The 56,464-nt window shown below is 71.0% G+C and carries 52 protein-coding genes and 2 riboswitches (1 of these 54 running past the window's edge); of the genes, 24 read left to right on the top strand and 28 right to left on the bottom strand.

The window, feature by feature from the left end; all coding sequences use genetic code 11:
* Positions 1–513: the 5' portion of an ABC transporter substrate-binding protein gene (locus ABGB10_RS22880; protein WP_347662942.1), read on the bottom strand. 354 nt of this gene lie to the left of the window's left edge; the window shows 513 of its 867 coding nt (coding positions 1–513); the start codon lies at positions 511–513; its stop codon lies beyond the left edge, outside the window.
* Between the two features lie 278 nt (positions 514–791).
* A riboswitch (SAM riboswitch) is annotated at positions 792–903 on the bottom strand.
* A gap of 86 nt (positions 904–989) precedes the next feature.
* Entirely contained in the window at positions 990–2,930 is a 1,941-nt protein-coding gene (locus ABGB10_RS22875) for an amino acid transporter (RefSeq protein WP_347662941.1), read from the bottom strand.
* Between the two features lie 188 nt (positions 2,931–3,118).
* On the opposite strand from ABGB10_RS22875, the gene corA reads away from it, so the two are divergent.
* Positions 3,119–4,249 carry a magnesium/cobalt transporter CorA gene (gene corA / locus ABGB10_RS22870; protein ID WP_347662940.1) on the top strand — a complete coding sequence of 377 codons (1,131 nt, stop codon included), beginning with the start codon at positions 3,119–3,121 and terminating at the stop codon, positions 4,247–4,249.
* Positions 4,250–4,264: 15 nt separating this feature from the next.
* Here the strand turns inward: corA and ABGB10_RS22865 are convergent, their stop codons facing one another.
* The gene (locus tag ABGB10_RS22865) at positions 4,265–4,456 is read right to left on the bottom strand and encodes a hypothetical protein (RefSeq protein WP_145784350.1); all 192 of its coding nucleotides are present in this window, start codon (positions 4,454–4,456) and stop codon (positions 4,265–4,267) included.
* A gap of 305 nt (positions 4,457–4,761) precedes the next feature.
* On the opposite strand from ABGB10_RS22865, the gene ABGB10_RS22860 reads away from it, so the two are divergent.
* From ABGB10_RS22860 to ABGB10_RS22850, 3 genes are read left to right on the top strand one after another with little or no spacing between them, the layout of a single operon-like run.
* The gene (locus ABGB10_RS22860) at positions 4,762–5,475 is read left to right on the top strand and encodes an alpha/beta hydrolase (RefSeq protein ID WP_347662939.1); all 714 of its coding nucleotides are present in this window, start codon (positions 4,762–4,764) and stop codon (positions 5,473–5,475) included.
* Positions 5,450–6,103 (top strand): TetR/AcrR family transcriptional regulator, encoded by a 654-nt coding sequence (locus ABGB10_RS22855; protein WP_347662938.1) that lies wholly within the window; start codon positions 5,450–5,452, stop codon positions 6,101–6,103. Before ABGB10_RS22860 ends, ABGB10_RS22855 begins: the two co-directional genes overlap by 26 nt.
* The gene (locus tag ABGB10_RS22850; RefSeq protein WP_347662937.1) at positions 6,100–6,873 is read left to right on the top strand and encodes an SDR family oxidoreductase; all 774 of its coding nucleotides are present in this window, start codon (positions 6,100–6,102) and stop codon (positions 6,871–6,873) included. The genes ABGB10_RS22855 and ABGB10_RS22850 overlap by 4 nt, the downstream gene beginning before the upstream one ends.
* 13 nt (positions 6,874–6,886) lie before the next feature.
* Here ABGB10_RS22850 and ABGB10_RS22845 read toward each other — a convergent pair whose 3' ends face one another.
* A complete protein-coding gene (locus tag ABGB10_RS22845) occupies positions 6,887–7,402 on the bottom strand; it encodes a 2'-5' RNA ligase family protein (RefSeq protein WP_347662936.1) in 516 nt (171 codons plus the stop codon).
* Positions 7,403–7,480: 78 nt separating this feature from the next.
* Here ABGB10_RS22845 and ABGB10_RS22840 point away from each other — a divergent pair, with 78 nt between their 5' ends.
* The 3 genes from ABGB10_RS22840 (at position 7,481) to ABGB10_RS22830 (ending at position 10,644) form a co-directional block, all read left to right on the top strand.
* The gene (locus ABGB10_RS22840) at positions 7,481–7,990 is read left to right on the top strand and encodes a DUF664 domain-containing protein (protein ID WP_347662935.1); all 510 of its coding nucleotides are present in this window, start codon (positions 7,481–7,483) and stop codon (positions 7,988–7,990) included.
* Between the two features lie 186 nt (positions 7,991–8,176).
* A complete protein-coding gene (locus ABGB10_RS22835; protein WP_347662934.1) occupies positions 8,177–8,584 on the top strand; it encodes an SCP2 sterol-binding domain-containing protein in 408 nt (135 codons plus the stop codon).
* Positions 8,581–10,644: a glycogen debranching N-terminal domain-containing protein gene (locus ABGB10_RS22830; RefSeq protein ID WP_347662933.1), complete on the top strand. Its 2,064-nt coding sequence runs from the start codon at positions 8,581–8,583 to the stop codon at positions 10,642–10,644. The genes ABGB10_RS22835 and ABGB10_RS22830 overlap by 4 nt, the downstream gene beginning before the upstream one ends.
* 18 nt (positions 10,645–10,662) lie before the next feature.
* Here the strand turns inward: ABGB10_RS22830 and ABGB10_RS22825 are convergent, their stop codons facing one another.
* Positions 10,663–11,166: a DinB family protein gene (locus ABGB10_RS22825; RefSeq protein ID WP_347662931.1), complete on the bottom strand. Its 504-nt coding sequence runs from the start codon at positions 11,164–11,166 to the stop codon at positions 10,663–10,665.
* A gap of 132 nt (positions 11,167–11,298) precedes the next feature.
* Here ABGB10_RS22825 and ABGB10_RS22820 point away from each other — a divergent pair, with 132 nt between their 5' ends.
* The gene (locus ABGB10_RS22820; RefSeq protein WP_347662930.1) at positions 11,299–12,210 is read left to right on the top strand and encodes a DUF72 domain-containing protein; all 912 of its coding nucleotides are present in this window, start codon (positions 11,299–11,301) and stop codon (positions 12,208–12,210) included.
* 18 nt (positions 12,211–12,228) lie between these two features.
* On the opposite strand, the gene ABGB10_RS22815 is transcribed toward ABGB10_RS22820, so the two are convergent.
* Positions 12,229–12,687 carry a hypothetical protein gene (locus ABGB10_RS22815; protein ID WP_347662929.1) on the bottom strand — a complete coding sequence of 153 codons (459 nt, stop codon included), beginning with the start codon at positions 12,685–12,687 and terminating at the stop codon, positions 12,229–12,231.
* A 73-nt stretch (positions 12,688–12,760) separates the two neighbouring features.
* Positions 12,761–13,390 (bottom strand): hypothetical protein, encoded by a 630-nt coding sequence (locus tag ABGB10_RS22810; RefSeq protein WP_347662928.1) that lies wholly within the window; start codon positions 13,388–13,390, stop codon positions 12,761–12,763.
* A gap of 197 nt (positions 13,391–13,587) precedes the next feature.
* Here ABGB10_RS22810 and ABGB10_RS22805 point away from each other — a divergent pair, with 197 nt between their 5' ends.
* The gene (locus ABGB10_RS22805) at positions 13,588–13,758 is read left to right on the top strand and encodes a hypothetical protein (RefSeq protein WP_167524891.1); all 171 of its coding nucleotides are present in this window, start codon (positions 13,588–13,590) and stop codon (positions 13,756–13,758) included.
* 43 nt (positions 13,759–13,801) lie between these two features.
* On the opposite strand, the gene ABGB10_RS22800 is transcribed toward ABGB10_RS22805, so the two are convergent.
* The 3 genes from ABGB10_RS22800 to ABGB10_RS22790 all read right to left on the bottom strand — a co-directional run bounded on the left by ABGB10_RS22800 (position 13,802) and on the right by ABGB10_RS22790 (position 16,869).
* Entirely contained in the window at positions 13,802–14,665 is an 864-nt protein-coding gene (locus ABGB10_RS22800; protein ID WP_347662927.1) for an alpha/beta fold hydrolase, read from the bottom strand.
* Positions 14,666–14,766: 101 nt separating this feature from the next.
* The gene (locus tag ABGB10_RS22795) at positions 14,767–16,023 is read right to left on the bottom strand and encodes a hypothetical protein (RefSeq protein WP_347662926.1); all 1,257 of its coding nucleotides are present in this window, start codon (positions 16,021–16,023) and stop codon (positions 14,767–14,769) included.
* Positions 16,024–16,179: 156 nt separating this feature from the next.
* Complete coding sequence (locus tag ABGB10_RS22790; protein WP_347662925.1) at positions 16,180–16,869, bottom strand: hypothetical protein; 690 nt, start codon at positions 16,867–16,869, stop codon at positions 16,180–16,182.
* Positions 16,870–17,120: 251 nt separating this feature from the next.
* Between ABGB10_RS22790 and ABGB10_RS22785 the strand changes: the two genes are divergently transcribed.
* Positions 17,121–19,178, top strand: a complete 2,058-nt coding sequence (locus tag ABGB10_RS22785) for a DNA topoisomerase IV subunit B (RefSeq protein ID WP_347662924.1) — start codon at positions 17,121–17,123, stop codon at positions 19,176–19,178.
* A 32-nt stretch (positions 19,179–19,210) separates the two neighbouring features.
* Positions 19,211–21,694: a DNA topoisomerase IV subunit A gene (locus tag ABGB10_RS22780; RefSeq protein WP_347662923.1), complete on the top strand. Its 2,484-nt coding sequence runs from the start codon at positions 19,211–19,213 to the stop codon at positions 21,692–21,694.
* A gap of 101 nt (positions 21,695–21,795) precedes the next feature.
* Here ABGB10_RS22780 and ABGB10_RS22775 read toward each other — a convergent pair whose 3' ends face one another.
* The 9 genes from ABGB10_RS22775 to pseB all read right to left on the bottom strand — a co-directional run bounded on the left by ABGB10_RS22775 (position 21,796) and on the right by pseB (position 31,461).
* On the bottom strand, positions 21,796–22,458 hold the full coding sequence (locus ABGB10_RS22775) for a HEPN domain-containing protein (RefSeq protein ID WP_347662922.1): 663 nt from the start codon (positions 22,456–22,458) through the stop codon (positions 21,796–21,798).
* Between the two features lie 209 nt (positions 22,459–22,667).
* Positions 22,668–23,858: a DUF262 domain-containing protein gene (locus ABGB10_RS22770; protein ID WP_347662921.1), complete on the bottom strand. Its 1,191-nt coding sequence runs from the start codon at positions 23,856–23,858 to the stop codon at positions 22,668–22,670.
* 206 nt (positions 23,859–24,064) lie between these two features.
* Positions 24,065–24,700 carry an alpha-ketoglutarate-dependent dioxygenase AlkB gene (locus tag ABGB10_RS22765; protein ID WP_347662920.1) on the bottom strand — a complete coding sequence of 212 codons (636 nt, stop codon included), beginning with the start codon at positions 24,698–24,700 and terminating at the stop codon, positions 24,065–24,067.
* Between the two features lie 135 nt (positions 24,701–24,835).
* Positions 24,836–25,894, bottom strand: coding sequence for a spore coat protein (locus ABGB10_RS22760; RefSeq protein WP_347663025.1), 1,059 nt, complete (start codon positions 25,892–25,894; stop codon positions 24,836–24,838).
* Positions 25,891–26,622: a glycosyltransferase family protein gene (locus tag ABGB10_RS22755; RefSeq protein ID WP_347663023.1), complete on the bottom strand. Its 732-nt coding sequence runs from the start codon at positions 26,620–26,622 to the stop codon at positions 25,891–25,893. Before ABGB10_RS22755 ends, ABGB10_RS22760 begins: the two co-directional genes overlap by 4 nt.
* Positions 26,623–26,654: 32 nt before the next feature.
* Positions 26,655–28,475 (bottom strand): class I SAM-dependent methyltransferase, encoded by a 1,821-nt coding sequence (locus tag ABGB10_RS22750; protein ID WP_347662919.1) that lies wholly within the window; start codon positions 28,473–28,475, stop codon positions 26,655–26,657.
* On the bottom strand, positions 28,465–29,313 hold the full coding sequence (locus ABGB10_RS22745) for a hypothetical protein (RefSeq protein ID WP_347662918.1): 849 nt from the start codon (positions 29,311–29,313) through the stop codon (positions 28,465–28,467). Before ABGB10_RS22745 ends, ABGB10_RS22750 begins: the two co-directional genes overlap by 11 nt.
* 10 nt (positions 29,314–29,323) lie before the next feature.
* Positions 29,324–30,481, bottom strand: a complete 1,158-nt coding sequence (locus tag ABGB10_RS22740) for an aminotransferase class I/II-fold pyridoxal phosphate-dependent enzyme (RefSeq protein ID WP_347662917.1) — start codon at positions 30,479–30,481, stop codon at positions 29,324–29,326.
* Positions 30,478–31,461, bottom strand: a complete 984-nt coding sequence (gene pseB / locus ABGB10_RS22735; RefSeq protein WP_347662916.1) for a UDP-N-acetylglucosamine 4,6-dehydratase (inverting) — start codon at positions 31,459–31,461, stop codon at positions 30,478–30,480. The genes ABGB10_RS22740 and pseB overlap by 4 nt, the downstream gene beginning before the upstream one ends.
* A gap of 364 nt (positions 31,462–31,825) precedes the next feature.
* Between pseB and ABGB10_RS22730 the strand changes: the two genes are divergently transcribed.
* A complete protein-coding gene (locus tag ABGB10_RS22730; RefSeq protein ID WP_347662915.1) occupies positions 31,826–33,562 on the top strand; it encodes a hypothetical protein in 1,737 nt (578 codons plus the stop codon).
* Positions 33,563–33,666: 104 nt separating this feature from the next.
* Here ABGB10_RS22730 and ABGB10_RS22725 read toward each other — a convergent pair whose 3' ends face one another.
* Positions 33,667–34,176: a GNAT family N-acetyltransferase gene (locus ABGB10_RS22725; RefSeq protein ID WP_347662914.1), complete on the bottom strand. Its 510-nt coding sequence runs from the start codon at positions 34,174–34,176 to the stop codon at positions 33,667–33,669.
* Positions 34,177–34,276: 100 nt separating this feature from the next.
* Here ABGB10_RS22725 and ABGB10_RS22720 point away from each other — a divergent pair, with 100 nt between their 5' ends.
* The 4 genes from ABGB10_RS22720 to ABGB10_RS22705 are packed head-to-tail and all read left to right on the top strand — an operon-like array spanning position 34,277 to position 36,992.
* Positions 34,277–34,528: an acyl carrier protein gene (locus ABGB10_RS22720; protein ID WP_091401397.1), complete on the top strand. Its 252-nt coding sequence runs from the start codon at positions 34,277–34,279 to the stop codon at positions 34,526–34,528.
* Positions 34,525–35,790 carry an AMP-binding protein gene (locus ABGB10_RS22715; RefSeq protein WP_347662912.1) on the top strand — a complete coding sequence of 422 codons (1,266 nt, stop codon included), beginning with the start codon at positions 34,525–34,527 and terminating at the stop codon, positions 35,788–35,790. Before ABGB10_RS22720 ends, ABGB10_RS22715 begins: the two co-directional genes overlap by 4 nt.
* Complete coding sequence (locus ABGB10_RS22710; protein ID WP_347662911.1) at positions 35,783–36,529, top strand: SDR family NAD(P)-dependent oxidoreductase; 747 nt, start codon at positions 35,783–35,785, stop codon at positions 36,527–36,529. The genes ABGB10_RS22715 and ABGB10_RS22710 overlap by 8 nt, the downstream gene beginning before the upstream one ends.
* Positions 36,513–36,992, top strand: a complete 480-nt coding sequence (locus ABGB10_RS22705; protein WP_347662910.1) for a hypothetical protein — start codon at positions 36,513–36,515, stop codon at positions 36,990–36,992. Before ABGB10_RS22710 ends, ABGB10_RS22705 begins: the two co-directional genes overlap by 17 nt.
* A gap of 235 nt (positions 36,993–37,227) precedes the next feature.
* Here the strand turns inward: ABGB10_RS22705 and pseI are convergent, their stop codons facing one another.
* Together pseI and ABGB10_RS22695 are read right to left on the bottom strand one after the other, a co-directional pair.
* The gene (pseI, locus tag ABGB10_RS22700) at positions 37,228–38,280 is read right to left on the bottom strand and encodes a pseudaminic acid synthase (RefSeq protein WP_347662909.1); all 1,053 of its coding nucleotides are present in this window, start codon (positions 38,278–38,280) and stop codon (positions 37,228–37,230) included.
* A 133-nt stretch (positions 38,281–38,413) separates the two neighbouring features.
* A complete protein-coding gene (locus ABGB10_RS22695) occupies positions 38,414–39,577 on the bottom strand; it encodes a glycosyltransferase (RefSeq protein WP_347662908.1) in 1,164 nt (387 codons plus the stop codon).
* Between the two features lie 299 nt (positions 39,578–39,876).
* Between ABGB10_RS22695 and ABGB10_RS22690 the strand changes: the two genes are divergently transcribed.
* From ABGB10_RS22690 to ABGB10_RS22675, 4 genes are all read left to right on the top strand, one after another.
* Positions 39,877–41,085: an acyltransferase gene (locus tag ABGB10_RS22690; RefSeq protein WP_347662907.1), complete on the top strand. Its 1,209-nt coding sequence runs from the start codon at positions 39,877–39,879 to the stop codon at positions 41,083–41,085.
* 94 nt (positions 41,086–41,179) lie between these two features.
* A complete protein-coding gene (locus ABGB10_RS22685; RefSeq protein ID WP_347662906.1) occupies positions 41,180–41,566 on the top strand; it encodes a hypothetical protein in 387 nt (128 codons plus the stop codon).
* Positions 41,567–41,690: 124 nt separating this feature from the next.
* Positions 41,691–42,461 carry a hypothetical protein gene (locus ABGB10_RS22680; protein WP_347662905.1) on the top strand — a complete coding sequence of 257 codons (771 nt, stop codon included), beginning with the start codon at positions 41,691–41,693 and terminating at the stop codon, positions 42,459–42,461.
* Positions 42,462–42,745: 284 nt separating this feature from the next.
* Positions 42,746–42,886, top strand: a riboswitch (cyclic di-AMP (ydaO/yuaA leader).
* Between the two features lie 234 nt (positions 42,887–43,120).
* Positions 43,121–43,963 (top strand): C39 family peptidase, encoded by an 843-nt coding sequence (locus ABGB10_RS22675; RefSeq protein WP_347662904.1) that lies wholly within the window; start codon positions 43,121–43,123, stop codon positions 43,961–43,963.
* Between the two features lie 67 nt (positions 43,964–44,030).
* On the opposite strand, the gene ABGB10_RS22670 is transcribed toward ABGB10_RS22675, so the two are convergent.
* Entirely contained in the window at positions 44,031–45,065 is a 1,035-nt protein-coding gene (locus tag ABGB10_RS22670; protein ID WP_347662903.1) for a hypothetical protein, read from the bottom strand.
* Between the two features lie 94 nt (positions 45,066–45,159).
* Between ABGB10_RS22670 and ABGB10_RS22665 the strand changes: the two genes are divergently transcribed.
* A complete protein-coding gene (locus ABGB10_RS22665) occupies positions 45,160–45,951 on the top strand; it encodes an alpha/beta hydrolase (protein WP_347662902.1) in 792 nt (263 codons plus the stop codon).
* A gap of 4 nt (positions 45,952–45,955) precedes the next feature.
* Here ABGB10_RS22665 and ABGB10_RS22660 read toward each other — a convergent pair whose 3' ends face one another.
* The 4 genes from ABGB10_RS22660 to ABGB10_RS22645 form a co-directional block, all read right to left on the bottom strand.
* Positions 45,956–47,626, bottom strand: coding sequence for a CDP-glycerol glycerophosphotransferase family protein (locus ABGB10_RS22660; protein WP_347662901.1), 1,671 nt, complete (start codon positions 47,624–47,626; stop codon positions 45,956–45,958).
* Between the two features lie 33 nt (positions 47,627–47,659).
* On the bottom strand, positions 47,660–49,177 hold the full coding sequence (locus ABGB10_RS22655) for a bifunctional cytidylyltransferase/SDR family oxidoreductase (protein ID WP_347662900.1): 1,518 nt from the start codon (positions 49,175–49,177) through the stop codon (positions 47,660–47,662).
* A gap of 135 nt (positions 49,178–49,312) precedes the next feature.
* Complete coding sequence (locus tag ABGB10_RS22650; protein ID WP_347663021.1) at positions 49,313–50,089, bottom strand: ABC transporter ATP-binding protein; 777 nt, start codon at positions 50,087–50,089, stop codon at positions 49,313–49,315.
* A 34-nt stretch (positions 50,090–50,123) separates the two neighbouring features.
* Complete coding sequence (locus tag ABGB10_RS22645) at positions 50,124–51,017, bottom strand: ABC transporter permease (protein ID WP_347662899.1); 894 nt, start codon at positions 51,015–51,017, stop codon at positions 50,124–50,126.
* A gap of 178 nt (positions 51,018–51,195) precedes the next feature.
* Here ABGB10_RS22645 and ABGB10_RS22640 point away from each other — a divergent pair, with 178 nt between their 5' ends.
* The 3 genes from ABGB10_RS22640 (at position 51,196) to ABGB10_RS22630 (ending at position 56,066) form a co-directional block, all read left to right on the top strand.
* Positions 51,196–51,834 carry a TetR/AcrR family transcriptional regulator gene (locus tag ABGB10_RS22640; protein WP_347662898.1) on the top strand — a complete coding sequence of 213 codons (639 nt, stop codon included), beginning with the start codon at positions 51,196–51,198 and terminating at the stop codon, positions 51,832–51,834.
* 139 nt (positions 51,835–51,973) lie between these two features.
* Positions 51,974–54,097 (top strand): DUF6077 domain-containing protein, encoded by a 2,124-nt coding sequence (locus ABGB10_RS22635; protein WP_347662897.1) that lies wholly within the window; start codon positions 51,974–51,976, stop codon positions 54,095–54,097.
* A 211-nt stretch (positions 54,098–54,308) separates the two neighbouring features.
* Complete coding sequence (locus ABGB10_RS22630) at positions 54,309–56,066, top strand: CDP-glycerol glycerophosphotransferase family protein (RefSeq protein ID WP_347662896.1); 1,758 nt, start codon at positions 54,309–54,311, stop codon at positions 56,064–56,066.
* Positions 56,067–56,124: 58 nt separating this feature from the next.
* Here ABGB10_RS22630 and ABGB10_RS22625 read toward each other — a convergent pair whose 3' ends face one another.
* Positions 56,125–56,463, bottom strand: coding sequence for a DUF952 domain-containing protein (locus ABGB10_RS22625; protein ID WP_347662895.1), 339 nt, complete (start codon positions 56,461–56,463; stop codon positions 56,125–56,127).
* Position 56,464 lies beyond the last annotated feature (1 nt).

The raw sequence follows: 56,464 nt of genomic DNA, 5'->3' as shown, positions 1-56,464 counted from the left end.
GAGCTGCTTGCCGGTGGCGTAGTCGTCCTGCACGGTGCCCTGCACCACCACGACCCGCTTGCCGGCGAGCTGGTCGAAGCCGGTGATCGGGGAGCCGGCCGGGACGTCCAGGCCGAAGTAGCCGAAGTCGTAGCCGTTGCCGAAGTCGACGGTCTTCTTCCGTGCCTCGGTGATCGTGATCGAGGAGCTGCCGACGTCGAACTTGTGGTTGTTGACCTGGGAGAGCAGCGCGGAGAAGTCGGTGCCGACGAACTCGACCTTGAGGCCGAGCTTGCCGGCCACGGCGGTCAGCAGGTCGTTGTCGAAGCCGGTGAACTTGCCGTCCTTGAGGTACACGTTCGGCGGGGCGTCGGTCAGCGTGCCGGCCCGCAGCACCCCCGGCTGCGCCAGGCCGTACGGGTTGGCGGTGGCGTCGGAGGAGCTGTCGTCGCCGCAGGCGGTGAGCGCGGTGGCGGCCAGGATGGTGGCCGCGCCCAGGGCGGTGGCACGGGTCAGGGCAGGAAGAAGTCGCACGGGTGTCTCCGAAAAGGTCGTGTCCCGGCACGCACGGGTGTGCGTCGCCGACGGCGCGCCCGATGGGCGTACCGGAGAGGGAGAGGGTTCGGGAGGAGCGCTGCGCTAGTGCGTGGTGCCGCGACGACACGCGGCGCTGCACATTCGCATCATGTCCACGTGCCGTCGCCGGGTCAGTGCCGGCGAGGGCCAACCGGCGCGGACATCCGCGACGTCTGTCGGTGGGGTGGTGCTGAGGATGCGCATGGTTCTCCCGGGTCTGTGCTGACCTGGGTGCCAGGCCACGCTTGCACCGACGTCCCGTCGGTGCCTGGTCTTCACCCGGGGCACCCCACCGCGGAGGAGGGTTGCCGGCCAGCGAGCCGGGGCTTCGCGCTGGCACTCATGACCTGCGCCGAGGCTAGCAGCAGGCACGGGTGGATCGTCCAGTCGTTATGACCACGCTCACCGTGCGCGACGAGCTGCCCGCTCGCAGGTCAGCCGGCGTGCACGTGCGGTCGACGGTGCGGGTCGGGCTCGTGGCGGCGCAGGATCTCCCGGGTCACCGAGGCGATGGCGCCCTGCCCGAACGCCAGGTAGCGCAGGATGTTGCGGCCGGGGCTGCCCTCGCTCCACTCGAAGTAGATGTGTGGGCGCCGACTGCTGCGGTCGCGGATCTCCAGCAGCAGGGCGGCGAGCGCGCTGGGCACCGACGAACTGGCCAGGCTGAGTACCGGGAAGCGGCCGTCGACCACGCTGCCGCGGACCAGCAGCTCGGTCTCGAAGTCGGACGGGTCGGTGACCTGGACCTCGACGAAGATGACGTCGCTGTCGTCGGGGAAGTCGTTGTCCGCCATGGTCTGCGCCAGCTTGGCGCGGTACTCCGCCTCGTCCCGGCGGTCGGGCTCGTGCGCGACGAGGCGGATCCGCCGTCCGGCGCGTTCGTCGACCATCCGGGCCGCGACCGGGTCCAGCTCGACGTGGTCGACGCGCAGCTCGTAGGCCCGGGACAACCGGGACAGCACCGACACCAGGATGATCCCGCCGATGAAACACGTCGCGATCTTGACCCCGTCGGGGCGTTCCACCACGTTCGCCAGGGTGGTGTAGACGAAGATCACCGCGATGGTTCCGAACGCGACGACGCGGCCGCGCTGCCGGCGCCGCACCGCCGCGAGCGTCACCGCGGTCGCCGCCGACGTGATCAACACCAGAACCCCGGTGGCGTACGCGCCACCCTGCGCGTCCACGCTGGCCTCGAAGACGACCGTGATCAGGAACGCCACCGCGGTGAACACCAGCACCAGCGGCCGGACCGCCCGCGCCCAGGTCGGTGCCATGCCGTAGCGGGGCAGGTAGCGGGGTACGAGGTTGAGCAGCCCGGCCATCGCCGATGCCCCCGCGAACCAGAGGATCCCGATGGTGGACAGGTCGTAGACGGTGCCGAACACCTCCCCGAGATGGGCGTGCGCCAGGTAGGCCAGCGCCCGACCGTTCGCCGGCCCGCCCGGCTGGAATGCCTCCGGCGGGATCAGGATGGTGGTCGTCACGCTGCTGGTGATCAGGAAGACGCTCATGATCACGGCGGCGGTGGTGAGCAGCCGGCGAGCGCCACGGATCCGGCCCAGCGGTCGCGCCTCGGAATCCTGCGGATCGCCCCGCACACTCGGCATGACGGCCACCCCGGTCTCGAAGCCGGACAGACCCAGTGCCAGCTTCGGAAAGACCAACAGCGACAGCGCGACCACCATCCACGGGTCACCGTGACCGGTGGTCAGCGTGGTGGTCCAGTCCCCGACCGCGCTCGGGTGCGTCACCACCCGCCACAGCCCGTCGGCCATCACCACCGCGTTCAGTGTCAGGTAGAGCGCGACCAGGACGACGGCGATTCCGATGGCCTCGGTGAATCCCTTGAGGAACACCGCGCCCAGCAGCGCCACCAGCAGCAGCGTGAGCAGCACCTCGTGTCCCTTGAGCCCACCGGGCCAGAACGGGTTCTCGTCGATGTGCGCGGTCGCGTCGGCGGCCGAGAGGGTGATGGTGATGATGAAGTCGGTGGCCGCGAAACCGAGCAGCACCAGCACCAGCAACTTGCCCGGCCAGTAGCTCAGCAGGCGCACCAGCATCGCGATGGAACCCTCACCGTGCGGGCTCTCCACCGCCACCCGCCGGTAGACCGGCAGCGCGCCCAGCAGGGTCACCAGCACCAGCACCAGGGTCGCCACCGGCGAGAGCGCCCCGGCCGCGAGCGCCGCGATGCCCGGCTGGTAGCCCAGTGTCGAGAAGTAGTCGACCCCGGTCAGACACATCACCTTCCACCAGGGGTGGTGCCGGTGCTCCGGTGGACGCCCGTGCGGCCCCGGATGCTGCACGGGCTCCTCCGCGGCGGCACGCAGCAGCCACACCCGCAGCCGGCCCGCGCGTTCGTCGACCCCCACCGGCGCGTCCCCCGTCAGTCCCGCCCCTGGTCACCGTGAGTATCCGCCCGCGGTGGCGCGCCCGTCCGCCGGTGCGGGGAACCCACACCGCCCCAGCGCGGGTTTCGGGCCCGAAACAGGGGGGAAGCAGCGCCCCCGGGTTGGCGGGAGTGTGCCGGACCGGGCGTCACCGGGGGAGGGGACAGGGCATGGTCGGTGGCCGTCGCTTCCGCCCGGGTGGTGGCTTCGGTCGCCAACTCGACGAGTACGAGACCAGGGTCGGCGTGCCACCGTCCACCGAGTCACCCGCTCCGCCCGCCGGCGGTCTGGTGGACAGCGCCGTGTACATCCGCGGGCACCGGTTCGCCTCGCCGTCCGGCCTCGCCGAGACGTACCGCTGCCTGCAGGAGCAGGACGGCGCGATGGCCTGGATCGGGTTGTACCGGCCCGACATCGAGCAGATCACCTCGCTGGCGCGGGAGTTCCGGCTGCACGACCTGGCGGTCGAGGACGCGATCAACGCCCACCAGCGACCCAAGCTGGAACGTTACGGGGAGACCCTGTTCGTGGTGCTGCGCGCCGCCCGCTACGACGACCTTCGGGAGGAGGTCGAGTTCTCCGAGTTGCACCTGTTCATCGGGCCGGGCTTCGTGATCACCGTCCGGCACGGTGAGGCACCGGATCTGGCCGCGGTGCGGCGGCGCATGGAGGTCGAGGCGCAGGTGCTCGCCCGGGGGCCCGAGGCGGTCCTGTACGCGATCCTCGACCAGGTCGTCGACGGGTACGCGCCGGTGGTGGCCGGGTTGGAGAACGACATCGACGAGATCGAGACCCAGGTGTTCGGTGGCGACCCGAACGCGAGCCGGCGCATCTACGGCCTGAGCCGCGAGGTGATCCAGTTCCAGCGCGCCGCGCGGCCCCTGCTCGCGGTGCTCGACGCGCTGGCCGACGGCGCGGGCAGTGCCGACACGGACGAGGAGCTGCGCCGCTCGCTGCGGGACGTGACCGACCACCTGACCCAGGTGGTGGAGCGGGTGGACGGGTTCCGGCACCTGTTGCAGAACATCCTCACCGTCAACGCCACGCTCGTCTCGCAGCAGCAGAACGAGGAGATGCGGAGCCTCACGGCGGCCAGCTACGCGCAGAACGAGGAGCTGAAGAAGGTCTCGTCCTGGGCGGCGATCCTGTTCGCTCCCACGCTCATCGGCACCGTGTACGGGATGAATTTCGTCCACATGCCGGAGTTGAACTGGCGCTTCGGCTACCTGTTCGCGCTGCTGTTGATGCTGCTGGTCTGCGGCACCCTTTATCTGATCTTCAAGCGGCGCGGCTGGCTGTGAGCCGCCCGCCCGGGATCACTCGATGCCGCGCAGGATGTGCCGTTCGTCCTCGACGTCGTCGTCGCCGGCACTGATCCGGCCGAGCAGGACGGCGGCGGCCCAGATCGTCAGGGGCGTGGCCGCCCCGGTCATGCCGCCGGCGGTCCGGTCGTCCCGGCTCTGGCTCCGCTCCGCTCGCGGTGGCCTGCGCTGAGCCTGCATAGGCACTGCCCCTCCTCGTCGAAGCCGCCGTGGGCGGCGCGGCGTGAGCCCGCGCCGCCGGCCGGGCGAACCGCGCTCGGCAGGACGGCATCTATGTCGAACCATCCCACGCCTGGCCGCATCCGCACCGCTTGTTTTCGGGTTTCCGACTGTGGCCCGCAAAACCGGACATTATGCGCCGGTAGTGGAGCGGTCAGCGGGACGATGACTCGCGCGCGATGGCGAGGCGGCAGTGGAGTGAACACGTTATCCATACAGCATGTATGGTTGCTCGCCGTAGCCCACTGTCGTCTGTCTTGGAGTGAACACACATGGATTCCGTCACCTTCCTCCTGGTTCACGGTGGCCATCACGGTGAGTGGGTCTGGGAGCCGTTGCAGAAGGTGCTCGCGGAGCAGGGCCGGCAGTCCCGCACCATCAGCCTGCCGAGCGCGGTTCGCGATGCCTCCACGGGCGACCCGTACCCCGGCATGTACGACGACGCCCGCACCATCCGGCAGGCGCTCGCCGAGATGAGCGGCCCGGTGATCGTCGTGGCGCACTCCTACAGCGGAGTGCCGGTCACCGAGGCGATCAGTGCGAACTCGAACGTCGTGCACGTCGTCTACGTCGCGGCGTACATGCTCGACGTCGGGGAGAGCATGTTCGGCATCCACGGCGTGCCGGCGCCGGAGTCGCTGACCGGCCTGCGACCGGCGGCGAACCACGACCTCAACCTGCCAGCCGCGTTCTACGACGGCGATCTGGGCAACCCGGCGACCGCCACCGCGATCGCCCGGCTGGTGCCGCAGAGTGTTCGCGCCGACTTCGAGACGGTCACCCGGGCCGGCTGGCGCGAGGTGCCGAACAGTTACGTCATTCCCGCTGCCGACATCTCCCTGACCGGCACCATCGCCGAGCAGATGGCTGAGCGGGCCGACCACGTCCACCGGACCCCCGGTCACCACGCCCCGTTCTACTCGCATCCCGAGGAGTTCGCCGCCATGCTGGCTGAGATCGATGCCCTCCGTCACCCGCGGTCGTAGGCAGGCCGACGGGCCGTCGGCCGCCGAGACGCAGATCCTCGACGCGACCGAGCGCCTCCTCAAGCGAGGCGAGCGGTACACCGAGATCAGCGTCCAGCGGATCCTCGCGGAGGCCCACGTCTCCCGCGCGACCTTCTACGCGCACTTCCGCGACAAGACCGCGTTGATCATCCGCCTCTCCGGTGCCCTGCGGGAACGGCTGTTGGAGCTGGCGCGTGCGTGGGACCCCAGCGCCGGTGAGGACGGCGCCGAGCGGTACGCGCGGTTCTTCGTCGACGTGATCACGATCCACCGGCAGAACGGCCCGGTGCTCGCGGCCCTGCGCGAGGTGGCCACCTACGACTCGACGGTACGTGGCTTCCACACGGCCGACCTGGAGGAGTTCGACGACGCCGTCCTGCGCACCCTGATCGCCCAGCAGCAGTCCGGCGCGACACCCGCCGACCTGGACGCGGTGGCGGCGAGTCGGGTGATCGTGTGGGGCGGCGGGCAGGCCATCGCCCGACACATCGAGGTCGACGACGGCACGGGCGACGCAGCGTTCGCCCGCGAACTGGGAAAGATCTGGTGGTACGGCGCCTATCGCCGGCCAGCCGACGACAACGTGAGCAAGGAGTCAAGGTCATGAACCAGGGACTGCCCCGCCATCCGCTGGCCGGCCGCACCGCCCTCGTCACCGGTGGTGGTCGCGGCATCGGCGCAAGCGTCGCCAGCCTGCTGGCCACGGCCGGAGCCCGACTGGCCCTGGCCGGCAGAACGGAGGAGTCACTGCGTGCGGTGGCCGACACCCTGCCGGCGGGCGCCGAGATCATCGTGACCGACCTGGCCGAGGCTGGCGCGGTCGAGCGGGTGCTGGAAACGGCAGTGGGTCGGCTCGGCCGGCTCGACGTCCTGGTCAACAACGCCGCCGCGGAGAACTTCACCGCCAGCAACGAGTTGACCGAGGAGGAGGCGGACGCCCTCTGGCGGCTGAACACGCGTACCCCGCTGCTGTTGGGTGGACGGGCAGCCGCCCACATGGCCGACCACGGCGGCGGCAGCATCATCAACATCTCGTCGGTCATCGGCAGCGAGCGGAGCATCGGCTACCAGAGCCTCTACGCCACGACGAAGGGCGGGGTCGACGCCATCACCCGCTCGCTGGCGGCCGAGTGGGGGCCGCGGGGCGTCCGGGTCAACGCCGTGCGACCCGCCATGACCCGGACCGACATGTCGGCTGTCGTGTTCGCCGATCCCACGCTCGAGAAGCAGATGACGTCCCAGTACGCCCTGGGTCGTCTCGGTGAACCGGAGGACCTCGCCCAGGCGGTGCTCTTCTTCGCCACGCCGGCGAGTTCGTTCATCACCGGTCAGACGCTGAGCGTCGATGGCGGTTGGATCTCGACCCTCGTGCACTGAGGGTCCGAGGTGGTCAGGGCAGCGGGTGGGCGATGCCGCGGGCGTGGTCGGTGAGAGCCGCGCCGACCACGGTCGCGGCCAGCGGCAACACCTCCAGGCAGCGCCGCACCGCAGCGGCCATCAGCGCGTTCGGTACCCGCATGGAGAGCGTGCAGTGCGGCACCCAACGGCCCGGCTGGTAGTGCTCGGTCAACGGGATGCCGGCGGCGGCGAGCCGGTCGTAGACCGCGCGGTGGTGGGCCAGCAGCTCCGGGGTGGGCGCAGGGCCGAGCCAGAGCACCCGACCGACGAACTGGCCGGCGTGTTGGAATTCGAGCCGCAGGGGAGCGGCCACCACCGTCCCGTGCAGGGCCGCGGCGACCTGTTCCGGGTCGAACCGCGGAGCCACCGCCAGCGAGACGTGCGGGCGGTGACGTTGTTCCAGCAGTGAACGCATGCTCTGCACGCCCTCGGTCTCCAGCGCGTCCCACAGCACCCGGATCCGGCGGGTGGCGTCCGGGTCCAGATACAACTCCACCGCCGCGACCATCCGATCACCGTAGCGGCCGAGGTTTGGGCGCCCGTCCTCGGCGGTACCTGACCGGAAACCGACCAGGAGGCGTGCCCGGTGGACGTGAGTGATCTGCTGACCGAGACGTACGACCGGCTGCCCGACCTCGTCCGCGCGGCGGTGGAGGGCCTCAGCCCGGAGCAACTGCGCCACCAGCCCGCGCCGGGCCACAACTCGATCGGCTGGCTGGTCTGGCACCTCACCCGGGTGCAGGACCATCACGTCGCCGACGTGCTCGACGCCGAGCAGATCTGGGTGCGTGGCGACTGGGCGGGCCGGTTCGGCCTCACCGCCGACCCCGACGACACGGGCTACGGGCACTCGCCCGAGCAGGTCGCGGCGGTGCGGCCGGAGAGCGCACCGGCGTTGATCGACTACTACGGGGCGGTCGCGTCGCGTACCGGGGAGTTCCTGGCCGGCCTGCGCCCGGCGGACCTGGACCGCGTCGTCGACGAGGGGTGGGACCCGCCGGTCACCCTCGGCGTCCGGCTGGTCAGTGTCGCCGAGGACGACCTGCAACACGTGGGTCAGGCCGCCTACCTGCGTGGTCTGCTCGAAACCGGCTGACCGCGGTCTGCCGGCTCACGGCACGATCACGGCCCGGCCCTCCGTCGGCTGCCCTCCCCGCCGATCCCTTCCCCGCCGATGCCCGAACGGCCGGCATCGGCTCGCCGGGGCACTCACCCGTTTCGGGTGAACCGGCCTCACCCGGGCGCGGGTGATCCTGCGGAGAACCGTGGGGGAGGGGAACTGATGGGCGTGACGGCAGAGCAGTACCTGCAACAGTTGGACGCCGGTCGGCGCCCCGACCTGCCGGAGACGACAGCGGGCACGCTGCGGCTGGACGTGCGCGGCGACGGCTGCACCGACCACTGGTATCTGACCATCTCCGACCAGCACGTCCAGGTGACCCGCTCGGCTGACGACGCCGATCTGGTGGTCCGCTTGGACCACCGGGTGTTCGACCGCATGGTCAACGGTGAGCTGCATCCCGGTGCGGCGATGCTACGCAACGAGCTGACCATGCAGGGCGACATGCGCCTGCTGCTGGTGCTACGGCGAATCTTCGCGGGGCCGGCCGACGCCCGCCATCCTCGGGAGCTGGGTCGGGCCGCCCTGGCGGCCCGGACCGCGCCTGCCGCTCGGGAGGGTAGGTCGTGAAGCAGGAACTGCTGCACGTGATCGCCGGCAACGTGTTCGCGATCAGCGACGCCCAGGGTGACATCGAGGCCGACCCGCAAGCACCCGTCGGCCTCTTCGCGTACGACACCCGTTTCCTGTCCCACTGGGTGCTCAAGATCGACGGCGAACGGATCAACGCACTGTCCCGTGACGACATGACGTACTTCGAGACCCGGTTCTTCCTGGTCCCCGGCGCGGCGAGCCACTACGTCGACGCCGACGTGTCGATCATCCGGCACCGTTCGATCCACGACTGTGCGCACGAGAAGATCACGGTGCTCAACCACTCGGCAGAGCCCGCCGAGTTCACCGTACGAGTGGAGATGGGTAGCGACTTCACCGACATCGCCGAGATCGGCCGCCTCCGGCGGCGGGTCGTCGAGGTCACGCCGGACTCGGCCAACCGCCAGCTGATGCTGCGCTACCAGCGGCAACGGTTCGTCCGCCAGACCACGGTGCAGAGCACCGCCCCGGTCGAGGTGGACGAGGAGGGAATGACGTTCCGGATCCGGGTCGCCCCGGACGGCAAGTGGGAGACCGACCTGCACATCGCCATGACCATGGGCGGCGAAGGCGGCGAGGACGTCCGCGCCTCGCTGGAGTCGCACCAGCGGGCCGTACGGGTGGGGATGCGCGAGGACCTGGCGGGCTGGATGGACCGGGCCCCGACGCTGGTTGCCGAACGCGACGGGCTGGAGGAGCTGTACCAGGGAGCCTTGGCCGACCTCGCGGCACTGCGGTACAAGCCGTGGTCGTCGCGCGAACGGGTGCCGATCGCCGGTCTGCCGTGGACGATGTGGCTGTGCGGACGGCACAGCATCATCACGTGCCTGCAGACGATGGCGTTCACCCCCGAGTTGACCCCCGCGACGCTGCGGATGCTGGCGTTCCTGCAGGGCGCCCGGCTCGACGACGACCTGGACGAGGAGCCGGGCAAGATCCTGGCCCACCTCCGCTACGGCGAGTCCGGCGCGTTCGGCGACCGGGCGAACGCGTTGTACTACGGCGCGGCGGACACCACCCCGCTCTTCGTGATCCTGCTCGACGAGTACGAGCGCTGGTCCGGTGACGTGGACCTGGTGCACGAGCTGCGCCATCCGGCCCGGATGGCGTTGGACTGGATCGACGAGTACGGCGACCTGACCGGGGACGGTTACGTGCGCTACCAGCGCCGCAACGAGCGCGACGGCGCGATCAACCAGTGTTGGAAGGACACGCCGGACGCGATCACCGGTGCGGACGGCCGACAACCGGCCTTTCCCCGTGCCACCTGCGAGTTGCAGGGCTACGCGTACGACGCGAAGAGGCGCGGCGCCCGGCTGGCCCGGGAGTTCTGGGGCGACCCCGCGTACGCCGACCGGCTGGAGCGGGAGGCCGCAGCGCTCAAGGAGCGCTTCAACCGGGACTTCTGGCTGCCGCACCAGGAGTACTACGCCCTGGCGCTCGACCCGTACGGCGAGCCGGTCGACGCGCTGTCGTCCAACATGGGGCACCTGCTGTGGAGCGGGATCGTCGCGGACGACCGCGCCGGAGCCGTCGCCGAGCACCTGGTCGGGTCGCGGTTGTTCGGCGGTTGGGGGGTGCGTACCTTCGCCACCGGGCAGCGCCCGTACAACCCGATGGGGTCACATCTGGGCGCGGTGTGGCCGGCGGACAACGCCCTGATCGCCGCCGGGCTGCGCCGCTACCGGTACGACGCGCAGGCGGCCACGATCACGGCCGGCATCTTCGACATGGCGCACACCCTCGGTGGGGCCGTGCCGGAGATGATCGCCGGGCACGAACGCCGGCTGACGAAGTATCCCGTCCAGTTGCCGGCGGCCGGTCGCCCGCAGGCGTGGTCGTCGGGGGCGCTGTTGATGCTGCTGGGCACCATGCTGGGGCTGCGACCCACCGGCGACAACCTGCTGGTCAACCCGGCCGTGCCCGAGGGATTCGGTCGGTTGGAGCTGCTCGACATCCCGGGCCGCTGGGGTCGCTCCGACGCCTACGCCAGGGACCGGACCACGGCGCACCGATCCGGCTCACGCCTGCGCTGAGCGGCTGAGGATCAGCGGTCAGCCCATGGTCCGGGCACCGTCGATCGACTCGCGCAGGATGTCGGCGTGCCCCGCGTGCTGGGACGTCTCGGCGATCAGGTGCAGCAACACCCGCCGAACCGTCCAACTCGCGCCCGGCTCGAACCAGGGCGCCTGCGGCAGCGGGTGCGCCGCGTCCAGGTCGAGGGTGGTGAGCAGCTCGTCGGTCTGGTCAGCCACCTCCTGGAACCGCTCGACCAGCCCGGCGAGCGTCTCGCCCGGCGCCATCCGGAACTGACCGACCCAGTCGACCTCCGCGCGCTCCATCGCCTCCGCACCGCCGACGGCGAAGAGCATCCAACGGTGCTCGACGCCGGCCACGTGCTTGACGAGGCCACCGAGGCAGAGCTCGCTGGCGGTGGGGCGGGCGGCCGCCTGCTCGTCGGTGAGCCCGTCGACCGTGTGCAGGAGGAAACCCCGATGCCTGCGCAGTGTCTGTAACAAGTCGGCCCGCTCACCGGTGAGCTGCTCGGTGCTGGTCATGCCGCCACCCCTCGTCGCTGTCCACTCGAACCTCGGAACCCGCTCGGTCACCGTAGGACGAGGCACCGACACTTCCCGGCCCCGACCCGCCAGCGGTTGCCGATCCAGGTCCGCGGCTGTCCACTGAATGACATGGGTGTCATCAAGGTGGGCTCGTCGTCCTGGGCGGACCAGTCGTTGCTGCGCTCGGGGTGGTACCCGCGCTCGGCCAACACGCCGGCCCGCCGGTTGGGCTTCTACGCCGGCCGGTTCCCACTGGTCGAGGTGGACACGTCCTACTACGCGGTCCCCGTGCCCGAGACCACGCACGGGTGGGTCGACGCCACGCCTGACGACTTCACGTTCGACGTCAAGGCCTTCAGCCTCCTCACCGGCCACCCGACCCCGGTCGCCGCGCTGCCCAGGGACCTACGCCCGGCCGCCGGCCCGAGCCGGATCCGCCGACGTGACCTGCCGCCGCAGGCGTACGACGAGCTGTGGGCCCGCTTCCGCGCGGCCCTCGACCCGATCGCGGCGGCCGGCAAGCTCGGCGCGGTGATGTTGCAGTTCCCCCCGTGGCTGGTGCGCAGCGCCGCCGCCGAGCGCCGGATCGTGGAGCTGGCGCAGCGCTGCCGGCCGTGGCGGGTCGGCGTGGAGGTGCGGCACCGGTCCTGGTTCGACGGCCCGGCGGCACCGGACACTCTGGATCTGCTGCGTGCGCACGACCTGTCCCTGGTCTGCGTCGACATGCCGCAGGGGCACCCGTCGTCGGTGCCACCGATCCTGACCGCGACGGCGCAGCCGGCGATCGTCCGGTTCCACGGCCACAGCGAGGCCTGGGACGGCGGCGACAAGCAGGAGAAGTTCCGGTACGCGTACGCCGAGAACGAGCTTCGGGTTTGGGCCGGGCTGCTGGCCGAGTTGTCCACCGAGGTCGACGACCTGCACGTGCTGTTCAACAACTGCTGCGCCGGGCAGGCCCAACGCGACGCCACCCGGCTGGCGCAACTGCTCACCGAGACGATGGTCGACGACCGCGCCCGGGCCACGTCGGCCACCGGCTGACTGCCCCCGGCGGTCAGCTCAGGAGCGCCGGCCCCGGGTGCGCAACGCGTCCTGCGTCGACTCGCCGATGTCGGCGTCGTCCGGGAAGGTCCTGCCGCTGGGGGCCGGGTCGGGTGGCGCACCCGGGCCGGCCATCGGCGTACGGGTTGGTTCCACCGAGCCGAAGCCGTGCCGTCCGGCCGGGTCCGTGCGGCCCGCCGGGGCACCTGCGCGTCGCTCCCCGCGCCGGCCCTCGGGCACCGCGGTCTCCTCGCTGCCCTCGTCCATCGGCGAGTCCTCGTCCGTGCCCCAGGGCGCGTCGGCGTCGAAGCCGTCGCCGGTGCCCCACGGCTTCACCGCCTCCGGCTCCAGCCGGTCGTTGTCGCCGCTGCGTCCCTCGTCCGCCGCCATGGCCACCCCGCTCGTCGGTCCGCCGCTGTCGGCGGACGATGTGCCGTCCCTGCGCGCCCGCGCGTCGCCGCAGGCCGTCGTCGTCACGCCGATGAGTCCCCGTAGGGCCGGAGAGTGCCCCGCCGTCGAGGTGGCGGCGGGACGCCCACCGGCCCGCCGTTCAGCGTCCGGCCATCGCCATCGGCCGCTTGCCGTTGCTCATCCCGGCCATCTTGATCATGGTCTTCGAGGCGCCCCTCATCCCACCGGCCCGGCCGAGCATCCCCCGGAACACCTGTCCCGGTTTCTGCTGCTCGCCCATGTACGCGGTGACCACCACCAGGGTCCCGGTCAACGCCGGGATGGCCCACTGGAGCAGCTTCATCTGCCGCTGCGAGGAGGCCACGCTGGCCGGCGTCTGGTGGTTCGGCTCGGTGGCGCCGCTCACCGACGGGCCACCCGCCTTCTCCAACCGCATGCCGACCAGTCGGCTGTAGCCGGTCACCGCCAGCGCGCCGATCGTCAACGCGGTCTTGATGGCGCTGACCCGGCCGACGCCGGCCTGGGCCGCCACCCGTGGGCTCTCGGTCACCAGTTCGCCGACCGCGCCGGCCAGGTGAGCGCCGATCGCCGCCGCGTTGACCGGGGTCCACTTGGACCATCCCGCCGACGCGACCGGGAGTCGCTGAGTCGAGTCGCTGATCTTCGCCGCTGCGCCGTTGACGCCGAAGGCTCCCATGAGGGAGCCGCCAAACCAGGCCGCGAGGCCCAGATCGTGCATCGAGCGCAATGCGGTGTGCCGTTCGGACATGTGATCCCCTTCCGCCGTGTCGGGCGGTGCGGCTTACCCGCCGCCCGGGCGGCTAACCCCGCCCCGGGCGGGCCGATCCGCGCCGTACCGGCAGGTGGGGGACGTTGCGGGCGTCGGTGGGTCGCCTCGCCGTCAGCAGGAGTCCTTCGCGCGATGGCGGGTACCTCCGCAAGCGACGCCGACGAGAGGGGAACGCGATGTCGCAGCCGGACGAGAGCCGGGAGAAGACCCCCAAAACAGACGCCGTGCTCATGCACCCCGACAACGACCCGCACCGGAACACCGCGGAGGTCGCGCCCCGCAAGGACCACGCCGCGATCCAGGTGGAGCGCGACGACGAGCTGGTGCCGCTGGACCAGGACGAATGAGTCGCCCGGCCGGGTCGTCGTACGGCGACCCGGCCGGAACGTCTCACCGGGGCGGCAGGTCGCTTGCGAACTCGGCGATCCGCCGCGCCAGCGGCGCGCTCGCCCGGACCCAGGTGAAGTGGTCCAGTGGCGCACCGGCCTGCTCCACTGTGTAGCGCTCCCGGGTCACCGAAGCACCGGTGAGCTTCGCGCACAGATGGTCCATGGTCTCGTGCGGGGTGAACTGGTCGTCGTCCACACTGACGGCCAGCACCGGGGTCCGCACGGTGCGTACCGTCGCCTCGGTGTCCGTACCGTCGAGGCGCGGGAATCGGCCGGTCCGCGCGGTGTGGGCCCAGTCGCGGATGACGCCGCGCGCCTGCCGGCCGCCGAAGCCCCAACCCGGCCAGACCCGCAGCAGCGCCGCGGTCGCGGCGATCCCCTGGGTGTACGGCAGCACGCCGAGGCCCCGCCGACCCGGGTAGCTTCGCCAGTACGGGATGCCGACCGCGATCAACGCCAGCCCGTCCACCTCGTCGCCGCCGTGCAGGGCGAGATGCAGCAGCGCGGCCTGCCCGCCCAGTGAGTGCCCGACCAGCAACCGGCGGCGCCCGTCCAGCCGGGGCTTGAGCGCGGCCAGGACGGCGTCGACGTCGCCGGCCAGTTCCCGGTAGCCGTACCGGTCGGCGCGGCTCGGCGTGGGGGTGCTCGTTCCGGTGCCACGCAGGTCGGCGACGACCACGGCCAGCCCGGCGGCGCGCAGTTCGGCGGCGAAGGGCCGGTAGTAGCGGGCACGGACCCCCATCGCGGGCCAGATCACCACCACCGGCGCGTCCGTCGTCCCGGTCGGCTCCGGATAGACCTGCACACCCAGCCGACCACCGTCGACGTCGACGAACTCCTGCGCGTACTCCGGCTCCCCGCTCATCGGCTCAGCTTACGACCCGAGGTTACCAGCGGGTAGCCGCAGGTGTCCGGACGCGACGAAGGGCCCCGCCGGGTGGCGGAGCCCTTCGAAGGACGCTGCGGTCAGGAGACCGAGATCGTCCCGTTGCCGGCGCGTACGCAGGCCACCGAACGGGCGCTGGTGGAGGCCGCCCCGCTCAGGCACTGGCCGAGCACCTGGTGCCCGGTGGCGTTCGGGTGCCACGACTCCTGGCAGGTCTGGAAGTAGCTCACGCAGGTGTTGGCGATCCGCTGGATGGCGATCTTGTCCTTGCCGGCGAGGCTGGTGACGAAGGTGCCGGTCGCGCCGTCCTGAAGCCGGATCGGGGTCGCCAGCGCGCCCGACGGGCTGCTCGTCTGCTCACACAGCCGGGCGCCGTTGAAGGCCTGCTGCACGTTCAGGTACACCAGGTCGTCGGCCGGAAACTCGGCGGCCAGAGTGTCCCGGGTGGACTTGACGATGCCGCCCAGACCCTGGGAGAAGCGGTGCCCCGGCGCCAGGCTGGCCCGGTGGATCGGGCACCCGGCCGCGTACCGCTCGGCGCCCAGGTCACGGAACTTGTCCCGGGTGTCGTCCCGGCTGTCCTCCTCGTGGAACTGCTGGTTCAGGTCCAGCGGCAGCGGGTTCGTGTAGTCCTGGAAGACCACCCGGTGCTGCCCGTCCGCGTCCACCTGGTCGAGGGTGGTCAGGATCTGGCGTACCGCTGCGGTGGTCTCCGCGGTCGCGGCGCTGAGCTGCGCCGCGGTGGCCAGGTCGGCGTCGCTGCACGGCTTCTGCTCCACCGGGCCGTTCAGGTACGCCCAGAACTCCCACCAGCCCGTCCAGGCGTCGGCGATGAAGCGGTTGGCGCACTTCTCCGCGACGCTGCCGAAGGTGAACGAGCTGTTGTTGGAGCCGAGGCCGATCAGCACCAGGTCGATGTCCTGGGTCTGCGCGACGGCGCGCAGCTGGCTCACCTGCGAGGCAACGGTGCGACCGTTGGTGCGCGCCTGCGAGGCGTTGCCGATGTCGTGTGGCTGGCCGCCGGAGCAGGCCAGGTTGAACCGGTTCTGGATGCCCGGCAGGTTGGCCTGGTGGAGCGAGGCGTTCGCCGAGCGGTGGCAGAAGAACGCGTTGTTGTTCGCCGCCGTCCAGCCGGGGAAGCCCTGGCTGACCCCGTTGGCGTCGACCACCGGGGTGTACGCCCCGGCGCCCTCGCCACTGATGAAGCTGTCCCCGAGTGCCACCGCGGCGGTGGGCAGCGCGGCGGACGCGGGTGCGGGCAGCGCGACGGCGGTCGACAGCGCTGCCATGGCGATCGTTAGTCCCGCGGCGAGCGCGGTACGCCGGAACCTGGGCATGGGGCCCCCATCCATCGAAAGATGAAAGATTCTCTGAGAGCGCGATCAGATCACCCCTGTGCAACGGGCGTCAATGGCCCGTAACAGATTCGTTCGATGGAAGACACGCACGCCAAGGCGGGCCCGCCTCGTCGAGACGGACCCGCGTACGCCGGACTAGCTGCCGGCCGTGCCGCTCCGACGCTTCAACGCCATCGCCCCGACGAGGTTCAATCCGACACCCCAGAGCAGCAGTACGCACAACCACTGCGCCCACCGCAGCACGGTCATGTCCCCGGAGAGCAGGTTGCGCACGCTGCCGAGCGGGGTGAGCCACGGCTGCGCGGCCTCCACGCCGCCGAGCAGCGCGAACAGGCCCAACGGCAGGACGATCGTGGCGACGAACGCGACCACCGTCGACCGCAGCAGCAGACCCAGCCCGGTGCCGACCAGCCCGGCGACGACCTGCACCAGCACGCTGCCGACCGCGACCGTCCCCGCGTGCCGCCACGGCTCGTCGGCGGCGTCCGCCGGAGCGAGGGCCAGCGTCGCGACGCAGATCAGCACGCCGGCGACCGCGATGACGACGGCCGGCAGCCCCACCGCGAGCACACTGGGCCGGACGCGGACCGGGCCGGACGCCCCTCGCAGGTCGCGGACGAGCAGGATGCCGAAGAGCGGCGTCACCACCGACATCAGGCTCTGCACCGTCTCCGAGAGCGCGGCGAACGTCCGGTCGGCGGGAGCGGCAGCGTCGACCAGCGCCACCGCGGCGAGCAGCCCCGCCAGCAGGGTGCCGGCGAGCAGCCAGCGCCGGGCGCGCGTGCCGAGGGAGCGCCGCAGCGCCACACGTGTCGTCTCGTCCACCCTGATCGCCCCCTGACCCGTGCGCTCGACGGCCGCGATGATCGGGAGCGTACCGGCGACGGTGTCTCTGCGTGGTCCCGTGATCACCCGCTGGCTGTTTCCTGGCTCACGTCCGTGGACCGACGCGCGGCGGTTCGCGCGGGGCCTCCGACAGTTGTCCTAGCCTCGGGCTAGGCTCGCTGCGGCGCGCCACGCCGGCTGATGTCGCCGGCGACCGGCTGCACACCGCCGAGACCGGGGAGTACGACCAGTTGACCGCAGAGCCTGACACCCTGTACGGGGCCGATGACCTCACCCACCTTGAGGGGCTGGACGCCGTCCGCAAGCGGCCCGGCATGTACATCGGTTCCACCGACAGCCGTGGCGTGGGTCACCTCGTCAACGAGATCCTCGACAACTCCACCGACGAGGGTGTCGCCGGTCACGCCAGCACCGTCGAGGTGATCCTGCACGCCGACGGCTCGGTGCAGGTCGACGACGACGGCCGGGGCATCCCCACCGACGTGCACGCCAAGTCCGGCATCTCCGGCGTCGAGCTGGTGCTCACCCGGTTGCACGCCGGCGGCAAGTTCGGCGGCTCCGGCTACAAGACCTCCGGCGGCCTGCACGGTGTGGGCGCCTCGGCGGTCAACGCGCTGTCCCGCCGGTTCGACGTGACCGTCCGCCGGGCCGGAAAGATCCACACGATGTCGTTCCGACACGGCGTGCCGGGGATCTTCGACGGCGACGGGCCGGACGCTCCCTTCACCGCAGGCCCCGGGCTCCAGGTCGTCGGCGCGGTGAAGCGTGGCCAACGCACCGGCACGTCGATCCGCTGGTGGCACGACGCCCGCTACTTCGAGACCGGCGCGGCGCTCGACGTCGACGCGGTCCGGATGAAGCTGCGTAACACCGCGTTCCTGGTGCCCGGCGTGACGTATCTGCTGCGCGACCTGACCGGCGAGACACCCGCCGAGGAGCGGTTCCACTACCCCAACGGGCTCAGCGACATGGTGGAGTTCCTCGCCCCGGCCGGCGACCGGCCGGTCTCCGGCACCCTGCTGGTCAACGGCGAGGGCACCTACCGGGAAAATGCCGCCGACGCCAACGGCGTCATGCAGTCCAACGTGCAGCGGCGCGCCGAGGTCGAGGTGGCGTTCCGGTGGGGCACCGGCTACGAGCGCACCGTCGAGTGCTTCACCAACACCATCCGTAACGCGCACGGCGGCACCCACCGCAAGGGCTTCGAGCGGGCCCTCGTCCGTGCCCTCGCCGACGCGGTCCGCAACACCCGCGGCCTGCTCAAGGCCAAGGAGGAGCCGCCCACCCTGGACGACGTCCTGGAGGGGATGACCGCGGTGGTGCACGTGCGGATCCCGGAGCCGCAGTTCACCTCGCAGACCAAGGACGAGCTGTCCACCACCGGCATCACCAAGGTCATCCAGACCCTGGTCGACGCGCACGTCAAGGCCTGGATGGAGGACCGGCGCACCAAGGCCGAGGCGCGCACCGTCCTGCAGAAGATCGTCGACGCGGCCCGGGTCCGGCTCACCCAGAAGCAACAGAAGGACGCCGCCCGGCGCAAGACCGCCCTGGAGGGCGCGTCCATGCCGCCGAAGCTGGTCGACTGCCGCGCGACCGGCATCGACCGCAGCGAGCTGTTCATCGTGGAGGGTGACAGCGCCCTCGGGACGAGCCGCATGGCGCGCTCGTCGGAATACCAGGCGCTGCTGCCGATCCGGGGCAAGATCCTCAATGTGCAGAAGGCCAACCTCCAACAGGTTCTGGACAATGCCGAGTGCGCGGCCATCGTCCAGGTCCTCGGGGCCGGCTCGGGGCGCACGTTCGACCTCGCCGCGCTGCGCTACGGCCGGGTGCTGATCATGGCCGACGCCGATGTCGACGGCGCCCACATCCGCACGCTGCTGATCACCCTCTTCGCCCGCTACATGCGCCCGCTGATCGAGGCCGGTCGGCTCTACGCCGCGATGCCGCCCCTGCACAAGATCACCACCAAGGGGCGCAACCCGCAGACCGTCTACACCTACACCCAGGCCGAGATGGAGACGACGGTCCGCAAGCTGGAGAAGGCCGGCAAGCAGATCGTCACCCCCATCCCGCGCTTCAAGGGTCTCGGTGAGATGGACGCCGACGAGCTGTGGGACACCACGATGAACCCGGCCACCCGCGCCGTCCGCCGGATCACCCTCGACGACGTCGACGCCGCCGAACGGATCCTCGAACTGCTGATGGGCGAGAAGGTCGAGCCGCGCCGCAACTGGCTGATCGACTCCGCCGACCGGGTCGACCGGGAAGCGATCGACGCGTGAGCCCACGTTTCATTCGAGTGGAGAGCTGAGTCATGGCACGCCGCAAGGAAAACAAGGTCGACCTCTCCTCGTTCGACCAGGCTGGCGCGCGGGTCTTCGACAATCCGCTGGTCACCGAGGTCTCCGACTCCTACCTGGAGTACGCGTTCTCGGTCATCCACTCCCGCGCCCTGCCCGACGCCCGCGACGGCCTCAAGCCCGTGCACCGGCGCATCCTCTGGTCGATGTACGAGCAGGGCTACCGCCCCGACCGTGGGCACGTGAAGTCCGCCCGAATTGTCGGCGATACGATGGGAAAGTACCACCCACACGGTGATACGGCCATTTATGACGCGATGGTCCGCCTCGCGCAGGATTTCTCGCTCAACGTGCCACTCATCGACGGGCATGGCAACTTCGGTTCCCCGGACGACGGCCCGGCCGCCAGCCGCTACACCGAGGCCCGGATGTCCCGCGAGGCCATGCTGCTCGTCGGTGAGCTGGGCGAGGACACTGTCGACGTCGAGCCCAACTACGACGGGTCGCTGACCCAGCCGACCGTGCTGCCGGCGGCCTTCCCCAACCTGCTGGTCAACGGCGCGTCCGGGATCGCGGTCGGGATGGCCACCAACATGATCCCGCACAACCTCGCCGAGGTCGTCCAGGCCGCCCGTTGGCTGATCAACCACCCGGACGCCACCCTGGACAAGCTCATGGAGTTCGTCCCCGGCCCCGACCTGCCCACCGGTGGCGTGCTGCTCGGCCTCGACGAGGTGCGCCGCGCGTACGAGACCGGGCGCGGTGTGGTGCGGATGCGCGGCAAGGTGGAGATCGGTCCGATCGAGGGCAGCCGGGGTCGCCAGGCGATCACCGTGGTCGAGCTGCCCTACGGCGTCGGCGCGGAGAAGGTCATCGCGGCGATCACCAACGAGGTCACGAAGACCAAGCGGCTGACCGGCATCGCCGACGTCAAGGACCTCACCGACCGGGAGAGCGGCACCCGCCTCGTGGTCGAGTGCAAGGTGGGCGTCAACCCGCAGGCGCTGCTCGCCGACCTCTACCGGCTGACCCCGCTGGAGCAGTCGTTCGGCGTCAACAACCTGGTCCTCGTGGACGGGCAGCCTCGCACGCTCGGGTTGAAGGCGCTGCTGGAGGTCTTCCTGGCCCACCGGTACGAGGTGGTCACCCGGCGCACCTCGTACCGGCGACGCAAGCGACAGGAACGGCTGCACCTGGTCGACGGTCTGCTGATCGCGCTGCTGGACATCGACGAGGTGGTCCGGCTGATCCGGGGCAGCGACGACGCGCAGGCCGCGAAGGACGGGCTGATGAGCCGCTTCGGGCTCTCCGACATCCAGGCCACGTACATCCTGGACACTCCGCTGCGCCGGTTGACCAAGTTCGACCGGATCGAGCTGGAGGCCGAGCAGGAGCGGCTGCGCGCCGAGATCGCCGAGCTGAGCGCGATCCTCGACGACGAGCGGGTGCTCAAGAAGGTGGTCTCCGACGAGCTGGCGGCCGTGGTCAAGCAGTTCAGCACCGAACGGCGTACGACACTTGTCGACGGCGACCTGAAGGAGGTGCTGGCCGCGTCCGCGCCGGCCGGCCCGCTGGAGGTCGCCGACGACCCGTGCCAGGTGATCCTCTCCGCGAGCGGGCTGGTCGCCCGGACCGCGGCCGAGTCGGAGGAGAGCGCCGAGGGGCGCCGACGCAACGGTCGGGTCAAGCACGACACGGTACGCGCCATCGTGCACTCCACCGCCCGTGGTCGGGTGTTGCTGCTGACCAGCGCCGGTCGGGCCTTCAAGGTCGACGTCCTGCCGCTGCCGGTGTTGCCCGAGCAGGCCGGCACCGTGTCGTTGCGGGGCGGCATGTCCGCGGCCGAGTTGGTGCCGTTGGAGGCGGGGGAGACCGTCGTCGGCCTGGCCCCGCTGGGTGGTCAGGCGGAGGGCTCGCCGGGGCTGGCCCTGGGCACCCGGCTGGGCGTGGTGAAGATCTGCGCGCCGGAGTGGCCGGTACGTTCCGACGAGTTCGAGGTCATCGGTCTTCGCGACGGCGACGAGGTGGTCGGAGCGACCTGGCTGACCGACGGCAACGAGACACTGACGTTCGTCACCTCGGACGCGGCACTGCTGCGCTTCTCCGCCGGGCTGGTCCGTCCGCAGGGCCTGAAGGGCGGCGGGATGGCCGGCATCAACCTGCCGGCCGGGGCGCGGGTGGTGTTCTTCGGGGCGGTGCGAACCGACGATCCGGGGCATGGCGAGCCGATGGTGGTCACCTCCACTGGGGCGACGGTCAAGGTGACGCCGTTCAAGGCGTACCCGGCCAAGGGGCGGGCGACCGGCGGCGTGCGCGCGCACCGCTTCCTCAAGGGTGAGACGGACGTGGCGGTCGCCTGGGTGGGCCCGCGACCGGTCGGCGCGACCGGCACGGGTGAGCCGGTCGAGCTGCCGGCGGCGGACCCCCGCCGCGACGGCTCCGGCTTCGCCGTGATGCTCGGCCCAACTGTGGTAGGCCACCTCATCGAACGCGACTGACCCGGTGAGTGAAGGTGCTCGCCCGGTTTCGACGGCGGGTGGGCGGCGGTATGGGACCTCCGCCCACCCGCAGCCCAACTGTTGATGGATCTGCAAGCCGGTCAATTAGCAGGGTTGGGCGATCTACTAACCCGCTGCGCCGGTGCAGAGAACTCCGATCCGGTGCTGCCATTGGCGGCGGGGAATATTGACAAGTGGACCTGGCAGAGTTCGACGAGGGACCTGCCTAATTCTTCGAGGAAGCCGGCCATCCAGAGAACCTGATCTGGGTCTGGGAAAGATGTGCCACCCGTCGGATGAGCGATGTTATTTCGCTGGATCATTAAGTCATCCAGTCTTCTCTGGGCCGCGGCTGCGCATTCCCCATCAGATTGCTTCTGAAGGTAAATCTTAAGCTTGGCTTGCTTCCCTAGCTCCTTCCACGTGTCTTGCATCCCGACTCGCTTCATCACCTCGTTCAGAGTGTTCGCTCTCATGTTCGACTCTGTCACACTTAAAACCTTTGAGTCAATCATGATCGGTTCGGTTTTTTGAGAGCGGTCGAGGTTGGTTGCTAGGCCGACGATCAGTGCGTCCGCCTCTTGCGAACTGTAGCCGTAACGGGCAGGAGATTTTGCGACATCCAAAGTCCTACGCCTGAGTTCATCGCGCAGACTCGATGGCAATGAGTCGTAGTCCTTAGCACGATTCGCAATTTCGTCTCCCAGGGCTTCAATAACCTGTCGAACGAAATACTCAAATCGTCCGCAAAGATATAGGAGCATCGACCCCGACATGAGAGGCAAGTCAGTCCTGAGGCCTGGAGCCGACCGTTTCAGACTCATTGCTTCCACCCAAGCTACCGATCCGTCCGTAACCTCAGGAGGCGGAGAACTCGAGCCGAAATCCCGAAATCCCTTAATCAGGCCAAGGAGATCCCGCACGCGGCTAAGGTCTGTACTGAAATCCCTCATGACCTCGCCGAGATCATTCATCATTGCCTAGCCCGCAGGATGGCTCCTGCCAACTCGACTCGTTCATGCACGGATTCGATGGTATTGCCGCGGCCCACTAATACATCGTATTGGTGCTCGTTGTCCAGGGCTGCCGCCAGAGCTGATCTAATCGCGTCAGCGCGGGCCTCAATATCTAGCTCGGGGCTCTGGCTCAGTGCGATCATGAGTGCGTCGTATAGCGGCCGGCTCGGACGCCCAGTGGGTAGGCGGAAGGGTTCGCCGCGGAACACTTCAATGAATCGGAGCAGCTGCACATTGAACTCATCCATCATTCGTTCTGCAGAGTCCTCTTCGATAGATGCATTGGCCTCCATGTAGCGATCCATGATGCTCCTCAGGGACCCCTGCTTGTCTTTCTCGATAGCATCTCGCAGAGCAAAAAAACGAAGCACCAGTTCTGCGTCGGCAAGTGACGAGAAAAGCGCATTTCTGAGTAGCGCGTCTGGTGGGTCTTGCTCCTCACCTTCGATGTGCGGCGGTATCCCCCAAGTCTGTGTAAACGGTGCACTTCTGGCCAACTCGATTAGCATCTTATTCAATGGTCCAGGATGAAGCGCGTTCCGCAGCTCCTGTGGGTTGAGTCGTACGCCTCCGGTGTTCAAGCGGTCAAAGAGCACGCGCCGGACGTCGAGGTCATCCTGTTCGGCCTCTCGGGTCTCTGCCAAGAGAACGACTGCCGAAAGGCTTCGCCGTAGAAGGCCTCGCTGCAGAATAGGAGGTAGATCTGCAAATTTCTTGCGATTCAGTTCGGGCCAATATTCCAGACCGGACAAAGCGAACTCATTGTTCAGAAACCCCCTGATCGACTCAAGCCGTTGCCGTCCATCGATCACTTCATATTCGTTGTAATCCCGCTCAAAAAGAAATATTGGTGGTACCGGAATGTTCAACAAGAATGATTCAATAAGCAGCGCTTTCTTTTTGTTCGACCATCTGAGTCGCCGCTGGTAAGCAGGCGAAATGTCAATTAATTCGCGGCCCGGTCGGAGCGCATGCTGCAGGTAGTCAAGCTGATAATCTTTGGTTTCCCTAACTACTCGAAGCTGACTGCGAGCGTACTTGGTCGCGGGGTCAACGACCGGAGTGGGGGAGCTGGGTAGAGCTGAAACTTCCTCTTCTTCGTACCACTCGTCAACCTCGTCGTGGCCAATTGGAGCGCTTCCTGTCATGGCTGAATCCTATGGCGAAAGGCTGCAGAGCGACAGGCCGGCAGGGCCGATAGCTCATGCGCCTGGAGTGCGGCGGATTGCCGACTTCGTTCGCCGCCTGTAAAGGGCGCACGACGGACCACGCTTTATAGGCGCCTCGGATGCCTGGGCGCGTCACCTTATGGGATGAATGCGCGGAATGCGCGAAGTCTTATCGGACGACAACGTCAGGCGACGTTGTGGGGGCGGAACTGGACGCTTACCCGGGGGCCGACCGGGCGGGTGGTCTTCGGGATGGCGTGTTCCCAGGTGCGTTGGCAGGAGCCGCCCATCACGATCAGGTCGCCGTGGCCCACCGGGAAGCGCAGACTGTCGCCGCCGCCGCGAGGGCGCAGCAGCAGTGGTCGGGGCGCGCCGAAGGAGACGATCGCGACGACGGTGTCGGTGTGCGCGGAGCGGCCGATGGTGTCGCCGTGCCAGGCCACGCTGTCCCGTCCGGAGCGGTAGAGGCACATGCCGGCGGTGACGAAGGGTTCGCCCAGCTCGGGTGCGTAGTGGCGGGTCAGCTCCGCTCGTGCCGTGGTGAGCACGGGGTGGGGGAGTTGGCGGTCGCCGTCGTACCAGCAGAGCAGGCGTGGCACGTCGACCTCGTTGTCGAACATGGCGCGGCGTTCGGCCCGCCAGGGCACCTCGGTGAGCAGGGTGTCGAGGACCGCGTCGGAGCCTCGCACCCAGCCGGGGAGATGGTCGACCCAGGCGCCCCGGGTGAGGTGGAGCCGGCGGATCTGACCGGGCAGCGGCCCCAGGGTCGGCCCGGCGTCGGCCAGGTCGAGCATCGACGGCTGGTAGGCGGCCTGCGTCATGCGACCACCCTAGCAGCGCTTTCGTACATCCGTGCTAGAGCTGTGCTGTCCCCGATCCCCCATGATCCACGCCACCTCGGCGAGGTGGCGCCATCCCGCCGGCCAGACACCCCGACATCGCCGACCTGGAGTCGATCACACCGTGAGGTCGGCCTGGCGTACGGCGTCGAACACCGCGTCGACGACCCGGGCCCGCCCCTGCCCGTCGATGGTCGACCACGCCTGTCCGGCGAGCGTCGCGCGCCGCTGCGGCGAGTTGAGCAGCCCGAGCAGGGTCCGCGCCGCCGCCGCACGGGTGGCCCGTCCGGCGACTCCCGCGGCGGTCAGCTCCGGCAGTTCGCCGAGACCGGCGGCGAGGCCGTGCCGCACCACGCGGGCGTACGACTCGCGTTGGTTGTCGACCACGCAGACCAGGGCGGCGGGTGCGCCGAGGCAGCAGAGTTCCCAGGTGGACGTGCCGGCGGCGCTGACCACCAGGTCGGCTTCGGTGATCAGGGTCGGTAGTGAGGTGGTGGGCGGGACCGGTCGGATGATCTGCCCACGGCCGGGGGTGACGTCCTCCACCTCGGCCTCGATCTCCGGTCGGCCGACGACGACCGTCAGGTCCATCGGGTGACCGGTGGCCACCAGCACCCGGGTCAGCACCGGAGCCGCGCCGACGGCGTCCGTTCCGCCGAAGAAGGCCAGCACCCGGGGGCGGCTGACCGCCGTGGCGGGTGGGGGGACGGGTGGTCGGGCGGTGATCACGGAGTCGCGCAGCAGGGCGTAGCCGCTGCCGGCGAGCAGTCGGCCGGGTAGCTCCGGTAGCTGCGCTCCGAAGTTCTGGTCGAGGTAGAGGTCGGCGACCTGTCCGCGGCTGTCCCCGTCGATCACGGCGAGGGTGAACACGCCGGCGTCGCGCAGGGCGCCTGCCCCGGCCGGGTCGAGCTCGTAGGAGTCGAGGACCATCACGTCCAGCTCGTGCCGGCGGGCTGCCTCGACCAGCCCGTCCGGCGTGTCCGGGCCAGGGTGCAGGGGGATGCCCCGTGCGGCAAGCTCGGCGGTGGCCCAGCCGAGCCGTTCGACGGTGCCGAACACGGCCACCTGGGCGCCTCGGGCGAGGAACTCCTCGGCGAGCGCCAGGCAGCGGACGAGGTGGCCGACGCCTCGTCGTGGCCCCGCGTCGCAGCGCAACCCGACCCGCAGCGTGCTCAGGACTCCTCCAGCTGCTTCTGCCGGACGTCGGCGTTGAGCGCGCGCAGCTCGGGCTGCCCGTCGAGCCAGTCGGTGAGCTTGGCCAGCGGCACGCTGACGTCACCGAAGTGGTCGATGATCGCGTTGACCAGCGCCCAGTCCTGCTCGGTGTCGAGGGTCAGCCGCAGCGCGGAGCGGTCCGGGGTGAGTGTCACGCCGAGCACCCGGAACAGCTCCGGATGGGTGTACGCGTACGACGTCACGTGGACCCGGTGGTGGTCGGTCGCGAGCCGACCGACGGTGCGCAGCGTCTCCGCTCGGATGATCTCGACGTCCAACCCTCGGGGCAGGGTGCGGGCGATGGACGTGCTGGCGTAGTCCAGCCCGGGGACCGCCCGGTACACCGACGCGACCAGGGTGATGATCTCCGGGTCGAGCAGTGGGCAGTCGGCGGTGAACCGCATGACCGCGTCGCCCGGGTGCGCCGCGAGCGCACCCAGGAACCGGTCCAGCACGTCGTCGACCGGCCCCCGGTGGCACGGCACGCCCAGCCGTTCGCACTCGGCCACCACGGCGTCGTCGATCGTGTCGGTGCTGGTCGCGACCACCAGGTCGGCCAGGACCCCGCTGTCGGAGGCGGCCCGGACCACCCGGCCCAGCACGGAACGCCCGGCGAGCGGGCGGAGCACCTTGCCGGGCAGCCGGGACGACCCCATTCGCGCCTGCACGATGCCGGTGATCCGGGGCACCGCGTCGGCGCGGTCCGTCGCAGCCGTCCCGGTCACTGCTGCTCCTCCTGCTTCGGTGCGAGCACGGCGGTGGCCCGCCGTTTGGCGGCACGGGCGCCCCGCTTGGCCAGCCGCGCCGGCGTGATGGCGAGTCGGCCGACCCGGTAGCTGATCGAGCCGCTGAGCAGACCGATCGTCGTCTCGGCTCGGCGTAGCGCGCGTTCCCGTGAGGTGAGCAGTTCCTCGGTCCACGCGGTCAGCGCGGCCAGCCGGCTGATCTCCTCGCGTTGGCGCAGCCACGCCTCGCGTAGCTGCTGGTAGCTGCGCGAGCCGACCGGCGGGTCGGTCGGTGCGATCGTCTGCAACTCGGTGGCGAGGTTGACCCTGCCGTCGAGGTCCAACCCGTGCAGCGCGGCGGCGATGGCGGCCTCGGTCTCCACCGCCTCGGTGACGGTCGCGCGGTCGAGGTCGTGACCGGCGAGGCCGCCGAGCACCACGGTCAGACCCGCCACGTCGAGAGTGGACGACCACGGGTGGGCGTACCCGCCGGTGAGCAGGCCGGCCGCGAATCGCCACAGGCCGCGCGCCAGCACCACGTCCGCCGGCAACGCGCCGGTGGCCCGCCAGCTCGGGTCGAGCACCGCGTACCGCTCGCCGTCGACCACCACGTTGTCGGTACCGGCCAGCGCCGCCGCCCCGGCGATCCGGCCGTCGTCGTCGGCCTGGTCGGCGAGCCAGCCCGCGTACCCGTGCAGCAGCGTGCGTAGGGTCGCCAGGTCGCGGCGCAGGGCCGCGTCGAGCAGCAGGGTACGCAGCAGCCGGCCGGACGGCACCGGCCCGGACAACGCGTCCGCGTCCCGGTACGCGGCCTCGCGGCTCGCGAACGGCGCGGCGGCCGTCGTCGGCGTGCCGGTGGTCGTGGCGAGCCCCCACCGCCAACCCGACGGGCCGTGCAGCACCTCCGACACGCCGATCCCGGGACGCCCGGTCTGCATCAGCGCCACCGGCAGGTCGATGTCGGCGGCCGGCGGGTGGTCCCGGGTGTCGGCGGGCCGGTGGGCGAGCACCAGCCAACCCGGCGCGAGGTCGGCGGCGCGTCCGGCGTGCAGCGCGTCCACCGCCAGTCGGGCCGGGTCCTGAAGCACCGTGTCACGTGTGGAACCGCCCGCGCACGCCCCGTGCAGCACGGCGTCGAAGAGGCCGGAGCCGGCGTCCCGGTCGAGGTGGTCGGCGTCGAGCAGGGCGGTCGGGCTGGCGACATCGGGGTACGCGGCCCAGCACGCCGTCGGCCGCAGCCCCGCCTCGGTGAGCCGTTCGCGGAGCTGGGCCCGGTTGGCCGGGTGGCCGCGATCCAGCACCCCGCCGATCACCCAGGCGGAGTCGTCGCGGGCGGCGTACCAGGGGGTGGTGGCGACGAGTCGGTGCAGGCCGAGCGGGTTGTCCAGGCGCAGGAGCAGCGCGCCACCGGGCCGTACGGCGGCGACCAGTCGCGCCAGCACACCGCTCCAGCCGAGCCGGGCGCCCTCCACCGACTCCACCGGGTCCAGTCCGGCGGCGGCGATCACCACGTCGTACGTCTCGTCGGGCAGCCCGGCCGGGCCACCCACCACCACGTGGGCGGCTCGGTGGGCCAGCGCGACCGCGTCCGGGTGGCTGCGCAGCAGGCAGGTCACCTGGGCGTGACCGAGCTGGTCGAGCAGGGCCGGGTCGTGTGGCCCGGCCACCAGGACCCGGGCGCCGGGAGGCACGAGCCGGGTGGCGAGCGCGGCGAGGGGCCCACCGTCGGCCAACCGCTTCTGCGGCAGGTCGGACCAGGCCAGCATCTCGCCGCCCGGCAGGGTGATGCGGCCGGCGGGTGCCGTCTCAGTCGTCACGGTCGTCCTCTTCCTCCTGGAGGTTCGCCCAACCGAGCAGTTCGCGCAGCTCGGCCGGCGTGCAGCGGTGGTCGGCACCGAGTTCGGCGCGGGCGATCTGGACCGCGGTGGGCAGGTCGACCTCGGTGCCGTGCAGCTCCGGCCACTGGCGGCGGATGCGGGCGGTGCCGCCGAACGTCGGGTCCTCGTTGGACAGGATCATCGGGTCGCCGTAGACCGCCGGTTCGCAACCCGCCGCGATGCCGTAGAAGATCGCGCTGGTCAGCCGGTTGGATGCTACCCGCCGATGCCGACGCAGCTCGGTCAGTTGCTTGTCGAGGAACTCCGGGTCGGTGTCCTTCCACCAGTGACCCCGGTAGCCGTGGCAGATTACCCGGAATCCCGCCCGCTCGTAGAGCCGGCGGACGTTGCGCATCCGGTACTCGTGCCAGTAGAGGCAGACCGTGACCGGGCCCGGCTCGGTGGCCTGGATGAGGGCGATCAACTTGCGGTGGTCGCCCTTGACGTGCTGCCCTTCCCAACCGTGGAACGGGTACCAGATGGTGCCCTCCCGCTCCTCGGCCGGTGGTTCCTCCGGGCGCATGGCCAGCAGGTAGGCGAACGGCGCCCCGATGACGACCACGTTGCGGCGCCCGACCGACCAGGCCCGGCGGCGGGTCTGCTCCGACCAGAGCAGGCTGGGGGTGCGGTCGGCGTACGGGTGACCGGGGGCGAGGCCGTCACCGATGTTCCAGCCGTGCTGCACGTACCCGTTGATCCGCGGTGGGTGCCGGTCGCCGAGGCCGGCGTAGCGGGCCAGCACGTGCGCGTGGCCGTAGAAGTGGTTGGCGTGGTGCATCAGGTTCCCATCAGGCGGCGGAACGCACCGAGCCGGCCCGCAGGGCCGCGGTCAGCGCGTCGATGACGCGATCCTGGTCGGTGTCGCTGAGTCCGGGGTAGAGCGGCAGCGACAGCTGCTGCGAGTAGAACGACTCGGCCACCGGGCAGGACCCGCGCCGGTAGCCCAGGTCGGCGAAGACGGGGTGCCAGTGCACCGGGACGTAGTTGACCTGGACGCCGATGCCGGCCGCCCGCATCCGGTCGTACACCTCGCGGCGACGCCCGTCGAGTACGCGGATCGGGTAGAGGTGCCAGACCGGGTCGGCCCACGACTTTCGGTTGGGCAGCCGCACACCGTCCAGGTCGGCCAGTGCCTCGTCGTAGCGGGCGACCAGGGCGGCCCGCCGCGCCTTGAACTCGGCCAGCCGGCGCAGTTGACTGCGGCCCAGGGCGCAGAGCACATCGGGCAGGCGGTAGTTCAACCCGAACTCGGGCACCTCGTAGTACCAGCCGCCCTCGTCCGGGTGGCGCAGCTCGTCGCGGTCGCGGACCACACCGACGCCGCGGAAACGGCGCGCCCGCAGGAGGACCTCCGGGTCCAGTGCGGCGACCGCGCCGCCCTCGGCGGTGGTCAGGTTCTTCGTGGGGAAGAACGAGAACGCGGTCAGGTCGGCGAGCGAGCCCACCGGCCGCCCGTGGTACGTCCCGCCGATCGAGTGCGCCGCGTCGGCCAGCAGCAGCGCGTCGCTGCCCACCATGGACTTGCGCAGGGCGTCGTAGTCGGCCGGGTGGCCGGCGTAGTCGACGGCGCCGACGACCTTGGTCCGCGAGGTGACCGCGTCGGCGGTCGCCGCCGGGTCGAGGCAGAAGGTCTCGTCCTCGACGTCGGCGAACACGATCGTCGCGCCGAGGGCGGCGGCGCTGCTGGCCGTCGCCACGAACGTCATCGGGGAGACGACCACCTCGTCGCCCGGGCCCACCCCGGCGGCCGCGTACGCGACGTGCAGCGCCGCCGTGCCGTTGGAGACGGTGGTGACACCCACCCCGCCGGTCCATCGGGCGAGGTCGGCCTCGAAGGCGTCGACCTGCGGACCGGTGGTGAGCCAGTCGCCGCGCAGCACGTCGGCGACGGCGGCGATGTCCTCCTCGCTGACCGACTGCCGGCCGTACGGGAGCATCCCCGTCATCCGTTGATGCCGAGCATGTCGCGCAGTTGCTCGACGGTGAGCCACTCGTCGTTGGTGTCCGACTGGTAGGCGAATCCGTCCGGGACCGGGTCGCAGTCGACCGGCGGCTGGTAGCCCCAGGTGGCGATGGTCGGCTGGACGATGAACCGGCCGTCGGCGCGCAGCGTCCGCCGGCTGTCGTCGGGCGCGATCATCTCCTCGTGCAGCTTCTCGCCCGGGCGGATCCCCACCTCGTGGGTGGTGGCGTCCGGGGCCACGGCCTCGACCAGGTCGAGGATGCGCATGCTCGGGATGCGCGGCACGAACAGCTCGCCGCCCTGCATCTGGTCGAACGAGTCCATGACGAACTGAACGGCCTGGTCCAGTGTGATCCAGAAGCGGGTCATCCGCTTGTCGGTGATCGGCAGGCTCTTGCCCTCGGCGGCGAGCCGGCGGAACAGCGGGACGACCGAGCCGCGGCTGCCCACCACGTTGCCGTAGCGCACCACCGCGAACCGGGTGGGGTGCTGGGCGGCGTAGTGGTTGGCCGAGACGAACAGCTTGTCGCCGACCAGCTTCGTCGCGCCGTACAGGTTGATCGGGCTGGACGCCTTGTCGGTGGAGAGCGCGATGACCTTCCGGACGCCGGCCTCGATCGCCGCGTCGACGACGTGCTGCGAGCCGGTGATGTTGGTGGCGATGTACTCGGAGGGGTTGTACTCCGCGGTGTCCACCTGCTTCAGCGCGGCGGCGTGCACCACGTGGTCGACACCGTGCATGGCCCGGGTGAGGCGGTGCCGGTCCCGGATGTCGCCGATGAACCAGCGCAGTCGCGGGTCGTCGCCCAGTTGCTGGCGCAGCTCGTACTGCTTGAGTTCGTCGCGGGAGAACACCACCACGCGGGCGGGGTCGGCCTCGGTGAGGATGTGCTGGAGGAAGGTCCTGCCGAAGGAACCCGTTCCCCCGGTGATCAGAATGGACGATCCATTCAACTCACTCAATTTGGTGCTCCCGTGTTCGTGGATGAACGAGCGGCCCTCGGCCGGCCGACCGGGGTGCGACGCTAACCACGGCGGGTTAACTCCTCGGCGCTCGCCGGTTAACCGCGACCCCTGCCCCCGTGAATGCCGGGCACCGTCCAGGCGAACACTTCCACCCGCCCCGCAACCGGCCTGACCAGTCCGGTTCGGGCCGTTACAGTGGCCGCGCGGGAGACTCGGCGGCCGCGTTCGCAGCCGGTTCCCGCGTTCACCCGACATCCGCACCGCCTGGTGCGGGCGGTTCATCCCGAGCGTCACCGACGCGGGCCCACCTGCCCGCGGAGTCCGCGCGGGCCCGATCCGGCTGGCAATTCTGGAGGCGTTGATGGCATCCGGTAGCGACGTGATCGAACGGCCGGAGGTGGCGGCGGCGACACCGGTCACCGCACCCGCTCGGCGCTGGGTGGTGCCGCTGCTGCTGGTCGTCGGTTGGGTGCTCAGCGTCGCCTGGCGAATGTGGCTGTCCCGGCACATCGTCCTGCCGATCGCGCACACCGACGAGGACAGCTACCTCAACACCGCCCGTGCTCTGGCCGGCGGGCCGGGCGGCTTCAGCAGCGAGAACGACCTGCTGCGTCGGGTCGGCTACCCGATGCTGATCTCGCCGGCGTTCCTCGGGGACCGGGACTTCTCCGACAGCTACCGGATCGTCCAGTTGATCAATGCGATGATCAACTCGGCGCTGCTTCCACTGGCGTACCTGCTCGGTCGCCGCCTGCTCCGGCTGCCCCGGTCGTACGCGCTGCTCGGCGCGGTCGCGGCGGCGACCCTGCCGGCCACCGCCTTCTACGCCGGCATCGCGATGATCGACACGGTGATGGCGCCGCTGGTGGTCGCCTGGCTGCTCGCCGTGCACCGCTGGATCGACCGGCCCGGCCCGCTCGCCGCCGCCACCGTCGGTCTGCTGGTCGGCGGGTTCCACCTGCTGCACTCCCGGGGTCTGGTGATCGTGGCGGTGCACGCCGGGTTGGTCCTGCTGCTGTTCATCCGCCGCCGGATCAGCCCGCCCGCGGTGCTCGCGGCGCTGCTGCCGGTTCTCGCCATGGCCCTCGTCAACGCCGCCGCCATCCGCTACCTCGGCGACAAGGTCTACCTGCTCGGCAGCACCCCCGGCGGTGGCACGGTCGAGGCGGTCGCCTCCGCGCAGGGTGTGGTCCGGGTCGGTGCCGCCGTCGCCACCCAACTCTGGTACCTCGTGGTGATCACGTTCGGCATGGCGGGGGTGGCCTGGGCCGCCGCCGTCCGCGAGCTGTGGCGGCCACGGCACGGCGACGCGACCCGCTGGACGATGGGCGTGGCACTGGTGGTGACCGTCGGGGTGGCCGGTGGCGCGTCGGTGATCCTGGCCGGCATCACCGGTAAGCCGCTGGACGCGATCTACGGCCGCTACGTGCAGATGCTGGCGCCGTTCTGGCTGCTGGTGGGGCTCGGGGTGCTGCTCACCGCCGGCCGCCGGGTGATCCTGCGTCGGGCGGCCGTCGCGGTGGCCCTCCTGGTCGGCGGCGGCGCCCTGATCGCCGTCCGGCTCGCGTACGTGGCCAGTCGCGGACACTACCTGCGCTACGGCGGGTTCGGCGCACCGGACCTGATGGCGTTGACCGGGAGCTGGCGGGAGATGCGACCCGTGGTCGGGTCCCTGGTGGGTATCGCCGGCTGCCTGCTGCTGGTCGGCGCCGTCCTGGTTCCCCGGCTGCGGATGCCGGTGCTCGGCGTACTCGTCGTGGTCAACCTCGCGACCATGCAGGTGATCGACCAACGCATGGTGCGGCCCTTCGTCGCGAGCAGCGCGCCGACGCCTCAGGTCGCCGACCTCGGCGTACGCCCCGGCGAGCGGGTGTGGGCCTCGACCGGCGTCCACTACATCATGCGGTTCAACCTCAGCCACCAGGTGACCTGGACCGACGTCCGGTGGTTCGGCGACCAGGAGCCGCCGGCGGCGGCGCAGGTGGTGTTCGCCCGGTGGGCACCCGGCCAGGCCGACGACTGGGACGGCACGGCGTACGGCTTCGTGCGCCTCGGCGGCAACCCGGTGCAGCACTGGGCGGCCTGGCGGCGCGCCTGACCCGACCCGCCCCCGGTGGACACACGCTGTTCGTGAACGGCGGATGTCCACCGGGAGCATGGTCGGTTAATGAATTCGGTCCGCCGTGGAAATATGTGCGGCAATCAGCGTTGGCGGCGGTCGGCCCGGGCCAGGGAAATCGGGATGACAGTGATTTCCCGACCGTCGGACAGCTCCTGTCGTGGGGAGCCCTCGACGAATCGGAAACGCCGGTTCATCTGTCGTACGACGGTATTGTGCCCGAGCACCTCACCGTCGAGGCGGTCCAGGTGCAGGCCGTCGAAGGCGTACTCGACGGCCTCCCGCATGACGCCCAGCCAGGCGGGCAGCGTCTCGCCCCGCCCGTCCAGCCCGTCGGCGTCCAGGTAGAAGCCCCACGCCCCCGTCCGTGGGCCCTCCAACCGCAGGTCGAAGAAGGTGACCACCCCGCAGGGAAGGTCGTCTCGGACGTACATCAGCACCCGCCGGGACGGGTCGTCGCGGACCGCCGACCACCACCGGGCGTGCTCCTCGGCGGTGATCTCGTGGCTGGTCTTGCTGACCTGACGGTTGGTTTCCTGATTACGCCAGGACAACATCAGGTGAACGTCGTCCGCTGTCGCTTCGCGCAGCACGTGCCTCTCGCTTTCTTATCTGTTCACGCTCGGTCTCGGCACCCTACCCGGGCCCACCGGCAAATCAGATATGCATTCGTTGGGTTGTAGACTCCGGCGCATGAACGAATTGAGTCGCGCACAGATTCGCGACCTCATGGCTCAGGTGTTGAAGAACCAGGACAAGGAGCTGCCCGCAGACGACGCGGCGCAGTTGCGGGAGATCGGCTTCCGGTCGCTGGACTTCTCCGAGCTGGCCCTGCGGGTGGAGGACGAGACGGGGGAGGAGCTCAACTTCGACGCGCCCGGCCTGCGCCGCATCGCCACCGTCGGAGACGTGCTCGACTTCCTCGTCGAGCTGCAGCACCAGTGACCGTCGCGACGGCGGGCCACCCCACACCGGCGGGCCCGGAGCCGGCCGGCGTCGACAACCGGCTCGTCGTCGGCGGTGCCACGCTGACCTGGCGCACGCTGCCGCTGCCGACGCTCCCCGACCCCGCCGCGGTGCTCGCCCACTCCGCCGTGCACGCGCTCGCCGCCGCCCGACAGCACGCCGTGTACGGCACCGAGCTGCTGCTGAGCACCGCGAGTCGGGTCGACGCGGCGATGCGTACCGAGCTGCTCGACGCCGGGTTCACCGTCAGCGTCCTCGACGGCGATGGAGCGCACCCCAGCGTCCCGGCCCGGCCGCGAGCCGCCGAGACCGGCCGGCTCTGGCTGCTGACCTCGGGTTCGACCGGGCGTCCCAAGCGGGTCGGGCACACCCTCGACACGCTGACCACCGTGCGGGCCGACCAGCCCGATCGGACGTGGCTCTGCCCGTACGCCCCCGGCACGTACGCCTGGTGGCAGGTCGTCACCCTGTCGCTGACCCAGCCCGGTCAGCACCTGGTGGTGGTCGAGCCCGACGAGTTGGACGACTGGCCCACGATCGCCGCCGCGCACGGCGTCGACGCCGCCTCCGGCACCCCCACCTTCTGGCGTCGCACCCTCTACCGCGACGCCGCCGCGTTGGCCCGGGTGCCGTTGCGCCAGATCACCCTCGGCGGCGAGCCGGTGGACCAGGCGATCCTAGACCAGCTCCGGGACGTCTTCCCCGCGGCCCGGATCTCCTGGATCTACGCGTCCTCCGAGGTGGGGGCGTCCATTGTGGTGCACGACGGGCGGGCCGGGTTCCCGGTCGACTGGCTGGACCGGGAGACCCCGGGCCGGCCGACGCTCTCCGTGGTGGACGACGAGCTGGTGGTCACCTCCCCGTTCCACGGGGCCGGGTTGGCCGGCCCGGTCCGCACCGGGGACCGGGTGCAGGTGCACGACGACCGGGTGCTGATCACCGGCCGACTGGACTCCGACGAGATCAACGTCGGCGGCAGCAAGGTCTCCGCCGGCGTGGTCCGCGGTGTGCTGGCCGAGCATCCGTCGGTGGCCTGGGCCCGCGTCACCGGCCGCCGCGCACCGGTGCTCGGCCGGATGGTGGTCGCCGAGGTGGTCCTCGCCCCCGCCGACCAGTCGGAAACCGACGAGGCCGAGCTGGTCCGCTGGTGCGCCGACCGGCTTCCCGAGCACGCGGTGCCACGTCGGATCCGCCTGCTGACCGAGATTCCCGTCAAGGAGACCCTGAAGAGCGATGTCTGACACCCAGCTCGTCCCACCCAGCTCCATGGTCCTCGTCTCCGGCGGCTCCCGGGGGCTGGGCCTGGCCATCGTCACCGACCTGCTCGATGCCGGCGTACGGGTGGCAGCGTTCGCCCGTACCGTCACCCCGGAGCTGGAGAAGCTCGCCGCCGAGCACCCCGACCGGGTGCATGTCGGCTCGGTGGACGTCACCGACCTGCGCGCCGCGCAGAGCTTCGTCCGTGATGCCGAACAGCGTCTCGGCCCGATCGACGGTGTTGTCAACAACGCCGCGATGGGGCAGGACTCGTTGCACGCGCACACCGCCACCGACGACATCGCCCGGATCATCGAGACCAACCTGACCGCCCCGCTGCAACTGACCCGGCTGGTGATCCGCCGGATGCTCGCCAAGGGACTACGCGGGCGGATCGTCAACATCACCTCGATCTGCGGGCAGCGCGGTTTCCCGGGCCTCGTCGCGTACTCGGCCACCAAGGGCGGCATGGATGCCGCCACGCGCTCGCTGGCTCGCGAACTGGGTGGCCGGATGCTGGTGAACTCGGTCGCCCCCGGCTTCTTCGCCTCGGAGATGTCCGCCGTGCTCGGCCCGACCCAACTCGACCAGATCGTGCGCCGCACCCCGACCGGTCATCTGACCGAGCCGGAGGAGGTCACGCCCGTGGTGCGGATGCTGCTGCGCGAGCACACCAACATCAACGGCCAGGTCATCGTGGTGGACGGTGCCGCCGCCATCTGACCTGGACCGGCTGGTCCGGCCGCGTCCGGTGCCGGGGTTGCTGGCCGCCGCCGAGCGGCACCTGCGCATCGGGTCACCGGCCGCCCTGGCCGACGCGGTGACCCGTAGCCACCTCGACGACGGTCGTTGTGTCGGCTGGTACGGCCCGCCGACGCCCGGGTGGCGGGTGGCGATCGACGCGGAACGCGCCGACGCCCCGGTGCCGCCGGCGCTGGCCCGCCGGTTCGGCACGGGTGACTTCTGGGCCCGGTGGACCCGCGCCGAGTGCTGCTGCAAGCTGGCCGACGTGCCGATCGCGACCTGGTGGCGCTGGCACGGGCTGGGCGTTCCGGCGCACGGCGGCGCACTCTGGCGAACCCTGCGGTTGGCCACCGACCTGGTGGTCACCGTCGGATTCGGCCCCGCGACCGGCTTCGTGCCCGTACCCGCCTCCGCCTCGACGACGACCCGGCTGGACCGCTAGGCGGCGACTCGCCGCCGTGCGCGCCGGTCGGCGTGGCGCCGGTTCAGGTGGTGCCTGTCGAGCTGCCCCATGTGTGGGGCAGGCTCCGCCTCACCGGGCCGCTCCGCCTCACCGGGCCGCTCCGCCTCACCGGGCCGCTCCGCCTCACCGGGCCGCTCCGCCTCACCGGGCCGCTCCGCTTCGCCTCAGCGCGGGCTGGGCTGCACCCGTTGCTCAGCCCAGCCCGCGCCGACGCTCAGATCAGATCCCAGCTCAGGGGAGTGCCGCGAGGGACGTCGGTGGTGAAGGTGCGGCCCAGCACCCGGTCGATCTCCACCGGAGCCAGCCCGCCCGCCGGTCGGATCGACCGGACGTTGTGGGCGGTCACCGGGTCACCGGCCCGCACGTCCTCGACCACGAACAGCGAACGGCGGAACCGCAGCCCCTCCCGCTCGGCCGGGGTCGGGCCGATCGCGGTGCCACCCAGCGCCGCGTACGCGCGGCCGGACTCGGCGACCAGGGCGGTCAGCTCCGCCGGGTTCAGCGAGAAGTCCGAGTCCACGCCGCCGTCAGCCCGGTCCAGCGTGACGTGCTTCTCGATGAAGCACGCGCCGAGCGCCACCGAGGCGACCGCCACCCCGATGCCGGGCGTGTGGTCGGACAGCCCGACCGGCACGTCGAACGCGCCGGCCAGCACCGGCAACCGGCGCAGGTTGCTGTCGGCCGGCGGCGCCGGGTAGGACGCGGTGCAGGCCAGCAGGACGATGCCCGCCGCGCCACCGTCCCGGGCGGTCCGCACCGCGGCGTCGATCTCGGCGACCGTCGCCATCCCCGTGGAGATCACCATTGGCTTGCCCGTGCCGGCCACGAGCCGGATCAGCGGCAGATCCACCAACTCCGAAGAAGCGATCTTGTACGCGGGCGCGTCCAGCGACTCCAGCAACTCCACGGCGGTCGCGTCGAACGGAGACGAGAACACGGTCAGACCACGCTCGCGAGCCCGCTCGAAGATCGGGGCGTGCCACTCGTACGGGGTGTGCGCCCGCTCGTAGAGGCGGTACAGGTTCTCCCCGCCCCACAACTCGTGCCCGCTGGAGATCCGGAACGCCGGGGTGTCGACGTCGATCGTGATGGTGTCCGGCCGGTACGTCTGGAGCTTCAGCGCGTGCGCCCCGCTCTCGGCCACCGCGTCGACGATGGCCAGCGCGCGGTTCAGGTCGCCGTTGTGGTTGCCGGACATCTCGGCGACCACGAACGGTCGTTCCCCGGCCCCGACCGCGTGCGGTCCGATCTTGATTGTCGCCGTCATTCCGACCTCTGCTCAGGTACGCCCGCACCGGGGTGCGGTGGTGCTGTCGTCGCCCGCCCGGCGGGTGGACGACCTGGAAAACCAGGGCGCCGGGAGCCGACCCGGCTCCCGGCGTGTGGTGCGGTGGAGGCGGTCACGGCAGGCGGCTCCCCGCCAGCGCGTCGCGCCGCTGCGTGATCGTGACGCCCTCGTCCGTCGTCGCGGCGCCCGCCCCTCGACCCGGGTCGTCGTCGGCGGTGACCGTGCCGGTGTCGACGCCGCCCGCCGGGCCGGGGCGACGCAGACGACCGGCGACCCGGTGCGCCTGGCGCAGAGCCGAGTACGCCAGCCAGTCACCGCGCCCCACGAGGCGGTGCTTGAGCCCGGTCACGCCCGAGGGCAGCGGATAGCCGCCGGTGGGTAGGTAGCGGCGGTAGTGCTCGGCGGCCCGGTGGAAGAAGTCCCGCCGTAGGTGTGGGTGCAGCCGGCCGTCGTTGCCCACCACCACCAGATAGTGGTTGATCATCAGCTGGAACAGCTCGGCCTGCAACCGCTCGTCCGGGTGCTTGCGGGCGACCCAGTCCAACAGTCGCTCGTACTGGGCGAACGCGTCGAAGTGCCGGCCGCTACGGGTGGAGGTGATCGCGCCGTGCCGACCCTGCCGGTACAGGTAGCAGACCCGGTCCAGCACGGAGATCTTCTCGGCGCCGATCAGCAGGGGGTGGCTGAACGGGATGTCCTCGTACCAGCCGGGGAAGAAGCGCAGCTCCAGGTGGTCCAGGAAGTCTCGCCGGACCACCTTGTTCCAGGCGGTGTGCTGCACCCGCAGCAGTTGCGGCTGGTCGTCGAGACGGGTCACGCCGGGGATGCCGCGCAGCAGGTGACTGCTCGCGTCGACCTCCCGCCGACCGTCCTCGTGCACCCGCAGGTGGTCCAGCATCAGCACGTCGGGCTGGTGCTGGCGTAGCCGGTCCAGCACCGCCGGGATCGTGCCCGGCGGCAACCAGTCGTCGCTGTCGACGAACCAGACGTACTGGCCGGTGGCCACGTCGAGCCCGGCGTTGCGGGCCAGGCCCAGGCCCACGTTGCTGCTCAGGTGCACGACGCGGACCCCGTCGCGGCCGGCGGCATAGGAGCGGAGCATGTCGCCGCAGCCGTCCGGGGAGGCGTCGTCGACGGCGATCATCTCGACCGCGTCCGACTCGCCCGCCGGGATGTCGGCCCGAATCGACTCCAGGCACTGGTACAGGTACGCCTCGACGCCGTAGACGGGCACGACGATGCTCAGCAGCGGTGCGTGCGTCGGCTCATTGACCACGTCCGCCACCTTTGACGGTCCGGGTGGCCGAACCCGGAACCTGACGTGACCGCCGATGGTGGAGTCCCTGAACTCCCGCGGAGCGGAAGGTTAACGGCGGCCGGCCCACAGTTCACCAGTCCGACGGCCCACGGCGCCGTCGGCGGGCGGGACGCGTCCGGTTCACCCGGGAGTGACCCGGTAGGGTGCCTCGGTGCGGCCCTGCCGGGCCGTCGCGGGCGTCGCCGTCGCGCCGTCCGACGCCGCGCCGAGGAGGATACGGACGTGCTGGTGACCCTGCCGAGTTTCGGGATCCCGGCATGACCAGCGCCGCTGCGGTGTCGACCGCCCGGCCCGCCGCGCCCGCCCGGCTGCCCTCGCTGACCGGGCTGCGGTGGATCGCCGCGTTGCTGGTCTTCGGCTTCCACGCCGGCACCATGCGGATCATCGCCGAGCCGGACTACAAGGCGGTGGTCGACGCGCTGTTCACCCTCGGCCTGTCCGGGGTGCAGTTCTTCTTCATCCTCAGCGGATTCGTGCTGGTCTGGTCGGCCCGGACGGGCGACTCCCGGCGCACCTTCTGGCGGCGTCGAGTTGCCAAGATCTACCCGAATCACCTGGTGCTGTGGGGAGCGGCGCTGCTGGTCGCCTGGTGGTTCGCCGACCCGGTCCTGCCGGCCGTCGCGCTGGAGAACCTGCTGCTGTTGCAGGCCTGGGACCCCCGAATGGGCTGGTTCTACAGCGTCAACACGGTGAGCTGGTCGCTCTCCTGCGAGTTCTTCTTCTACCTGTGCCTGCCGCTGGCGCTGCCGCTGCTGCGCCGGGCCCGTCCGAAGCTGCTCTGGGTGCTGATCGTCGCGCTGCCGCTGCTGATCCTCGCGCTCTGGCCCGCCCAGCAGTTGGTGCCGGAGGCGAGCCGGTGGTGGTTCACCCAGATCTTCCCGCCCGTACGGTCGCTGGAGTTCTGGCTGGGTGCGGTGGCGGCCGAGTTGATGCGCCGGAGCCTCTGGCGCGGCCCGGGGCTGACCGTCGCCAGCGTGATCTTCGTGGGCACCTGGGTGGCAGCCGCGCAGTGGATCCCCGCGGAGTGGTGGACCACGCTGCTCGCGGTCGCGTACCTGTTGGTGATCACCGCCGCCGCGGACGCCGACGTGCGGGACAAGCGGTCCCCGTGGCGGTCCCGGCCGCTGGTCTGGCTCGGGGAGGTCTCCTTCGCCTTCTACCTGGTCCACGTGCTGGTGATGACCAGCGTGCTGCGCTGGAGTGGTGACTGGGGGACCGGCTTCACGGGCTGGCGCGGCCCGGTCGTGGTGCTCGGCTTCCTGGTGGTGAACCTGGTCCTCGCCGGGCTGCTGCACCGCTTCGTCGAGATGCCGATGATGCGTCGACTCGCACCGCGCCGCCCGGCCCGTCCGACGCCTGTCCCCCGGCAACGCGCGGCCGAACCCGACGCCGTCGGCGCGCAGGCCGACGCGGCCGGCGAGGGCGAGCAGGCCAGCGGTCGATCAACGTACGTCGACTCGCGCTGACACCGTCCACCCTGCTCAGTGGGGGTCCGGCGCGGCGTGCGGCGACACGCCCGTGGTCGGTGCGCTGAGGTCGGCCCGACGGTAGCGTGGGGTCGTGCTTCCGGTCGCGTTCACCTGTCCGCTGTGGTGGGTGGCGCGCTGGGCGACGCGGGTGCTGACCAGCCTCGCCGTCGTCGCGGCCCTGGCGCTCGGCGCGGGCCCGGCCTCGGCGGCTGTGCCAACTCCGTTCGCCCTCAGCGCACTTCCGGCGACCTGCCCGTCCACCTCCGCGCAGGAGGCCGTGCACGAGGCGCGGACGGCGACCGAGAGCCCCGTCGAGGAGTCTTCCGCGACGTGGTCGGTCGACGCGCGACCCGCGCCGCCCGACGACCAGGCCACCGTCACGAGCGGCCCGCTGCCGGTGCGCGCGGCCGGGGCCGACCGGCTGCCCCTCGCCCACGACCCGAGCAGCCGGGCACCCCGGGCGCCACCCGGGCGCTGAGTCATCGGGACGAGCGTCCCGCCGCCGCGCCTGTCGACCCACCAACTCCGCGCCCCACCGGCCCGTGCTCCGCCGTGGCCGGTGCGGCTCCCCATCGCATTGCTCTCTCCCCGAGGTGCCGACCATGGAGACCGCTGTCTTCTACCAGTTCGTGACCGAGGTGCCGCAGGCCGCCGCCATCTGGTCCACCCTGTTCCTGCTTGCCCTGGGCGTCCTCGCCCTGCTGGTGGCCCGCCCCGAACGGGACCGGCCCTCGGACGATCCGCACCTGGCCGCCCCCACCGCTCGGGAGGTGGCCGCCGCCGAGGCCGTCGACAGGCGCCGGTACGCCGAGGAGGTGGCGGTCGCCGCAGCCGGCGCGGCCAGGACCGCCCAGCGGCGACGTGCTGCCTGGCTGACCGCTCAGGAGGAGATGGAGCGGGCCTGGGGCGGCTACGACGAGGCGGACGCCGCCGCCCGTCGCTTCGCCGGTGCCGGGGCGCTGCCCACCCCGCACACCCCCCGAACCCCGGCCGAGTACGCCGCCCGGGAGCGTTATCTGCACCGGGCGGCGATGGCGGCGTACTGGCGGGGCGACCTGACCATGACGCAGCTCGGCGACGTGTTCGCGCACCGGCGCGGCTGGGACCCCCGGCGGCACCCGGTCGAGCAGGAGGTGCTGCTCAGTCGGGCGATCCGGGACGCGAGGCTGGCCGACTACGAGACCGCCGCGGCCCGGGAGCGGGCTGCCTGGCGGGACGCGGAACTGGCTGCCGACTCGGCGCGCGTCCTTGCCACGGAGGCCTACGCGGCGGCGGCCCGGCTGCGACCGAACCCGCTACCCGCGCGACGAGCGGTGACCGGTGCGTTCCGACCGGCGGTCGTGGCACGGTGGCGGCCGGCCCGCGTGAGTTGAGCCCGATCCGTGACGTGAGCCGGCTCACGTCGACGGGGAATCGGGCGTCCGGCGCGATCGGCACGATTCTTCCGGTGATTCTGGTCGCATTCTCGGCGGCCTGTCCGGTTGTCGCCCGTAGGCGTCACCGCATCCGCTTGTCCCATCGAGTCACGTCATCGGCAATACGCGCAGAAATTGCCGCCACGATTTGGGTTTACGCAGGTGAAGCTGGCTTGGCAGGGTGCGGACGGGCCAGTAGTGTCGTCCCGTCCGGTGCGGTAACCGATCGCAAGAGGCGACGCCGCGCCGACCCGCTCAATCGTGATGAACGAACCGGGGACCCATCAGTAAGTCCGGGGTGAATCCGCGAGCATGGCCCGCGGTAGGGCGATCTTCCCGCCCGAATCCGTCAGCTAACCCGGTAGGCGGTGTCGGAAGGAGTTCCATCCTCGTGCAGCACCTTTCCACCCCTCGGTTGTTCCCTCGCCTCCACGGCGCAGCGGTGCCCCCGCTCATTCGTCCAGTGACGGTGAGCTGACCCCCCGGGTCATCGCCTAACCGCCCGGCCGCGCCGGGCGTTCCCCTGAGCGGTTCACCATCCGCGGACCACGGTCCGCGCGCTGGCGCTTGCCCGGATACCGGTCCGGTCGCCGGTGTGCCGCTCTCCCCCCCGATCCGTGGAGGACCCCGTGAAGCACACCCTGCAGCGTCAGCTCCGCCGCTTCGCCACCGAGCGCCCGTACCAGATCGTTGCCGCCTCCGCCGCGGCCCTCGCGATCGCCACCACCACCGGCGCCCTGCTCACCACCGCCGACGACGCACCCGCCGGCCAGCGCACCGCGACCACGGTCGCCGAGATGCGCAGCGACGTCGCCGCCTCCCGTGGCGAGGTGCGCGAGGCGTCCCCGTCGGCCAGCGCCGCGCCGACCACCGCCGCTCCGGCCACCAGCGCCGCGTCTCCGGCGGCCAAGGCCAACCCCGACCTGACCCGTAAGCCGACGCCGCCGAAGCCACCCGCGACCAAGGTGCTCGACTACGACTACGAGGCGCAGAACACGTACTACAACTGCGGCCCGGCGGCCACCCGTAACGCGCTCAGCGCCACCGGCATCGACCGCACCCAGGAGGAGCTCGGCGCAGAGCTGGGCACCACCGAGATGGGCACCAACTCGGCCGAGGACACCACCCGGGTGCTCAACGCCGAGGTGAAGGGCTCCCCGTACCGGACCCGGATGTTCGCCGGCGCGCCCAGCCCGGCCCAGATGGACCGGCTCCAGGCCGACGTCGTCAAGGCCATCACCGACGGACGCGGCGTGGTCGCGAACGTCGTCGGCGACGCCGTCGACACCGACGGCGGCTGGCACTCCTACGGCGGCGGGCACTACATCGCCGTCGTGGGTTACAAGGACAACGGCCGCACCGTCCGGATCGCCGACTCCGCGAACGCGGCCGACCCGTCGTACTGGATCACCACCATCGACCTGGCCAACTGGATCGCCAGCCGGGGCTACTCCGCCTGACCCAGGCACGCTGACCGCCGCGGGCGCCGTCCCCCACAAGGGGCCGGCGCCCGCGGCGTCTGTGCCGTCAGTAGGCGATGAAGCCGTACAGCGCCAGGTGGTTCGACTTCGTCCCGCCGACCGTGTGGTCGATGGTGGACGACTGCACGCTGCCCTTCACGAAGAGATAATCGATCTTGCTGGAGCCGCTGGTGGCCCTCGACCCGTAGCCGGTCATGCCGAAGCCGCTCAGCGTGCCTGGGGCGATGCCGGTGCGGTTCGCGTCGATGCCCACGACGCGGATCGTGGAGGCGTTCAGCAGGCTGGTCGCATCCGCGCCGAGGTGGATGCCGCTGTCGGCGATGCCCGGGTCCCCGTCGCCGGCGCAGGCGTTCTGCCGGTTCTCCTGCGGCAGGTGCATGGTCGCGGCGAACACGCTCGTGCCGGTCGCCTTGATGGTGAACCGGGCCGCGATGGCGCTGGTCCGCTTCCACTTGTAGAAGTCCGTGCTGTCCGGGTCGCTGTTCGGCGGCTTGTACAGCGTGCATCCGGCGCCGTCGGCGTACGCCGTGCCCGGCTTGAGCCACCCCGCGCTCCAGTACTTCGAGATGTCGCCACTGGCGAGGCTCAGCGTCCGCTTGTTCCAGATGATGCCGTTGGTCTGCTTCTTCTTGAGGTCCCCGAGCGACTGGGAGCTGCACTTGTGCGTGCTGCCCCACGGCTCCGGGTCGCTCCACGCCACGATCGCGCCGTAGCTGCCCGCCGGGTAACCGAACTTCGCCGACAACTGGTCGGCGTACGCCTCGGCCTGGCCGGTGCCGCGTACCTGTTGCACGATCAGGATGTCGGGCGCGACCACGCCGGTGGTGCCGGTGCGGCCGGCGTCGTCGACCAGCATCGAGGTAAGGTGGTCCGGCCCGGAGATGCGGGTGCAGCTCCCGTCGGAGTTGTTCACCACCAGGTTCTCGATGTTGTTGTTGTAGACCCGCAGGACCCGGTCGGCCGCCTCGGCGGTCCGCGCAGGGCCGCTCGGGGGTGTGCCGAGCGCCGGGGCGCTCAGGGCCGTGCCGAGCGCGACGACCGCCAGGGCCGCGACAAGTGCTGATCGATGCCTGGTGAGCACTGTGGACTCCTCTCCGCGACGGGATCGACAGATGACTCTCCCCGTCGAGGCGCCGAACTCTACAGTGGATCTTCGTGTCGCGTCGGTGGCGTGGATGACGACTCTCGTACCGGGCCGTGAACCGTGGGAGACTGCGGCCGTGGTGGATGAATCGGGTGGTCAAGCCGGTCGTGGGCGGGTCCTGCTGCTCCTGCACGGGATGGGCACGACCGGGGACGTCTGGTTGCCGTGGGCACCGTTGCTGGAGCAGCGCTGGGCGGGGCGGTGGTTGGCACCGGATCTCGCCGGCCACGGCTGGGCGGCACCGTTGCCGTCGTACACCTTTGCGGGGTTCGCCGACCGGATAGCGCACGGCCTGGCGGCCAGCGACCGGCTCGTCGTGCTCGGGCACTCGCTGGGCGGGGTGGTCGGCCTCGCGTTGGCCGCCCGCGCCGCCGGGACGCCGGTGGACGCGGTGGTCGGGCTGGGCATCAAGGCGGTCTGGTCGCCCGTGGAGCTGACCCGCGCCGCCGAACTGGCCGCCCGCCCGGTGAGCTGGTTCGCCACCCGCGCCGAGGCGGCCCGCCGCTACCTGCGCGTCTCCGGGCTGGTCGGGCTGGTCCCGCCGGATGACCCGGTCGTGGACGCCGGGCTGCGCCAGGTGGACGGCCGGTGGCGCCTCGCCATGGACCCGACCGCCTTCGCCGTCGGCGAGCCCGACCTGACCGCCCTGCTGGCGGCGACCGACGTGCCGGTGCTGCTGGCACGCGGGGAACACGACCCGATGGTCACCGACGAACAGCTCAAGGAGTACGGGGTGCCGGTCGCCACGCTGCCCGGCCTCGGGCACAACGCCCACGTGCAGGACCCGGCGGCGGTGCTGGCACTGCTCGACCCGTACCGGTGAAGAGCTACACCGGTGCGGGTGCGGCCAGTTCCTGCGTCGGGGTCAGCTCCCGGCGGGCGGCGGTGAGGAACGCCTCGGCGTACGACTCGGCCGGGAAGTCGCCGAGGTAACGGCGCCGGGTGGCCCAGCGCGCCTCGGCCAGCGGGTCGGTGTCCAGCAGGTCCGTCAGCACACCGTCCAGGTTGGACATGTCCCGACGCAGCACGTAACCCGAACCGGCCAGCGGGAAGCGCTCCACGAACCGGTCGTCCTCGCCGCCCATGTCGGTGAGCGCGTACGGCTTGCCGGAGTAGAGGTAGTCCGAGATCACCCCGGACACGTCGGAGACCAGCGCGTCGGAGGAGTTGACGCACTCGGTCAGGCTCAGCTCCCGGGCCGCCGCGCCGAACACGTGCTGCCGGCCGGTGCGGGCCCGGTCGGCAGCCAGCAACTCGGTGAGCCGGCCCAACTGGCGCGCCGACGCCGGGTTCTGCGCGGTGTACGGGTGGGCCCGCAGGATCACGGTCGCGCCGCGATCGAGCAACCGACGCAGCAGCTGCTCGGCCACCGGCAGCGAGCAGTAGTCAGCGTCGGCGTGGTGCCCGGTCCAGGTGGGCGTGTAGAGCACGGTGGGGTGGGCCAGGCCCCGCGCCGGCTCCGGGCGTACCTCGATCGACTCGACCTGCGGACGGCCGACCACCACGAACTTGTCCGCGGGAATCTGCACCCCGGCGCGGGCGTACCTGTCGATCGCGGCCGGGCCGGCCACGAAGATCCGGTCGAAGATCCCGGACACCGGGTTGGCGCTCGGCGCCTTGTCGCTGTCGCCGTGGTGCAACTGCACGTGGGTGAGCTGGGTGAAGCGGATGCAGTGGCTGTTCTTCGCCCCGTGGTTGACGTAGAACGCAGCCCGAATGCTCGGCACCAGCGCCTCGTCCATGGCCCGCAGGGTGGGGCAGTAGACCACCGGAGCGTCGGTGGCCGCCGCGATCGGGGCCAGGAACTCCGGCTCGCGGAGCATGACCAGGAAAGGTCGGCCGATCCGTTGCAGGTACGGCAGCCACATGGTGACCTGGTATTCCGAGCCGGGCGGGGCGGAGAAGTAGAGCACGAACTCCGGCTGGTGCCGACGCAGCGCGCGGCCCACCGCCCCACCGCCGACGCCCGGCCGGAACCGCCGCCGGGCCAGGTCCAGCGCGACCGCCCCGGCACCCGCACCGACCAGCAGGCTGGCGACCAGTGGCACCACGGCCGGCAGGGTCAGCGCGGCGGCGAGCGCCACCACGGTGAGCAGCCCGAGCAGCGCGGTGCCGAGCTGGTCGGCGACCAACGGCGTCCAGGCGCGAACCGGCAGGTTCGCCGAACGGATCTCCAGGTTGCCGGCGGTACGCAGGGGCCCCACCAGCAGCACCAGCCCCAGCATGACCAGTGCGGTGGCGACCAGCGCCAGGTCGAACCCGTCGTCCAGCCGCCGCGAGTAACCCACCAGGACCGCGGCGGCGATCAGCGTCGTCTCCGCGACGAGGTCAGCGCCGGGCCGGATGCGCTGCTCGACAGCCGAGGCGACCACGGCCGCGACGGCCAACGCCAGGCCCCAACCGGTGGCGTCGGTGAGCGCCAGCACGACGAAGGCCAGGACGGCCAACCCGGTGCTCAGGCAGCGGGCAGCCAACTTTCGGACCAGGTCGCCGCGCATGTCGCTCCGTTCGTGGTTCCGCAGCCGTGGGCGTCAGTTGGCCGACGCCACGTCGGCCGGTGCCTCGACCTGACCCGGCCCGGCCTGCGCCGGCACGCTCGGCGTGGGCCCGTCCCCGGGCGCCCGGCGTACGTCGATCACCTGGCCGGTCAGGTCGGAGATCAGCACGTCCAGGGACGACTGGGCGACGGCCTCCGCGGCGAGCAGCGTGTGCTCCGGCTCCTCGCCGAAGGCCCGCGTCCGCATCGGGGTGGCGGTCCGCTCCGGGTTGATGCAGTTGACGCGTACGCCGACGTCGGCCCACTCGTCGGCGAGCGCCTGGGTGAGGTTGACCAGGGCGGCCTTGGTGGCCGAGTAGAGCGCGTAGCGGGCCCGCCCCCGGGTGTAGGAGCTGGAGGTGTAGAGCAGCAGCTGACCCTTGGTCTGCTGCAGGTAGGGCAGGGCCTGACGGGCGATGGTCACCGGGCCGACGAAGTTGACCTGGAGCAGCCGGTCCATGGTCTCCTCGTCCATCTCGGCGAGGGCGCCCCGCTCCAGGATCCCGGCGGTGACCACCACGTGGTCGATCCGACCGGTGGCCTCGAAGGCGGTCGTCAGCGCGGCCTCGACGTCCTCGGCCCGCTCCACGTGGGTGCCCGTGCTGGAGCGGCTGAACGGGAAGACCTGGGCGCCGAAGCGACGGGCCAGCTCGGTCAGCTCGTGGCCGATGCCGTAGCTGCCGCCGAACACCACGATGGTGCGGCCGGTCAGCTCCTCGCTGTAGCTGCGGTGGTCGGTCAGCCGGGGTGCCTGCGCCGCCGCGAGCTGGAAGAGCTTGTCGGCCAGGTGTACGTCGACCGGGTGGGTGACCTTGATGTTCTCGTCCGAGCCGTCGATCACCTTGATCGGGGTGCCGGGCAGGTAGCGCAGCACCACGCCGCAGTCGTCGGTGGCGGCGAAGTTCGGGTCACCCTCGGCGATGCGGTACGCCTCACGGATGGTGGGGGAGCGGAACGCCTGCGGGGTCTGCCCCCGGCGCAGCCGGGACCGCACCGGGATGTCGGTGATGCAGTCGTTGTCGTCCACCTGGATGATCGTGTCCGCGGACGGGATGGCCACGTCCACGGCGTCGTAGGTCCAGAGCGCGTTGACGCACTCACGCACGATCCGTCCGCTGAGCAGCGGGCGCACCGCGTCGTGGAAGAGGATGTTGCAGTCCTCCGGACCGACCGCGTCCAGCGCGATCCGGGTGGTGGTGTTGCGGGTGTCACCACCCTCGATCACCTTGGTGACCTTGCGCAGGCCGGCCTTCTCGACGATCTGCTGGGCGTCGTCGACGTGGCCGGACGCCATCAGCACGATGATCTCGTCGATCTCGGGTGCCGCCTCGAAGACCGCCAGGGTGTGCTCGATGATCGGCTTGCCGGCGATCTTCAGCAGTTGCTTCGGGATGCCGAGGCCCAGCCGCGTCCCGGTGCCGCCGGCCAGAACCACGGCCACCGTCCGCGAGGGCCGCCACGGCGTCGGGGTCTCCGCTTCGGCGTCCGGGCCAGTGGTCTGGTCCTGCGTCATTGCCGGATCCTCACTCTCAGGGATGCGTAAACGGAAGGTTCCGCCCGAGCGGCGACGGGATGAACCTTAACGCGCGGACCGCGCCGCCCCAACGCGGGCGACGCGGTCCGTGGCGTCGTGTCGATGCCGAGGGTGCTACTTGCTGTTCGCGTACGCCTCGTAGGCGCGGACGACCTCGTCGGTGGGGCCGTCCATCCGCAGGACGCCCGATTCCAGCCAGATCGTCCGCTCGCAGGTGTCCCGTACCGAAGAGAGCTGGTGGCTGACCAGGAACACCGTGCCCGCGCCCTCGCGCAACTCCCGCACCCGCTGCTCGCTGCGCTTGCGGAAGCCCTTGTCACCGGTGGCGAGCGCCTCGTCGATGAGCAGCACGTCGTGCTTCTTGGCGGCGGCGATGGAGAACCGTAGCCGGGCCGCCATGCCGGAGGAGTACGTCCGCATCGGCAGACTGGCGAAGTCGCCCCGCTCGTTGATCCCGGAGAACTCGATGATCCCGGCGGCCTGCCTGGCCACGTCATCGGGATGCATGCCCATGGCCAGGCAGCCGAGGGTGACGTTCCGCTCGCCGGAGAGGTCGTTGAGCAGGGCGGCGTTCACGCCCAGCAGCGACGGCTGCCCCTGGGTGTAGATCGCGCCCCGGTTGACCGGCAGCAGGCCGGCGATGGCCCGCAGGATGGTGGACTTGCCGGAGCCGTTGGTGCCGATCAGCCCGATCGCCTCGCCCCGGTACGCGGTGAAGGAGATTCCCTTGACCGCGTGCACCTCCCGGATGTTCGGGGCGGAGGTGCGCTTGACCAGCCGACGCAGCGCGGCCACCGGCGTGGTGCCGCCGCCGGCGCCCTGGTGCACCCGGTAGATGATGTGCGCGTCGTCCACGACGACGGTCGGGATGCGCTCCTGCGTCGACGTCATCGTCGCGCTCGCCTCGGTGGGCGTGTCGAAGTGCTCAGCCACGGCCGTACTCCTGTTCCCCGCGCCAGAAGTAGATGAAGCCGCCGACCCCGGCGACCAGCGCCCACCCGGCGCCGACCAGCCAGAGCTGAGTCAGCGACTCGTTGAGCAGCGGTGCCTCCTCGAGCAGCGTGTACCGCGCCAGCTCGATGTAGACGAGCAGCGGGTTGTACTGCACCAACGTCGTCGCCCAGGCCGGCAGCCGCTCGAAGAGGCTGACGCTGTAGAGGACGCCGGAGCCGTACATCCAGGTGCGCAGGACGAACGGCATGACCTGCTTGAGGTCACTCGCCTTGGAGCCCATCCGGGCCACCAGCAGCACCACGCCGGCGTTGAACACCGCCTGCAGGAACAGGGCCGGCACCAGCAGCAACCACTCCAGCGTGAGCGGCTCGCCGGTGACCAGCACGATGCCGATCAACACCACCATCGACGCCAGCAGCTGCTGGAACTGCGTCAACGTGGTGGACAGCGGCAGGCTGGCCCGGGGGAAGTGCAGCGCCCGGATCAGCCCCAGGTTGCTGCTGATCGCCTGGGTGCCGGTCAGGACCGCGCTCTGGGTGAAGTTGAAGATGAACAGCCCGGTGGTCAGGTAGGCGATGTAGTTCGGCATGTCGTTCTGTGCCAGCACCACCCCGAAGATCAGGTAGTAGACCGCCGCATTGGTGAGCGGGGTGAGCACCTGCCAGAGCTGACCCAGCTTGGCGTTGCTGTACGAGGCGACCAGCTTGGCGTTGGCGTACGCGGCGATGAAGTGCCGGTACGCCCATAGTCGGCGGCTGTACTCGACGACGCTGGGGCGCTCACCGGCGACCCGTAGCCCGTGTCGAGCGGCCAGCTGCGCCTGGGTCAGGCCCGTGTCGGGGTCGACCAGCGCGGTGGTGGCCATGGAAATGGCGCTCCGATCTCTGTGCAGACGGGGTGGCTCGCGACGATGGGATCCTAGTGGGAAATGTGCGCGGGGCGCCGCCTCGTCGCTGCGAGGACAGTAGTCCGAAACACGTCGGGACGCAACCGTATCGTCGTTGCGTTACTCTGGTCCCCGTGACCTGCGATAAGAGCCCTGGATGACGACCGAGAAGAGGCGGGCCCCGGCCGGAGCGGCGGTGCTGCGCGACGAGATCACCGCAGCGATCCGGCGTGCGCTGATGCAGGAGCTCGCCGCCGTCGGCTACGGCCGACTCTCCATCGAGGCGGTGGCCCGGCGGGCCGGCGTCAGCAAGACGGCGATCTACCGCCGGTGGAGCTCGAAGCACGACCTGGTGCTGGAGATCGTCGCCTCGGCGGCACACGGCAAGCTGCCGGCGTTGGACACCGGCACCCTGCGCGGTGACCTCGCCCTGCTGTTCCAGGCGGTGGCGCACGCGCTGCGGCACCCGCTGGCGTCGCAGATCATCCCCGACCTGCTGGCCGAGGCCGCCCGCAACCCGAGCATCGACGAGACCCTGCGCCGGGTGCTGCACGCGCGCCAGCAGGAGATCGGCGGTCGCCTGGTCACCCGTGCGGTGCAGCGCGGCGAGCTGCCCGCCGACACCGACCCGGACGCGGCGGTCGACCTGATCGTGGGTCCGCTCTACTGGCGGCTCGCCATCGCCCGTCTTCCCCTCACCGACGGGTACCTCGACGACCTGGTCGAATCCGTGGCCGCCGGGCTCGGCGCCGACAGTGCCCTGCCCCGCCCTCGGCCGGCCCCGATCGCGGGTTGACCAGGCACCCGACACTCGGCCGCCCGCCGCAGTGGTCCGTCTGTCCGATTCCGCTAGGCTGCCCCCTTGGCACCCGGCTGTCATCGATCAGACATCCGCTTTTCGCCCTCAATTCGCCGCCGGACGACAAGGACGCCCCGTGACGCAAGTCGAAGACGCTGTTGCGACTCCAGCGCCAGCCGACCAGAGGAACGCCGCGAGCGCGGGTGCTCGACCCGGCGGCAGCAGTCGGCGCGGTCTGATCGGGCGGCTCAACGCCGTGGTGGCGGGTACACCCGTCGTGTTCACCGACGCGGCGGTGGTCAGCTTCGCCATCTGGACGCTGCTCTACCACCTCAACCTCGGCCTCAACCTGCGCCCGTCCGTCATCTTCCTGATCTGGGCCGTCCTGCAACCGGTCGCTGCGTACGTGGCCTGGAAGCTGCGCCGCCGCGACGTGGCCCCACGGCCGACCGACGACGAGGCGGTGACCGGCCCCGCCGACGCCCCCGTCGACCGCGCGTCGGTGCTGCGTCGTTACGCCCTGCCGGTCGTCACCGCGGTCGGCGCCGCGAGCTTCGCCGCCTTCGGTAAGGGGGCGTTGAGCTGGTGGTTGGCGGCCGGGTTCGGTCTGGTGTCGGTGGTCTCCGCCTGGCTGACGCTGCCCCGGGCCGGCAGGTCGGGCGGCGCGGTCGCCGCCGCGCCCGTCCGGGCCACCACCCCGGTGCAGGGGTACGTGGTCCTCCTCGTCTCCCTGGCCGCCGCGTACTTCGCCACGCTGTTCAACCGGGTGTCCCTCGACGACGTCTTCTACGTCGGCAAGTCGGTCTGGGTGGCCGAGCGGGACACCATCCCGTTCAAGGACTTCCTGTTCACCGAGGGTGTGCTGCCGGGCGGTTCGGCGAACCCGCCGCTGCCCTCGTTCGAGGTGTTCGTCGGGGCGCTGGCCCGGGCGCTGCACGTGCACACCGCGTCGGTGCTGTGGTACCTCCTGCTGCCGGTGCTGGCCGTCTTCGCGGTCCTCGCCCTGTGGCGTCTCGTGCAGCGGTGGGCCCCCCGGCGTCCGCTTGTCGTGTTCGGTGTGGCGGCGGCCCACATCCTGCTGGTGGCGTACTACGCCGACGCCCTGAACACCTACCACCTGCCCCGACTCACCCAGGGCAAGAGCGTCTTCGTGCACGCTCTGATCCCCCTCGCCTGGGTGTACCTCACGGATTACCTGGAGCACCGCTCACGGCGCGCGTTGGTCCTGCTCACGTTGCTCTCCGTCGCCAGCGTCGGGTACACCACCACCGCCGTCATCCTGCTGCCACTGCTCGCCGGGGCGGCCGGCGTGGCGCTGCTGGTCGCCCGCCGACTGCGGGAGGCCGTCCTGTGCTTCCTGGCCGCCACGGCCTATCCGCTGCTCTCCGGCGTGCTCGTGCAGGTGCTGCGCGGTGGTGTGGAGGAGGCCGCCGCGACGTACGCCCCGCTGCAGGAGCTGCGGACCATCTACGAGCTCACCCTGTGGCTCGGCGTCCTCGGTCTCATCGGCGGGCTCGCCGTCTGGTGGTCTCCCCTCGTGCTCCGCCGTGGTGTGCCACAGCAGCTCGCCGTCGGTGCGGCGCTGGCGGTGACGGTCCTGATGGTCCCCGGGGTGTTGAAGCTCGGTGGTGACCTGAGCGGTCTGACGGCGGTGCTCTGGCGGGTGCCGTGGATCCTGCCGGTGCCGGCGCTCGTCGGTGCCCTCGCGGTCATCCGCCTGCCGGGGCTGGCCCGGGCGAACCGGGTCCTCGCCGTCGCCCTGCCCGTGCTCCTGGTGTTCGTCTTCTACACCCAGGGCAAGCCGATGTGGTACGGCGGTAAGGCGCTCGAGAGCAGCCCGACCTGGCGGATGCCGGACAACCGCAAGGCCGCCTCGTTCTGGATCAAGAACCTGGACCGCCCCGCCGGCCTGGTGCTCGCCCCGTCGACGGTGATGCGTGCGCTCCCGCAGGTCACCGCGGAGGTCCGGGTGGTGCTGCCGCGCGACCTGTACCTCACCGACTACGGCCCGACGACGCCGTTCGCAACGGACCGGCTGCTGCTCGCGAAGTTCGCCGACGGCGAGCCCGTCGACAGCTCCGCGGTCGCCGGGGCGATGGACCGCGTGGGCGTGGGCCTGGTCTGCGTATGGAAGGGCAACACCACCGTCCCCGCTGTCGCACCCACCCTGGGGTTGGAACCCTTCGCGTCGCGCAAGGCGCCGGGGGCGATGGTCTGCTACCGCGTCGGTGCCCCCGGCTCGGCAACCGGCGGATCCTGAGGACGGTCGCGTTGCAGGGTTTTGACCGGAATGGTGCTCGGATACCCGCTCGATGCCACCGCGCCCGTTCGCGTTAAGGTCGCAGTCACGTCCGCCAGCCTCGCGCTGGCGTGACGTGACGAGCGCCCGCCAGGCGCTTCAGTCTCGGCTCCTGGTGCGCGCGTAGACCCGAGCCCCAGCCCGACACGAAAATCGTAGGGAGCGAACTCGCTTGTTCGGCACGTTGTCAGGTCGTCTCGGAGCGGCCGCCAGTGCGGCGCTGCTGGTGCTGGCCTACCTGGTCATGCTCGTCGCTGGCGCATTCGGCTGGGTCGCGCTGTTCGCGGTCGTCGGGCTGGTCGCCGTGTTCGGCGACTTCTTCCTCGCCCGCTGGTCTCCGACATCGCACCTGCTGCTGGAGAAGGCGGGCCTGCACTGGTCGTACCGGCAGCTGACCCGGGACCTCTCGGCCGTGTTGCTCGTCGCCGCCGAGGTCCGGCTCAGCGGCGGCGAGCTGACCCTGCTGCTGGTGCTGCCGGCCGTGGTGTGGGTCGCGTCCGTCTTCGCCGGGGCGCTCTCCATCATGATCGAGCGTCGTAACCCGATGTCCGCCCTGGTGCGCAACATCGAGTTGGGTCCGCTGCGCTCCGCCCCCCAGCCGCCGGCCTGGGTGACGGCCGTCACCGGCGAACGGATGCCGCTGCTCAACCTGCTGCTGGTGCCGGCCGCCGTGGCTGCCGCGGTGCAACACGACGCGACGCCGTTCCTCGCCGCCGGCACGGTGGCGGTCGTCGCGACCGGTGCGGTGGCCGCCGCGCTCGCGCTGACCTGGCTGCGGGGCCGGGGTGCGCCGCAGGCGCCGCTGCTGCCCGCCGTCCAACGCTGGCTGGACACCCACCGGCCCGAGGTCGCGCTCTACTTCGCCGGCCCGGCCAAGGACGTCTACCAGGCCAACATGTGGCTCGCCCCGACCGAGGCGCTCCAACAGCGCGCGGTGGTGCTGATGCGCAGCCGGGAGGCGTTCCTGGAGTTGGCCGACACCCGACTGCCGGTGATCTGCGTACCGGCGGGGGTCGACTTCATGAACCTCGACCTCAGCGGCGTCCGCGCGGCGCTCTACGCCGCGAACGTCGGCGCGAACATCCACATGCTTCGCGAACCCACCACGAAGCACGTCTTCGTCGGGCACGGCGACAGCGACAAGCAGGCCAGCGTCAACCCCTACAGCAAGGTGTACGACGAGGTCTGGGTCGCCGGGCTGGCCGGCCGGGAGAGGTACGCCCGGGCCGGCGTGGGGGTGCTCGACTCGGACATCGTAGAGATCGGCCGACCGCAGCTCGCCGGGGTGCACACCTTCGGCGCGGAGTCGGTGGACCGGCCGTTCACCGTGCTCTACGCCCCCACCTGGGAGGGTTGGCTCGACGACGATCCGTACCACACCTCGCTGGTGCTGATGGGTGAGCGGATCGTCAAGGGGCTGCTGGCCACGAGCCCCCGACTGCGGCTGGTCTACAAGCCGCACCCGCTCACCGGCTCGCGGTCAAACGCGGCCAGGGCGGTGCACGAGCGGATCGTCGCGGCCATCCGTGCCGCGGGCGGCAACCCGGACGCGTCCTCGCTGGACGGCACCGCCCACCTGGTGGTCACCGGTCGTACCCCAGCCCTGTTCGACTGCTTCAACCAGACCGACCTGCTGATCAGCGACGTGTCCAGCGTGGTCTCCGACTTCGTGCAGAGTCAGCGCCCGTACGTGGTGGCCAACCCGGCCGGCCTGTCCGAGGACGAGTTCCGCCGGGAGTACCCGACGGCGCGGGCCGCGTACCTGCTCTCCAAGGACTGCGGCGAGCTGGAGAAGATCGTGTCGGTGACCCGGGCCGGCGACGACCCGATGACCGAGGCCCGCAGGGACCTGAAGACCTACCTGCTCGGCCCCGCCGAGGCGAACCCGATGGACCGGTTCCAGGAGGAGATCGACCGCCTCTGCCGGTGAACCGCACGGATGGCGTTGCGCGCCCGGCCCGACACCTCTCGGGCCGGGCGCGGCCGTGTCAGCCCAGCAGAGCGGCCACCGCCTCGGCGGCCGGGGTGTCCGCGGGCAGCGCCTGCGCCGCCACCACCGCGGCGACCGGCAGCGGACCGTACACGTGCGGGAAGAGCTGCCCGCCGCGCGACGGCTCCCAGCGCAGCGCGTCGCCCAACCGGTCCTCCGCGACACTCAGCAGCGTCAACCCGGTCGCGCCGGCGAAGTGCCGCCGCGCCGTCTCCACCACCTGGTCGCCGTCGGAGAGGTGGATGAAACCGTCCTGCCGGTCCACGGCGGAGCCGGTGAAGGCGCCGGCGGCGAGGGCGTCGCCCCATTCCGCGCTGGACAGCAGTTTGTAGATCACC

It is taken from the genome of Micromonospora sp. B9E7, from assembly GCF_039871815.1.
GTDB lineage: Bacteria > Actinomycetota > Actinomycetes > Mycobacteriales > Micromonosporaceae > Micromonospora.
The sequence above is the reverse complement of the archived record's forward strand: the minus strand, read 5'-3'. Positions and strand labels throughout refer to the sequence as shown.

What these genes read in the sequence shown, in the direction of transcription:
- corA (WP_347662940.1), top strand. Translation starts at nt 3,119, where the DNA reads ATGGTCGGTGGCCGTCGCTTCCGCCCGGGTGGTGGCTTCGGTCGCCAA.
- ABGB10_RS22860 (WP_347662939.1), top strand. Translation starts at nt 4,762, where the DNA reads ATGGATTCCGTCACCTTCCTCCTGGTTCACGGTGGCCATCACGGTGAG.
- ABGB10_RS22855 (WP_347662938.1), top strand. Translation starts at nt 5,450, where the DNA reads ATGCCCTCCGTCACCCGCGGTCGTAGGCAGGCCGACGGGCCGTCGGCC.
- ABGB10_RS22850 (WP_347662937.1), top strand. Translation starts at nt 6,100, where the DNA reads ATGAACCAGGGACTGCCCCGCCATCCGCTGGCCGGCCGCACCGCCCTC.
- ABGB10_RS22845 (WP_347662936.1), bottom strand. Translation starts at nt 7,402, where the DNA reads ATGGTCGCGGCGGTGGAGTTGTATCTGGACCCGGACGCCACCCGCCGG.
- ABGB10_RS22835 (WP_347662934.1), top strand. Translation starts at nt 8,177, where the DNA reads ATGGGCGTGACGGCAGAGCAGTACCTGCAACAGTTGGACGCCGGTCGG.
- ABGB10_RS22825 (WP_347662931.1), bottom strand. Translation starts at nt 11,166, where the DNA reads ATGACCAGCACCGAGCAGCTCACCGGTGAGCGGGCCGACTTGTTACAG.
- ABGB10_RS22820 (WP_347662930.1), top strand. Translation starts at nt 11,299, where the DNA reads ATGGGTGTCATCAAGGTGGGCTCGTCGTCCTGGGCGGACCAGTCGTTG.
- ABGB10_RS22810 (WP_347662928.1), bottom strand. Translation starts at nt 13,390, where the DNA reads ATGTCCGAACGGCACACCGCATTGCGCTCGATGCACGATCTGGGCCTC.
- ABGB10_RS22805 (WP_167524891.1), top strand. Translation starts at nt 13,588, where the DNA reads ATGTCGCAGCCGGACGAGAGCCGGGAGAAGACCCCCAAAACAGACGCC.
- ABGB10_RS22800 (WP_347662927.1), bottom strand. Translation starts at nt 14,665, where the DNA reads ATGAGCGGGGAGCCGGAGTACGCGCAGGAGTTCGTCGACGTCGACGGT.
- ABGB10_RS22795 (WP_347662926.1), bottom strand. Translation starts at nt 16,023, where the DNA reads ATGCCCAGGTTCCGGCGTACCGCGCTCGCCGCGGGACTAACGATCGCC.
- ABGB10_RS22780 (WP_347662923.1), top strand. Translation starts at nt 19,211, where the DNA reads ATGGCACGCCGCAAGGAAAACAAGGTCGACCTCTCCTCGTTCGACCAG.
- ABGB10_RS22775 (WP_347662922.1), bottom strand. Translation starts at nt 22,458, where the DNA reads ATGCTCCTATATCTTTGCGGACGATTTGAGTATTTCGTTCGACAGGTT.
- ABGB10_RS22770 (WP_347662921.1), bottom strand. Translation starts at nt 23,858, where the DNA reads ATGACAGGAAGCGCTCCAATTGGCCACGACGAGGTTGACGAGTGGTAC.
- ABGB10_RS22765 (WP_347662920.1), bottom strand. Translation starts at nt 24,700, where the DNA reads ATGACGCAGGCCGCCTACCAGCCGTCGATGCTCGACCTGGCCGACGCC.
- ABGB10_RS22745 (WP_347662918.1), bottom strand. Translation starts at nt 29,313, where the DNA reads ATGCACCACGCCAACCACTTCTACGGCCACGCGCACGTGCTGGCCCGC.
- ABGB10_RS22740 (WP_347662917.1), bottom strand. Translation starts at nt 30,481, where the DNA reads ATGACGGGGATGCTCCCGTACGGCCGGCAGTCGGTCAGCGAGGAGGAC.
- ABGB10_RS22730 (WP_347662915.1), top strand. Translation starts at nt 31,826, where the DNA reads ATGGCATCCGGTAGCGACGTGATCGAACGGCCGGAGGTGGCGGCGGCG.
- ABGB10_RS22720 (WP_091401397.1), top strand. Translation starts at nt 34,277, where the DNA reads ATGAACGAATTGAGTCGCGCACAGATTCGCGACCTCATGGCTCAGGTG.
- ABGB10_RS22710 (WP_347662911.1), top strand. Translation starts at nt 35,783, where the DNA reads ATGTCTGACACCCAGCTCGTCCCACCCAGCTCCATGGTCCTCGTCTCC.
- pseI (WP_347662909.1), bottom strand. Translation starts at nt 38,280, where the DNA reads ATGACGGCGACAATCAAGATCGGACCGCACGCGGTCGGGGCCGGGGAA.
- ABGB10_RS22690 (WP_347662907.1), top strand. Translation starts at nt 39,877, where the DNA reads ATGACCAGCGCCGCTGCGGTGTCGACCGCCCGGCCCGCCGCGCCCGCC.
- ABGB10_RS22680 (WP_347662905.1), top strand. Translation starts at nt 41,691, where the DNA reads ATGGAGACCGCTGTCTTCTACCAGTTCGTGACCGAGGTGCCGCAGGCC.
- ABGB10_RS22665 (WP_347662902.1), top strand. Translation starts at nt 45,160, where the DNA reads ATGACGACTCTCGTACCGGGCCGTGAACCGTGGGAGACTGCGGCCGTG.
- ABGB10_RS22660 (WP_347662901.1), bottom strand. Translation starts at nt 47,626, where the DNA reads ATGCGCGGCGACCTGGTCCGAAAGTTGGCTGCCCGCTGCCTGAGCACC.
- ABGB10_RS22655 (WP_347662900.1), bottom strand. Translation starts at nt 49,177, where the DNA reads ATGACGCAGGACCAGACCACTGGCCCGGACGCCGAAGCGGAGACCCCG.
- ABGB10_RS22650 (WP_347663021.1), bottom strand. Translation starts at nt 50,089, where the DNA reads ATGACGTCGACGCAGGAGCGCATCCCGACCGTCGTCGTGGACGACGCG.
- ABGB10_RS22645 (WP_347662899.1), bottom strand. Translation starts at nt 51,017, where the DNA reads ATGGCCACCACCGCGCTGGTCGACCCCGACACGGGCCTGACCCAGGCG.
- ABGB10_RS22640 (WP_347662898.1), top strand. Translation starts at nt 51,196, where the DNA reads ATGACGACCGAGAAGAGGCGGGCCCCGGCCGGAGCGGCGGTGCTGCGC.